This window comes from Streptosporangium sp. NPDC048886 (assembly GCF_055586905.1).
In genome coordinates this window covers 1-51,028 of record NZ_JBVJHH010000053.1, presented here as the reverse complement: position 1 = coordinate 51,028, position 51,028 = coordinate 1, and the positions used below count along the sequence as shown (strand labels likewise).

At 69.5% G+C, this 51,028-nt stretch carries 82 protein-coding genes (1 of these 82 cut by a window edge); 73 read left to right on the top strand and 9 right to left on the bottom strand.

Annotated elements, in window-relative coordinates:
• From ACZ6R6_RS42775 to ACZ6R6_RS42450, 66 genes are all read left to right on the top strand, one after another.
• Positions 1 to 87, top strand: partial view of a hypothetical protein gene (locus ACZ6R6_RS42775; RefSeq protein ID WP_470102667.1) — the 3' portion only. Its footprint begins 216 nt before the window's first position; only the last 87 of its 303 coding nucleotides appear in the window; the start codon falls outside the window, past its left edge; the stop codon is at positions 85 to 87.
• The gene (locus ACZ6R6_RS42770; protein ID WP_470102666.1) at positions 87 to 260 is read left to right on the top strand and encodes a hypothetical protein; all 174 of its coding nucleotides are present in this window, start codon (positions 87 to 89) and stop codon (positions 258 to 260) included. Before ACZ6R6_RS42775 ends, ACZ6R6_RS42770 begins: the two co-directional genes overlap by 1 nt.
• Positions 260 to 478: a hypothetical protein gene (locus ACZ6R6_RS42765; RefSeq protein WP_470102665.1), complete on the top strand. Its 219-nt coding sequence runs from the start codon at positions 260 to 262 to the stop codon at positions 476 to 478. Before ACZ6R6_RS42770 ends, ACZ6R6_RS42765 begins: the two co-directional genes overlap by 1 nt.
• Positions 475 to 717 (top strand): hypothetical protein, encoded by a 243-nt coding sequence (locus tag ACZ6R6_RS42760; RefSeq protein WP_470102664.1) that lies wholly within the window; start codon positions 475 to 477, stop codon positions 715 to 717. The genes ACZ6R6_RS42765 and ACZ6R6_RS42760 overlap by 4 nt, the downstream gene beginning before the upstream one ends.
• On the top strand, positions 714 to 962 hold the full coding sequence (locus ACZ6R6_RS42755) for a DNA-directed RNA polymerase subunit alpha C-terminal domain-containing protein (RefSeq protein ID WP_470102663.1): 249 nt from the start codon (positions 714 to 716) through the stop codon (positions 960 to 962). The genes ACZ6R6_RS42760 and ACZ6R6_RS42755 overlap by 4 nt, the downstream gene beginning before the upstream one ends.
• Positions 959 to 1,135: a hypothetical protein gene (locus ACZ6R6_RS42750; RefSeq protein ID WP_470102662.1), complete on the top strand. Its 177-nt coding sequence runs from the start codon at positions 959 to 961 to the stop codon at positions 1,133 to 1,135. Before ACZ6R6_RS42755 ends, ACZ6R6_RS42750 begins: the two co-directional genes overlap by 4 nt.
• Complete coding sequence (locus tag ACZ6R6_RS42745) at positions 1,132 to 1,257, top strand: hypothetical protein (protein WP_470102661.1); 126 nt, start codon at positions 1,132 to 1,134, stop codon at positions 1,255 to 1,257. The genes ACZ6R6_RS42750 and ACZ6R6_RS42745 overlap by 4 nt, the downstream gene beginning before the upstream one ends.
• Entirely contained in the window at positions 1,254 to 1,736 is a 483-nt protein-coding gene (locus ACZ6R6_RS42740) for a hypothetical protein (protein ID WP_470102660.1), read from the top strand. Before ACZ6R6_RS42745 ends, ACZ6R6_RS42740 begins: the two co-directional genes overlap by 4 nt.
• Positions 1,733 to 2,614, top strand: coding sequence for a PD-(D/E)XK nuclease-like domain-containing protein (locus ACZ6R6_RS42735; RefSeq protein WP_470102659.1), 882 nt, complete (start codon positions 1,733 to 1,735; stop codon positions 2,612 to 2,614). The genes ACZ6R6_RS42740 and ACZ6R6_RS42735 overlap by 4 nt, the downstream gene beginning before the upstream one ends.
• The gene (locus ACZ6R6_RS42730) at positions 2,611 to 3,579 is read left to right on the top strand and encodes a hypothetical protein (RefSeq protein WP_470102658.1); all 969 of its coding nucleotides are present in this window, start codon (positions 2,611 to 2,613) and stop codon (positions 3,577 to 3,579) included. The genes ACZ6R6_RS42735 and ACZ6R6_RS42730 overlap by 4 nt, the downstream gene beginning before the upstream one ends.
• Positions 3,579 to 4,403 carry an exonuclease domain-containing protein gene (locus ACZ6R6_RS42725; protein ID WP_470102657.1) on the top strand — a complete coding sequence of 275 codons (825 nt, stop codon included), beginning with the start codon at positions 3,579 to 3,581 and terminating at the stop codon, positions 4,401 to 4,403. Before ACZ6R6_RS42730 ends, ACZ6R6_RS42725 begins: the two co-directional genes overlap by 1 nt.
• A gap of 53 nt (positions 4,404 to 4,456) precedes the next feature.
• Positions 4,457 to 4,906, top strand: a complete 450-nt coding sequence (locus ACZ6R6_RS42720) for a hypothetical protein (protein ID WP_470102656.1) — start codon at positions 4,457 to 4,459, stop codon at positions 4,904 to 4,906.
• A gap of 249 nt (positions 4,907 to 5,155) precedes the next feature.
• Positions 5,156 to 5,632 (top strand): hypothetical protein, encoded by a 477-nt coding sequence (locus ACZ6R6_RS42715; protein WP_470102655.1) that lies wholly within the window; start codon positions 5,156 to 5,158, stop codon positions 5,630 to 5,632.
• Positions 5,632 to 6,564, top strand: a complete 933-nt coding sequence (locus tag ACZ6R6_RS42710; RefSeq protein WP_470102654.1) for a hypothetical protein — start codon at positions 5,632 to 5,634, stop codon at positions 6,562 to 6,564. Before ACZ6R6_RS42715 ends, ACZ6R6_RS42710 begins: the two co-directional genes overlap by 1 nt.
• A complete protein-coding gene (locus tag ACZ6R6_RS42705) occupies positions 6,557 to 6,736 on the top strand; it encodes a hypothetical protein (protein WP_470102653.1) in 180 nt (59 codons plus the stop codon). Before ACZ6R6_RS42710 ends, ACZ6R6_RS42705 begins: the two co-directional genes overlap by 8 nt.
• Positions 6,733 to 6,861, top strand: coding sequence for a hypothetical protein (locus tag ACZ6R6_RS42700; RefSeq protein ID WP_470102652.1), 129 nt, complete (start codon positions 6,733 to 6,735; stop codon positions 6,859 to 6,861). The genes ACZ6R6_RS42705 and ACZ6R6_RS42700 overlap by 4 nt, the downstream gene beginning before the upstream one ends.
• Complete coding sequence (locus tag ACZ6R6_RS42695) at positions 6,858 to 7,052, top strand: hypothetical protein (RefSeq protein ID WP_470102651.1); 195 nt, start codon at positions 6,858 to 6,860, stop codon at positions 7,050 to 7,052. The genes ACZ6R6_RS42700 and ACZ6R6_RS42695 overlap by 4 nt, the downstream gene beginning before the upstream one ends.
• Positions 7,052 to 7,456, top strand: coding sequence for a hypothetical protein (locus tag ACZ6R6_RS42690; protein ID WP_470102650.1), 405 nt, complete (start codon positions 7,052 to 7,054; stop codon positions 7,454 to 7,456). The genes ACZ6R6_RS42695 and ACZ6R6_RS42690 overlap by 1 nt, the downstream gene beginning before the upstream one ends.
• Positions 7,453 to 8,040 (top strand): RuvC family protein, encoded by a 588-nt coding sequence (locus ACZ6R6_RS42685; RefSeq protein WP_470102649.1) that lies wholly within the window; start codon positions 7,453 to 7,455, stop codon positions 8,038 to 8,040. Before ACZ6R6_RS42690 ends, ACZ6R6_RS42685 begins: the two co-directional genes overlap by 4 nt.
• On the top strand, positions 8,034 to 8,459 hold the full coding sequence (locus tag ACZ6R6_RS42680) for a helix-turn-helix domain-containing protein (protein ID WP_470102648.1): 426 nt from the start codon (positions 8,034 to 8,036) through the stop codon (positions 8,457 to 8,459). The genes ACZ6R6_RS42685 and ACZ6R6_RS42680 overlap by 7 nt, the downstream gene beginning before the upstream one ends.
• Entirely contained in the window at positions 8,456 to 8,866 is a 411-nt protein-coding gene (locus ACZ6R6_RS42675; RefSeq protein WP_470102647.1) for a hypothetical protein, read from the top strand. The genes ACZ6R6_RS42680 and ACZ6R6_RS42675 overlap by 4 nt, the downstream gene beginning before the upstream one ends.
• Entirely contained in the window at positions 8,866 to 9,192 is a 327-nt protein-coding gene (locus ACZ6R6_RS42670; protein WP_470102646.1) for a hypothetical protein, read from the top strand. Before ACZ6R6_RS42675 ends, ACZ6R6_RS42670 begins: the two co-directional genes overlap by 1 nt.
• Positions 9,189 to 9,644, top strand: coding sequence for a hypothetical protein (locus ACZ6R6_RS42665; protein WP_470102645.1), 456 nt, complete (start codon positions 9,189 to 9,191; stop codon positions 9,642 to 9,644). The genes ACZ6R6_RS42670 and ACZ6R6_RS42665 overlap by 4 nt, the downstream gene beginning before the upstream one ends.
• Positions 9,645 to 9,820: 176 nt before the next feature.
• Positions 9,821 to 9,967 (top strand): hypothetical protein, encoded by a 147-nt coding sequence (locus ACZ6R6_RS42660; protein WP_470102644.1) that lies wholly within the window; start codon positions 9,821 to 9,823, stop codon positions 9,965 to 9,967.
• Complete coding sequence (locus ACZ6R6_RS42655) at positions 9,964 to 10,140, top strand: hypothetical protein (protein ID WP_470102643.1); 177 nt, start codon at positions 9,964 to 9,966, stop codon at positions 10,138 to 10,140. Before ACZ6R6_RS42660 ends, ACZ6R6_RS42655 begins: the two co-directional genes overlap by 4 nt.
• Positions 10,133 to 10,564 (top strand): ASCH domain-containing protein, encoded by a 432-nt coding sequence (locus ACZ6R6_RS42650; RefSeq protein ID WP_470102642.1) that lies wholly within the window; start codon positions 10,133 to 10,135, stop codon positions 10,562 to 10,564. Before ACZ6R6_RS42655 ends, ACZ6R6_RS42650 begins: the two co-directional genes overlap by 8 nt.
• A gap of 390 nt (positions 10,565 to 10,954) precedes the next feature.
• Complete coding sequence (locus ACZ6R6_RS42645; protein ID WP_470102641.1) at positions 10,955 to 11,275, top strand: hypothetical protein; 321 nt, start codon at positions 10,955 to 10,957, stop codon at positions 11,273 to 11,275.
• A 406-nt stretch (positions 11,276 to 11,681) separates the two neighbouring features.
• A complete protein-coding gene (locus ACZ6R6_RS42640; protein ID WP_470102640.1) occupies positions 11,682 to 13,163 on the top strand; it encodes an AAA family ATPase in 1,482 nt (493 codons plus the stop codon).
• Between the two features lie 280 nt (positions 13,164 to 13,443).
• Complete coding sequence (locus tag ACZ6R6_RS42635) at positions 13,444 to 13,869, top strand: hypothetical protein (RefSeq protein WP_470102639.1); 426 nt, start codon at positions 13,444 to 13,446, stop codon at positions 13,867 to 13,869.
• Positions 13,866 to 14,495, top strand: coding sequence for a hypothetical protein (locus ACZ6R6_RS42630; protein ID WP_470102638.1), 630 nt, complete (start codon positions 13,866 to 13,868; stop codon positions 14,493 to 14,495). Before ACZ6R6_RS42635 ends, ACZ6R6_RS42630 begins: the two co-directional genes overlap by 4 nt.
• Complete coding sequence (locus tag ACZ6R6_RS42625) at positions 14,495 to 14,767, top strand: hypothetical protein (RefSeq protein WP_470102637.1); 273 nt, start codon at positions 14,495 to 14,497, stop codon at positions 14,765 to 14,767. The genes ACZ6R6_RS42630 and ACZ6R6_RS42625 overlap by 1 nt, the downstream gene beginning before the upstream one ends.
• Positions 14,760 to 14,957 carry a hypothetical protein gene (locus ACZ6R6_RS42620; protein ID WP_470102636.1) on the top strand — a complete coding sequence of 66 codons (198 nt, stop codon included), beginning with the start codon at positions 14,760 to 14,762 and terminating at the stop codon, positions 14,955 to 14,957. Before ACZ6R6_RS42625 ends, ACZ6R6_RS42620 begins: the two co-directional genes overlap by 8 nt.
• Positions 14,950 to 15,183, top strand: a complete 234-nt coding sequence (locus ACZ6R6_RS42615; protein ID WP_470102635.1) for a helix-turn-helix domain-containing protein — start codon at positions 14,950 to 14,952, stop codon at positions 15,181 to 15,183. The genes ACZ6R6_RS42620 and ACZ6R6_RS42615 overlap by 8 nt, the downstream gene beginning before the upstream one ends.
• Positions 15,176 to 15,502, top strand: coding sequence for a hypothetical protein (locus ACZ6R6_RS42610; protein ID WP_470102634.1), 327 nt, complete (start codon positions 15,176 to 15,178; stop codon positions 15,500 to 15,502). The genes ACZ6R6_RS42615 and ACZ6R6_RS42610 overlap by 8 nt, the downstream gene beginning before the upstream one ends.
• Before the next feature lie 167 nt (positions 15,503 to 15,669).
• Positions 15,670 to 15,933, top strand: coding sequence for a hypothetical protein (locus tag ACZ6R6_RS42605; protein WP_470102633.1), 264 nt, complete (start codon positions 15,670 to 15,672; stop codon positions 15,931 to 15,933).
• 2 nt (positions 15,934 to 15,935) lie between these two features.
• Positions 15,936 to 16,763 (top strand): hypothetical protein, encoded by an 828-nt coding sequence (locus ACZ6R6_RS42600; RefSeq protein ID WP_470102632.1) that lies wholly within the window; start codon positions 15,936 to 15,938, stop codon positions 16,761 to 16,763.
• 59 nt (positions 16,764 to 16,822) lie between these two features.
• Positions 16,823 to 17,104 (top strand): hypothetical protein, encoded by a 282-nt coding sequence (locus ACZ6R6_RS42595; protein WP_470102631.1) that lies wholly within the window; start codon positions 16,823 to 16,825, stop codon positions 17,102 to 17,104.
• Positions 17,101 to 17,274, top strand: a complete 174-nt coding sequence (locus tag ACZ6R6_RS42590; protein WP_470102630.1) for a hypothetical protein — start codon at positions 17,101 to 17,103, stop codon at positions 17,272 to 17,274. The genes ACZ6R6_RS42595 and ACZ6R6_RS42590 overlap by 4 nt, the downstream gene beginning before the upstream one ends.
• Positions 17,271 to 17,645: a hypothetical protein gene (locus tag ACZ6R6_RS42585; protein WP_470102629.1), complete on the top strand. Its 375-nt coding sequence runs from the start codon at positions 17,271 to 17,273 to the stop codon at positions 17,643 to 17,645. Before ACZ6R6_RS42590 ends, ACZ6R6_RS42585 begins: the two co-directional genes overlap by 4 nt.
• Positions 17,642 to 18,193, top strand: a complete 552-nt coding sequence (locus tag ACZ6R6_RS42580) for a GNAT family N-acetyltransferase (protein ID WP_470102628.1) — start codon at positions 17,642 to 17,644, stop codon at positions 18,191 to 18,193. Before ACZ6R6_RS42585 ends, ACZ6R6_RS42580 begins: the two co-directional genes overlap by 4 nt.
• A gap of 28 nt (positions 18,194 to 18,221) precedes the next feature.
• Positions 18,222 to 18,380 (top strand): hypothetical protein, encoded by a 159-nt coding sequence (locus ACZ6R6_RS42575; RefSeq protein WP_470102627.1) that lies wholly within the window; start codon positions 18,222 to 18,224, stop codon positions 18,378 to 18,380.
• 7 nt (positions 18,381 to 18,387) lie between these two features.
• Positions 18,388 to 18,600 (top strand): hypothetical protein, encoded by a 213-nt coding sequence (locus ACZ6R6_RS42570; RefSeq protein WP_470102626.1) that lies wholly within the window; start codon positions 18,388 to 18,390, stop codon positions 18,598 to 18,600.
• Between the two features lie 113 nt (positions 18,601 to 18,713).
• Positions 18,714 to 18,863, top strand: a complete 150-nt coding sequence (locus ACZ6R6_RS42565; protein WP_470102625.1) for a hypothetical protein — start codon at positions 18,714 to 18,716, stop codon at positions 18,861 to 18,863.
• Between the two features lie 7 nt (positions 18,864 to 18,870).
• Positions 18,871 to 19,236, top strand: coding sequence for a hypothetical protein (locus tag ACZ6R6_RS42560; protein WP_470102624.1), 366 nt, complete (start codon positions 18,871 to 18,873; stop codon positions 19,234 to 19,236).
• Positions 19,237 to 19,292: 56 nt separating this feature from the next.
• Entirely contained in the window at positions 19,293 to 19,952 is a 660-nt protein-coding gene (locus ACZ6R6_RS42555; RefSeq protein WP_470102623.1) for a hypothetical protein, read from the top strand.
• A 39-nt stretch (positions 19,953 to 19,991) separates the two neighbouring features.
• On the top strand, positions 19,992 to 21,590 hold the full coding sequence (locus ACZ6R6_RS42550) for a hypothetical protein (RefSeq protein ID WP_470102622.1): 1,599 nt from the start codon (positions 19,992 to 19,994) through the stop codon (positions 21,588 to 21,590).
• Complete coding sequence (locus ACZ6R6_RS42545; RefSeq protein WP_470102621.1) at positions 21,587 to 21,883, top strand: hypothetical protein; 297 nt, start codon at positions 21,587 to 21,589, stop codon at positions 21,881 to 21,883. Before ACZ6R6_RS42550 ends, ACZ6R6_RS42545 begins: the two co-directional genes overlap by 4 nt.
• Positions 21,880 to 23,424, top strand: a complete 1,545-nt coding sequence (gene terL / locus ACZ6R6_RS42540; RefSeq protein WP_470102620.1) for a phage terminase large subunit — start codon at positions 21,880 to 21,882, stop codon at positions 23,422 to 23,424. Before ACZ6R6_RS42545 ends, terL begins: the two co-directional genes overlap by 4 nt.
• 14 nt (positions 23,425 to 23,438) lie before the next feature.
• Complete coding sequence (locus ACZ6R6_RS42535) at positions 23,439 to 25,493, top strand: phage portal protein family protein (protein ID WP_470102619.1); 2,055 nt, start codon at positions 23,439 to 23,441, stop codon at positions 25,491 to 25,493.
• Complete coding sequence (locus ACZ6R6_RS42530) at positions 25,490 to 26,710, top strand: head maturation protease, ClpP-related (protein ID WP_470102618.1); 1,221 nt, start codon at positions 25,490 to 25,492, stop codon at positions 26,708 to 26,710. The genes ACZ6R6_RS42535 and ACZ6R6_RS42530 overlap by 4 nt, the downstream gene beginning before the upstream one ends.
• Before the next feature lie 6 nt (positions 26,711 to 26,716).
• Positions 26,717 to 27,109: a capsid cement protein gene (locus ACZ6R6_RS42525; RefSeq protein WP_470102617.1), complete on the top strand. Its 393-nt coding sequence runs from the start codon at positions 26,717 to 26,719 to the stop codon at positions 27,107 to 27,109.
• Between the two features lie 15 nt (positions 27,110 to 27,124).
• Positions 27,125 to 28,051, top strand: coding sequence for a phage major capsid protein (locus ACZ6R6_RS42520; RefSeq protein ID WP_470102616.1), 927 nt, complete (start codon positions 27,125 to 27,127; stop codon positions 28,049 to 28,051).
• A 9-nt stretch (positions 28,052 to 28,060) separates the two neighbouring features.
• Positions 28,061 to 28,324 carry a hypothetical protein gene (locus ACZ6R6_RS42515; RefSeq protein ID WP_470102615.1) on the top strand — a complete coding sequence of 88 codons (264 nt, stop codon included), beginning with the start codon at positions 28,061 to 28,063 and terminating at the stop codon, positions 28,322 to 28,324.
• A gap of 72 nt (positions 28,325 to 28,396) precedes the next feature.
• The gene (locus ACZ6R6_RS42510) at positions 28,397 to 28,846 is read left to right on the top strand and encodes a hypothetical protein (RefSeq protein ID WP_470102614.1); all 450 of its coding nucleotides are present in this window, start codon (positions 28,397 to 28,399) and stop codon (positions 28,844 to 28,846) included.
• A 9-nt stretch (positions 28,847 to 28,855) separates the two neighbouring features.
• Positions 28,856 to 29,308 carry a hypothetical protein gene (locus ACZ6R6_RS42505; protein ID WP_470102613.1) on the top strand — a complete coding sequence of 151 codons (453 nt, stop codon included), beginning with the start codon at positions 28,856 to 28,858 and terminating at the stop codon, positions 29,306 to 29,308.
• Positions 29,308 to 29,742, top strand: a complete 435-nt coding sequence (locus ACZ6R6_RS42500; RefSeq protein ID WP_470102612.1) for a hypothetical protein — start codon at positions 29,308 to 29,310, stop codon at positions 29,740 to 29,742. Before ACZ6R6_RS42505 ends, ACZ6R6_RS42500 begins: the two co-directional genes overlap by 1 nt.
• A 13-nt stretch (positions 29,743 to 29,755) precedes the next feature.
• The gene (locus ACZ6R6_RS42495; RefSeq protein WP_470102611.1) at positions 29,756 to 30,088 is read left to right on the top strand and encodes a hypothetical protein; all 333 of its coding nucleotides are present in this window, start codon (positions 29,756 to 29,758) and stop codon (positions 30,086 to 30,088) included.
• Positions 30,088 to 30,369 (top strand): hypothetical protein, encoded by a 282-nt coding sequence (locus ACZ6R6_RS42490; RefSeq protein WP_470102610.1) that lies wholly within the window; start codon positions 30,088 to 30,090, stop codon positions 30,367 to 30,369. Before ACZ6R6_RS42495 ends, ACZ6R6_RS42490 begins: the two co-directional genes overlap by 1 nt.
• Positions 30,369 to 30,923: a phage tail tube protein gene (locus ACZ6R6_RS42485; RefSeq protein ID WP_470102609.1), complete on the top strand. Its 555-nt coding sequence runs from the start codon at positions 30,369 to 30,371 to the stop codon at positions 30,921 to 30,923. The genes ACZ6R6_RS42490 and ACZ6R6_RS42485 overlap by 1 nt, the downstream gene beginning before the upstream one ends.
• Positions 30,924 to 30,932: 9 nt before the next feature.
• Positions 30,933 to 31,400, top strand: coding sequence for a hypothetical protein (locus ACZ6R6_RS42480; protein ID WP_470102608.1), 468 nt, complete (start codon positions 30,933 to 30,935; stop codon positions 31,398 to 31,400).
• Between the two features lie 23 nt (positions 31,401 to 31,423).
• Entirely contained in the window at positions 31,424 to 31,624 is a 201-nt protein-coding gene (locus ACZ6R6_RS42475) for a hypothetical protein (RefSeq protein WP_470102607.1), read from the top strand.
• A gap of 26 nt (positions 31,625 to 31,650) precedes the next feature.
• The gene (locus ACZ6R6_RS42470; protein ID WP_470102606.1) at positions 31,651 to 34,929 is read left to right on the top strand and encodes a hypothetical protein; all 3,279 of its coding nucleotides are present in this window, start codon (positions 31,651 to 31,653) and stop codon (positions 34,927 to 34,929) included.
• A complete protein-coding gene (locus tag ACZ6R6_RS42465) occupies positions 34,926 to 35,792 on the top strand; it encodes a phage distal tail protein (protein ID WP_470102605.1) in 867 nt (288 codons plus the stop codon). The genes ACZ6R6_RS42470 and ACZ6R6_RS42465 overlap by 4 nt, the downstream gene beginning before the upstream one ends.
• 28 nt (positions 35,793 to 35,820) lie before the next feature.
• Positions 35,821 to 36,828 carry a hypothetical protein gene (locus ACZ6R6_RS42460; protein ID WP_470102604.1) on the top strand — a complete coding sequence of 336 codons (1,008 nt, stop codon included), beginning with the start codon at positions 35,821 to 35,823 and terminating at the stop codon, positions 36,826 to 36,828.
• A 102-nt stretch (positions 36,829 to 36,930) separates the two neighbouring features.
• A complete protein-coding gene (locus ACZ6R6_RS42455) occupies positions 36,931 to 37,494 on the top strand; it encodes a hypothetical protein (protein WP_470102603.1) in 564 nt (187 codons plus the stop codon).
• A gap of 50 nt (positions 37,495 to 37,544) precedes the next feature.
• Positions 37,545 to 38,666 (top strand): hypothetical protein, encoded by a 1,122-nt coding sequence (locus tag ACZ6R6_RS42450; RefSeq protein WP_470102602.1) that lies wholly within the window; start codon positions 37,545 to 37,547, stop codon positions 38,664 to 38,666.
• A gap of 242 nt (positions 38,667 to 38,908) precedes the next feature.
• Here the strand turns inward: ACZ6R6_RS42450 and ACZ6R6_RS42445 are convergent, their stop codons facing one another.
• Positions 38,909 to 39,583, bottom strand: a complete 675-nt coding sequence (locus ACZ6R6_RS42445; protein WP_470102601.1) for a DUF4190 domain-containing protein — start codon at positions 39,581 to 39,583, stop codon at positions 38,909 to 38,911.
• Between the two features lie 164 nt (positions 39,584 to 39,747).
• On the opposite strand from ACZ6R6_RS42445, the gene ACZ6R6_RS42440 reads away from it, so the two are divergent.
• The 6 genes from ACZ6R6_RS42440 (at position 39,748) to ACZ6R6_RS42415 (ending at position 42,431) form a co-directional block, all read left to right on the top strand.
• Entirely contained in the window at positions 39,748 to 40,074 is a 327-nt protein-coding gene (locus ACZ6R6_RS42440; RefSeq protein ID WP_470102600.1) for a hypothetical protein, read from the top strand.
• Positions 40,071 to 40,271, top strand: a complete 201-nt coding sequence (locus ACZ6R6_RS42435) for a DUF7620 family protein (protein WP_470102599.1) — start codon at positions 40,071 to 40,073, stop codon at positions 40,269 to 40,271. Before ACZ6R6_RS42440 ends, ACZ6R6_RS42435 begins: the two co-directional genes overlap by 4 nt.
• Positions 40,264 to 40,581, top strand: a complete 318-nt coding sequence (locus ACZ6R6_RS42430; protein WP_470102598.1) for a putative phage holin — start codon at positions 40,264 to 40,266, stop codon at positions 40,579 to 40,581. The genes ACZ6R6_RS42435 and ACZ6R6_RS42430 overlap by 8 nt, the downstream gene beginning before the upstream one ends.
• Positions 40,578 to 41,387, top strand: a complete 810-nt coding sequence (locus ACZ6R6_RS42425) for a peptidoglycan recognition protein family protein (RefSeq protein WP_470102597.1) — start codon at positions 40,578 to 40,580, stop codon at positions 41,385 to 41,387. Before ACZ6R6_RS42430 ends, ACZ6R6_RS42425 begins: the two co-directional genes overlap by 4 nt.
• Positions 41,374 to 41,973 (top strand): hypothetical protein, encoded by a 600-nt coding sequence (locus tag ACZ6R6_RS42420; RefSeq protein ID WP_470102596.1) that lies wholly within the window; start codon positions 41,374 to 41,376, stop codon positions 41,971 to 41,973. The genes ACZ6R6_RS42425 and ACZ6R6_RS42420 overlap by 14 nt, the downstream gene beginning before the upstream one ends.
• 188 nt (positions 41,974 to 42,161) lie before the next feature.
• The gene (locus ACZ6R6_RS42415; protein ID WP_470102595.1) at positions 42,162 to 42,431 is read left to right on the top strand and encodes a hypothetical protein; all 270 of its coding nucleotides are present in this window, start codon (positions 42,162 to 42,164) and stop codon (positions 42,429 to 42,431) included.
• Between the two features lie 134 nt (positions 42,432 to 42,565).
• Here ACZ6R6_RS42415 and ACZ6R6_RS42410 read toward each other — a convergent pair whose 3' ends face one another.
• From ACZ6R6_RS42410 to tgmA, 4 genes are read right to left on the bottom strand one after another with little or no spacing between them, the layout of a single operon-like run.
• Positions 42,566 to 43,453, bottom strand: a complete 888-nt coding sequence (locus tag ACZ6R6_RS42410) for a phosphotransferase family protein (RefSeq protein ID WP_470102594.1) — start codon at positions 43,451 to 43,453, stop codon at positions 42,566 to 42,568.
• Positions 43,454 to 43,472: 19 nt separating this feature from the next.
• On the bottom strand, positions 43,473 to 44,603 hold the full coding sequence (gene tgmC / locus ACZ6R6_RS42405) for an ATP-grasp peptide maturase system methyltransferase (RefSeq protein ID WP_470102593.1): 1,131 nt from the start codon (positions 44,601 to 44,603) through the stop codon (positions 43,473 to 43,475).
• A complete protein-coding gene (gene tgmB, locus ACZ6R6_RS42400) occupies positions 44,600 to 45,562 on the bottom strand; it encodes an ATP-grasp ribosomal peptide maturase (RefSeq protein WP_470102592.1) in 963 nt (320 codons plus the stop codon). The genes tgmC and tgmB overlap by 4 nt, the downstream gene beginning before the upstream one ends.
• 27 nt (positions 45,563 to 45,589) lie before the next feature.
• Positions 45,590 to 45,856 carry a putative ATP-grasp-modified RiPP gene (tgmA, locus tag ACZ6R6_RS42395; RefSeq protein WP_470102591.1) on the bottom strand — a complete coding sequence of 89 codons (267 nt, stop codon included), beginning with the start codon at positions 45,854 to 45,856 and terminating at the stop codon, positions 45,590 to 45,592.
• A 140-nt stretch (positions 45,857 to 45,996) separates the two neighbouring features.
• Here tgmA and ACZ6R6_RS42390 point away from each other — a divergent pair, with 140 nt between their 5' ends.
• The gene (locus ACZ6R6_RS42390; protein ID WP_470102590.1) at positions 45,997 to 47,334 is read left to right on the top strand and encodes a hypothetical protein; all 1,338 of its coding nucleotides are present in this window, start codon (positions 45,997 to 45,999) and stop codon (positions 47,332 to 47,334) included.
• Between the two features lie 264 nt (positions 47,335 to 47,598).
• On the opposite strand, the gene ACZ6R6_RS42385 is transcribed toward ACZ6R6_RS42390, so the two are convergent.
• The 4 genes from ACZ6R6_RS42385 to ACZ6R6_RS42370 form a co-directional block, all read right to left on the bottom strand.
• Entirely contained in the window at positions 47,599 to 48,726 is a 1,128-nt protein-coding gene (locus ACZ6R6_RS42385; RefSeq protein ID WP_470102589.1) for an ImmA/IrrE family metallo-endopeptidase, read from the bottom strand.
• Complete coding sequence (locus tag ACZ6R6_RS42380; RefSeq protein WP_470102588.1) at positions 48,723 to 49,367, bottom strand: hypothetical protein; 645 nt, start codon at positions 49,365 to 49,367, stop codon at positions 48,723 to 48,725. Before ACZ6R6_RS42380 ends, ACZ6R6_RS42385 begins: the two co-directional genes overlap by 4 nt.
• 303 nt (positions 49,368 to 49,670) lie before the next feature.
• Positions 49,671 to 49,979 carry a hypothetical protein gene (locus ACZ6R6_RS42375; protein WP_470102587.1) on the bottom strand — a complete coding sequence of 103 codons (309 nt, stop codon included), beginning with the start codon at positions 49,977 to 49,979 and terminating at the stop codon, positions 49,671 to 49,673.
• Between the two features lie 263 nt (positions 49,980 to 50,242).
• The coding region (locus ACZ6R6_RS42370; RefSeq protein WP_470102586.1) for a DNA translocase FtsK at positions 50,243 to 51,028 on the bottom strand (786 nt) is incomplete at its 5' end.

Genomic DNA, 51,028 nt, shown 5'->3' with positions numbered 1-51,028 from the left:
GAGATCGCCGCGTGGAACGCCCACTGCGATGCCGTCGACGCCGAGCTCGCCAAGGCCGCCGAGCAGACCGAGGGCGGTGAGGGCTAATGAGGCTGCCGAACGACTGGGACGCCGAGCGGGGGTCCGGCTGGTGGGAGCTCCACCACCTGATCCACACCCCATGCGGTTACCGCACCGGCATGGCGTACGACCTGATCTGCAACGAGTCGGATGTCCGCCGCATCGTCTACGGCCACAAGTGCGATGGGGGCGAGAGCTGATGGTCGCCGTTGATCTGCACGCCCGCATGCTCGTCTCCCACCCCGACTGGTGCGGCGGCCACCCGGTGCGCATCCTGGCCGCTCATCCCACCCCGGGCGGGGTCGGTGTCCGCTACCAGGACGTGCAGGCCCATGGCCACGCTCACACGGTGACGGTCCCGCTGGGGTTCGAGTTGGACCTCATCTCCGGCGGCTGCCAGGCCGGGAGGACCCGATGATCGGCCCCTACCACTACGGCCTGGCTGAGCACTACCTGGAGGAGGCGGAGGGCTTCTACATCGCCGGCGATTTCCAGAGGGCTGAGTACCGGATTCGTCTCGGTCATGCCCACGCGACGCTCGCCCTGGCCGCCGCGACCGCGCTCCTCGGTCCCGTCGCCAGCACCAGCTACGACGACGCCGACCTCGACGCCTGGCGCAAGGCCGCTGGCCAGCAGCCGCAGGGCGGTGCCCAGTGACCAGCATCCGCGACCTCGTCGCCCAGACCCGCCTCCCTGGCGACACATCCATCCTGAGCGTGCTCCGGCTGACCTGGCACGTGCTCAACCCGCTGGCCGACGCCGGCCTGACGACCGTGGGCCGCCTCGCACAGCAGACAGACGACGACCTGCTCGCCCTGCCGGGCGTCGGCAAGCGCCGCCTCGAGGCGCTGCGGGCCGAGCTGGAGCGGGTCGCCCGCGAGCTGAAGGACGGTGCCCGGTGACGGCCCGCCACCCGCGTCCGCCGGCGCCGACGTGGTTCGAGACGTACGTGCTCGCCCACGTCGCCGCCTGGCGCGCCTCCACCGCCCGGCATGAGGCCGACGCCGCCCGCTTCCTGGCCGAACTCGACGGCGACACCCGCCGCGACCCCTACGCCGACGGGAGGACCGCATGAGCCACCCCGACGAGCCGCCGCTCGACCCCGCCGACGAAGAGGCCTACCGCGACGAACAGGCCGACTACGACGGCCACCTCCCCGACGAACCCGCCGACGACGAGCCTGAGGAGCAGGCATGACCACGCACTTCAAGGCCGGCGACATCGTCAACGTCGCCATCAAGGGCGTCCGCGTCGTCAACCACCCGTCGACCCGCTTAGTACGGATCGCAGATGAGCACGGCGACGTGTTCGACATGCCGCCCCAGGCCGCCATCACCCGCCCAAGCGAAGCAGACGTTGACGACCGCATCGCCGCCGCGCTCACCGTCCTCGACGGGATGGAGGCCGAGGGCTACATCCAGCCGTACGTCGCAGCCGGGGTGCGAAAGGCCGTCGGTGAGCCGCCCAGGCACTGGCCGCCGCAGCCCGGCGACGTGTGGAGCGAAGAGAACCCGTTCAGTCCGCTCTGGTTCGCGCAGCTCAACGGCGAAGACGGCCCAATCATCATGGCGCCACTGCACGGCGGACCGAAGGGGAGCCGGGCGCTGACACCGGATGAGCTGCTGGAGTCCTCCATCCAGCTCTCCCTCGCTTACCGCAAGGACGGCAGCCGGTGACCGCCACCCTCCCCGACCTGGACGCACTCATCACCGAGGCCGGCGTCTATGACATCCCCGAGCACGTCTACCACGCTGACCCCGTCCCCGGCCGCTCCCTGTCCAGCACCGGCGCCCGCCGACTCCTCCCGCCGAACTGCCCGGCGATCTTCCGCCATGAACAGCTCAACCCGCCCGCCCCGAAGAAGGAGTTCGACCTCGGCACCGCCGCCCACAAGCTGGTGCTCGGCTCTGGACCCGAACTCCGGCTCGTCAACTACGAGCGGTGGGACACCAAGAAGGCGAAGGACGAGGTTGCCGAAGCGCGGGCGGCCGGGGCGGTCCCTCTAAAGCGTGCCGAGTACGACCAGGTGCACGCCATGGCTGATGCGCTCCGCCAGCACCGGGTCGCTGGCGCCCTGTTCGATGCCGCCTACGGCCGCCCCGAGCAGACCCTCATCTGGCAGGACGAGCAGACCGGCGTCTGGTGCCGGGCCCGCCTCGACTGGCTGCCCGACCCCAGCACCGGTCGGCTGATCATCCCGGACTACAAGACGACGGGCCGCTCGGCGGCACCAGCCGACCTCCAGCGCGCCGTCTTCGACCACGGCTACCACCAGCAGGACGCCTGGTACAGGGCCGGCGCCCGGGCACTCGGCCTCGCCGACGACACCGCGGCGTTCGTCTTCGTGTTCCAGGAGAAGACCGCGCCGTACCTCGTCACCGTCGTCCAGCTCGACGAGAACGCCCAGCGCATCGCCGAGGACCGCAACCGGCGCGCTCTCAAGATCTACCGCGACTGCATCGAGGCCGACCACTGGCCCGGCTACAGCGACGAGATCCAGCTCATCACCCCGCCGGCCTGGGCCGAGTACCGCCACACCGAGGAGTTTTCATGACGATCGCCACCCAGAACGGCCACCCCGAAAACCTGCCCGCTGAGGTGGTTCCGGCCGGCGGGCCGAGCAGCGCGCTGACGCTGTTCGCCTACGAGGTTCAGCAGGCGGCGAACATCGCCGCCTCGCTGGCGAGGACCTCCTTCATCCCTTCTTCCCTGCGGGGCAAGCCGGAGGACGTCACTGCCGCGATCCTCGCCGGGCAGGAGCTCGGCCTGCAGCCGATGGCCACCCTCCGCTCCATCGACGTCATCCAGGGCACCCCGGCACTGCGCGCCCACGCAATGCGCGGCCTGGTCCAGTCCCACGGGCACTCCGTCCAGTTGGTGCAGTCCAGCCCGGAGCGGTGCGTCATGCGCGGCCGCCGGGCCGGCGATCAGGAGTGGCAGACGGTCGAGTGGACCATCCAGCGCGCGGCGCAGATGGGCCTGACCGCCAAGGCGGAGTGGAAAAAGCAGCCGCAGAGCATGCTCGTGGCCCGGGCCACCGGCGAGATCTGCCGCCTGATCGCCTCCGATGTGCTGTACGCGATGCCGTACGCCGCCGAGGAACTCGACGATACGGCGCAGGCGCTGGCCGACGGCAAGCCGCGGGTGACGGTGGAGGAGATCCTCACGTCACGCGGCGCGCCTGCGGTCGGTAACGCAGCTCCTGCGGCTCAGGCGGCGGCGGCCGGTGCGGCGCAGTCGGAGCGGATGATCAGCGAGCCGCAGCAGAAGAAGATGGCCGCCCTCATGCGCGAGCACGGCATCACCGACCGGGACACCGCGCTGGCGTTCGTCGCCGACGTCATCGGCCGCCAGGTCGCCTCCCGCAACGAGCTCACCCTGGCCGAGGCGGGGCAGGTCATCGACACCCTGGATTCTGCGGCCCCGCCCGCAGAGCAGCCGCCGGCCGCCCCCGACGACGAGGTGTTCGACGGCGACATCGTCGACGACACCCCGGACGAGCACGGCGAGGCCTCCTGATGGGGTGGCATCTCGGAAGACTCGCCCCGTTCGACCTCGAGACGACCGCTCCGGACCCGGAGGAGGCCCGGATCGTCGAGGCCTACGTCGGCTACGTCGGCGGCGGCCTGGAGTCGATCGACCGGAAGCCGCTGCTCGTCGACCCGGGCGTGGAGGTGCCAGCCGAGGCGACCGCGATCCACGGATACGACACCGCTTACCTGCGCGAGCACGGCGATCCGGCGGACGCCGGAGTCTGGATCATCGCCAACGCGGTCGCCGACGCCGTCAACGCGGGCATTCCGCTGGTCGGCCACAACATCCGCTACGACCTGACCGTGCTGGCCCGGGAGCTGGCTCGCTACGAGCTGCCGTCGCTGGCGGACCTGACGGCGCGGTCCGGTGGCGTGCTGCTTGCGATCGACACGCTCGTGCTGAGCAAGCGCCTGGACCGTTGGCGGCGCCGGGTCAGCGAGGAGCAGGGCGCCCACGCTCTCAAGACGTGCGCTCAGGTGTTCAAGGTCGATTGGGCCGATGAGGACGCGCACGGTGCCCGCTACGACGCGCTCGTGGCCGCCCGGGTCGCCTGGCGGATGGGTGTGATTGCGCACCTGCAGCTCCATCAGAGGCCCCGTCTGTCGGGCCGCTCCGATGAGCGGCATCTGTTCGACGACCTCGCGGTGGATCTGCCGACCCTGTTCGTGAACCAGAAGCGGTGGGCGGCAGAGCAGGCCGCCAGCTATCAGGAGTGGCTGCGGAGCCCGAAGGCGGGCGAGAAGCGCGACTCCGACGCGGTGATCTCCGGCGAGTGGCCGATCCAGCCGGCGCCGGTCCTGACCCCCTGAACGAAGCCGGGCCCCGGCGTGCTGGCCGGGGCCCCTCACATCTGGAGAACAACGTGCACGACAACCTTACCCAGACCGCCCTCACCCCCAGCTCCGCCGAATACATGCGCGGCGAACTCACCCGCGTCGAGGGCGAACTCGGCCGACTCGACAAGACCCGCGCGGACCTCCTCGTCGACATGGACCGCATCCGGCGGGAACTCGCCTCCCTCGACACGGTGCGCGGCGACCTCGACGAGACCGCGGACCGCTACCGGCAGCGGCTGGGCAGCGCGGTGTCGCTGCTGCCCACCGACCAGCCGGTGTGGCCGCAGACAGCGGGGGCGGAGACGTGCCAGCGGTGCGGAGAGCCGATGCAGTGGAACGGCCAGCAGAACGCATACATCCACCCGCTGAGCGAAGGCGGGTTCGAGCTGGCGGGGGAATCGTGCCGGCGGACCCCTTCTTCGGACACGAAGGTGCTGTCCGCGGCGGCCGCCGAGCGCGTTGGTGGCGAGTCGTGAGCCGGGGCCAACGGCGCAGCGGCGCCATCTCCCGCGGCCGAGCGTCCGCCCGGCACGCTCGCCGCGGCTCGTACACCGGCTGGGGTGGCCTGGCCGCAGCGGTGGCGGAGGCCGCCGAGCACCCGGTCGTCAACGTGGCGATTACCCGTCCGGCTCTGGCCCGGGGCGGTGGCCGATGACCTTCGAACTCGTCTTCTGGGCGGCCGTGCTGGCGGCCCGCGTCTTCCTTCTTCGCCGTGGAGGCACCCGATGAGCATCAACACCCCCGAGCAGACCCCCGTGAACTACCACCAGGCGAAGCGAGAGAAGATCGCCGCCGCCATCACCGCCTGGCAGGCCACAGAATCCACCGCCGCCACCCACCCGTACGGCGACGCCGACGACCTCGAGGACGCCCTCCTCGGCCACGGCCTGCAGCTCCTGCCCGTGGCCACCAGCGACTGCCGCTACCGGGTGCTGGTCGACGGCCGGCCCGCCCCGTACGTCGGGCAGGACCGTCCGGCCGGGCCCATGGGCGCGGACGAGGCCGCCGAGGTGTTCCTCCTCGCCGTGATCCACAGCGAGGACACCCTGACCGAGCAGACGATCATCGTCCGCCCGGCCACCGACGCCGAGCTCGTCGGGCACGCGGGCTCCGGTTCGGCTCATGTCGAGGAGCTGACGGTGCAGGAGCTGCTGGACGCGGCCGACCAGCGTCTGGTCGACGGCCCGAACGGTGGTGCGTGATGGCGCTCTCCGGCGACCAGCTCGCCGCCATCAAAGCCCGCAGCGAGGCCGCTACCGAAGGCCCCTGGCAGCTCGACGGCCCCTTCTACTGGCCGTACGACTTCCGCTCCGACCCCACCCCGTCATCGTTGATCAGCGCGGGTGAGGAGCGCGTCGCCGTCCTGGTGCCAGCGCCCGCCAACCTGAACGCTGAGCAGGACTTGGCGTTCGCTGCGCACGCTCGTACGGACGTGCCAGACCTGCTGGCCGAGCTGGAGACGGCCCGGGTGCTGATCGCCCGGGCGGAGGCCCACGAGCGGCTGTGCAAGGCCGAGCGGGTGCAGGTTCGGGACGCGCAGGCCGCCGCCCGCCAGGCCGGCACGGGCGCCAACCGGACGCACAGGGAGGCGGCCGGGCTGCGCCGTGAGGTCGAGCAGCTGCGCGCCGAGCTGGCCCGCCGCGACCAAGCCGACGCCGAGGCCCTCGCCGACCAGACCCTCATGAAGGGCCTGACCGTCAAGGACGGCTCGATCAGCCTCGACCTGATCCCGCCCCGGGAGCTCGCCGCCCTCTGGGTGCACTGCGCCAAGGGGATGCTCGGCGACGCCCCGAACTACACCGAGACGCCGGTGACCTACCCGTCTGCGTCGATGGAGGTCAGCCAGGCGGGCGAGCCGGAACGGTACGCGCTGATTGTCCAGCGGGTCGGCAACCTCACTCCACACCAGGCACGCGAGCGCGCCGAGGCCGAGCGGGACGAACTCCGCGCGCTCCTGGAGCGCCTCACCGAGGACGTCCAGCACGACCTCGACTCCTCCGCCTGCCGCGAACGCGCCGCCCACCAGGCGCAGCTGAGCCCCTGCCAGCAGCGCCCGGCAGACCACGACGAGGAGTGCCCGGCCTGCGAGGCCCTCGCCGTGCTCCACCCCGCGCAGGAGGCCGACCGTGGGTGACCTCCTGCTCTGGGCTTTCGCAGTCATCGGCGCCGCCTCCGTCGCCCTCCTCACCTACCTCCTCCTGGCGCCGCTCCCGCGCCCGGCCAGGCCAACGCTGCAGCAGATGGCCGACCCCCAGAACGACTACGACGGCCGCGTCACCCGCCTCGACGACCGGAGGCGGCCATGACCGACCAGAACCCCGCCGCCCTGGACGACGTCGACGCCGAGCTGGCCATGGTCGAAGCCCGCGCCCTCGCCGACCAGCTGCCCATCGCCGACGGCCTCGACAAGATCCGCCGGAGGACCCGGTGAGCATCGCCACCTACCTGTACGCCACCACCACGGTCCTCGCCGCCGGCACCGCCATCTGGGCCGTCCAAGCCCGATCCCTCTGGGGAGCTGCCCTCGCCGTCGCTGTCCTCCTGGCGGCGGCGGCCTGCACCGCCTACACCCTCCGCCCCGCCGAGCCCGCCCGGGCTCCCACCGCCGTCCTGGAGGCCTGATGACCCCCGCTGAAGAACTCCGCAACGCCGCCGCCCGGCTCCGCGAGGCTGCCGCCAACGCCACCCCCGGCCCCTGGCAGGTCGGCAACGGAGAGGTCATCGGCCTCGGCATCGAGCAGACCGGCCCCGGATCGTTCGCCTACGACGCCCAGCTCGTCCAGGTGCTCGACGACGCGACGCGAGACGAGGAGAACTACGGCGGTCATGACCTCGGCAGCACCGAGGCCGACGCCGCCTGGATCGCCCTCACCTCACCCGCCCTGGCCGAGCCGCTCGCCACCTTGCTGGAGGTCACGTCCGGCGTCGTTCGGTATGAGGCATCGCGGGGCTACAGCACCCGGGAGAACGCGCAGACCGATGCTGCCCTGGCCGTCGCCCGCGCCATCCTCGGCGGTGCCCAGTGACCGCCGCCCTCACCTCCGCCGGGCCCGACCTTCCCCCGGGCCCGGCGGGCCCCACCCCACCCCGCGTCCTCGGCCTCGACCTGTCCCTCACCGCCACCGGCATCGCCACCTGGGACGGCCGGCCACTCTCCACCCTGCGCACCCTGGCCAGCGACGGAGACCAGCGCCTACACCGCATCATGGTCACCGTCCGCGCCGACGCCTACGACTACATCAACAGCGAGCCCATCGAACTCGCCGTCATCGAAGACCTGCCCAAGCACGCCCACGGCGCAGGAATCACCGGCATGGTCCACGGCGCGGTCCGGGTCGCCCTCATGGAACTCGGCGTCCCCTACGCGCTCGTGCCCCCGGCCACGCTGAAGAAGTACGCGACCGGCCGCGGCAACGCCACCAAGCCCGACATGCGCATGGCGCTCTACCAGAGGACGGGCCTGGACCTGCGTGACGACAACCAGGTCGACGCCTGGTGGCTCCGCGCCGCCGGCCTCGACGCGCTCGGCCACCCGATCGTCGACCTGCCGAAGGCGCAGCGGGACGCGCTCGCCAAGGTCAACTGGCCCCAGGCGGTGGCGTCGTGCTGAGCATCGGCCAGCGGCTCGGCCAAATCCGCCGCGAACAGGGCATCCGTCAGCAGGACGCCGCCCAAGCGATTGGTGTAGCCGCCAGCACCATGTGCCTGTGGGACTCCGGCCAGCGTCGCCTCACCATCGGCAATGCCGCTGCCTACGCCCGTCTCCTCGGCCGCCGCCTGGTCGCCCTCGATGGCGGCCAGGTCGTCGCCGAGGGGGAGGAACTTGCCGACATCGCCCGGTTCCGCACGGCGGCCGGGGTGTCTCGGTCGGAGCTGGCCGAGCGGCTCGGCGTGGAGCTCCCCGCGGTGGGCTGTGTCGAGCGTATGGCCGGACCTACAACGCACCTGCGCACGGCTCACCGGTATCTGGGAGCGCTCGGCTACCGGGTTGGGCTCGCGTCAGCCGTTGAGACGGTGGTGGCGGCATGACGCCTGACCAGGCCGCATGGGTCCGCGAGCACGTGTGGCCGCCCGTCTGGCTTCGCAGCTACGAGCACATCCCCGGCACCTTCACCGACTGCGGCTGCCAGAAGCCGAGGAGCACGGACTGCCGGCGCGGCGACCACGAACGATGCAACCCGGCCGGCGACGTGCGATACGAGGCCGTCGTCCAGAGCAAGGGGCTGCGACCCATGACCTTCGCCGCCCCCCACGCCCACCGCTCACCTGTGCTCAGCGGCATCAACGACCTCGCCTGGGTGTGGCTGGCCGACCGGACCTGTCGGAGCACGTGCTCCGAGCAGGCAGCCGTACCCCCCATGAAGCGCCGGTCAGCCCGGCGCGCGCCCGAGATGGTGGCCCTGCCCGGCCTCGAGCAGCTGGCGGAGGTGCGCTGATGCCCCGCCCCCGCTCCGTCAGGCCCTGCATCAACTGCGGCAACTGCCAAATCCACGGCCACGGCTACTGCTCAACCTGCTACAGCCGCTGGCGCGACGCCGGCTACCCAGCCGACGGGCCGCCACCGCCCGCCCCGCGGCGCTACTCCACCTGGACCCCATCCCAGGAACGGACCCGCGCCCGCCTCGAGGACTACCTCGACCTCCTGCAGTCCGGCGAACACGACGAAGACATGCTCGCCCGCCGCCTCGGCGTGTGCGTCCGCACTGTCCAGCGCTACGCAGCCGCCCACCGCACCCTCACCCAGAACAGGAGCGCAGCATGAGCGACTACCAGCAAGCACTGCGCTACCACGACTCCACTTGGATCCTCCAGCAGGAACTCCGCCGCAACGACGCCATCACCACCGCCGCCAGCCGTCGATCCCGCACAGGACGCGACCGCGGAAACCAAGCCGGCATGGCGATCATTCCGCCCACCGCAGCCGAGGAAACCGCAGTGGAGAACCTCGTCTGCGCGGTGGCTGCGCGCCGCAGGTGGGACGAGACCGAGCTGGCGGAAATCCTGGCCATGCTCGGCCTCACCCCGGCGCCCGCCCCGGCCAAGAAGCGCGCCTCGCCGCGCCCCCGCACCAGCACCTGCGCCGCCTGCGGCCGCCGCTCCCTCCGCGTGCGCGTCGATAACACCCTGATGGCGCACTCCGTCTACCCCGACCGGCCCGCCGACGACTCGACCTGCCCCGGCGGAGCCGCAGCCCGAGCAAGGCGCCCCCGATGACCGCCCTGATCGCGCCCCGCCCGCCGCGTCCTGACCGTCGGCCACATCCCCGACGGCGACAAGACCGTGTGCGGCGAAGACACCACCGACCCGGCCGAACTCTGGCAACCCATCCCCGCGAACGTCACCGTCCCCACCTGCCCGCCCTGCAAAGGCGACGAGGAGCTGACCCTGCTGTGACCCACCCCGACCCCGCCGTCGCCTGGCTGGAGCAGCAGGCCGCCCACCACGCCGCCGTCCTCGCTGACCCCGCCCTCGCCATGCAGGCGCCGAACGCGCCCGCCTACCTCCACTACGAGCAGACACCGGAGGCGACCCGATGAAGGAAACCTACGAGATGAGCGCGGACGGTGAGCTCGTCGTCACCTGGGAGGCCGAAACCCCCGAAGACATGGCCGAGCTCAAGGAACACGCGCTCCGCGCCGTCCATGAGGGACTGCCCGAGGACACCGAGCTCACGATCTGGGCCAGCGGCGAGGCAGCCGACCATGGCTGACCCGATCATGGCCCTCACCATCCAACAGCCCTGGGCCTGGGCCATCGCCCACGGCACCAAGCGCATCGAGAACCGCACCTGGGCCACCCAGCACCGCGGGCTTCTCGCCATCCACACCAGCGCCCGCATCGACCGCGACGCCCTCGACGACATGCGCATCCGCGCCACCATCCGCAGCCACGGACAGCAGCCGAACTACGTGACCGGCGCCGTCATCGCCGTCGCCCACCTGGTCAGCATCCACTCCTGCACCGGCCGCTGCTCCATCTGGTCGGCACCCGGCCAACACCACTGGGCACTCGCCGACGTCCGCCAACTGCCTGAGCCAGTGCCGTGCAAGGGGCGGCTCGGCCTCTGGCCACTCCCCGCGGATGTCGACGCCGCGGTGCGCGCCCAGCTTGCTGCGCAGGACGTCTGTGTCTGACCCGTCGTCGACCACCAGCCCGGCCGCCGCGCGCGGCCGGGCCCCCAGCCGTCTCCCAGGACCCTGCGGACACGGCGCCGGACCCTGCGGCGCCCAGCCGACACGGCCCTACCCGAACGGGCCCCGATGCGCCGCACACACACCCGCCGCCCTCGCCGGCCAACCAGAACCCGGCGCCACCGCCTACTGCCCACCCGCCCGCTGCCTCTGCGGAGGCTGCCCCTCCTGGCGGCCCTACAACGCCTACCTCGCAACCGCCGACTCCTGGACCACCGACGCCCGCAACATCGCCAGCGGCAAGAAACGTGCCTCCCCACAGCAGCAAGCCGCCGCCAAAGCCACCGTCGCCGAGCAGAAAGCGCGCGAAGCCGCACTCAGGAAAGGGGCAGCGTGACCGACGACCGTACGGAGCTCCTCCTTATCGGCATGGAAGTGATGGTGCCTCTGCGGATCATCGAGGTCGCCCACTGGACCGACAAGGAACAGCAGGAGGCTGCGACCGCAGCCGCCGACCTGATCAGCTGCGGAGCCGACCAACTCTGGGAGAGCAACCCACGAAAGCGCGACGTTCCCCGCGGCCGCATCACCACGGCGATCGCGACCGGCCTCGCGGTGATGGCATACGCGCCGGGCGGAGTGGACTGGGCGGGTGGTCACTGGTGCACCACCCAACACGAGGGGTGCCCCAAGGGTTCTGGGGGTGCATCGTGACCGCCGGACGCCACCGGATGATCCCGGACGGATCAGGAACGATCCGGAACACCCCGGAACAGGCGCGGAACAGGTCCGGAACGGGCACACACCGAAAGGCTCTCTCCCCGGTTCCCCCTGGAGACGCCCATGACCTGGGTCAGCACCTGCCGCCGCTGCCCACGCCCAGCCACCCGCATCATCACCGGCCGACGACCTGGCCTGACTTTGTACAGCGTCCTGACCTGCGACAAATGCGCCGAATACCACCGTGCGAAAGCCGCAACCGCCGGACCCGTCGTCGAGGAACCCCACGGGCAGCACGACCGCCTCTTCTAACCCCCGCCACACACCGGCGCCGACATCGAAGACCCGCGCCACCCCACCCCTGACCACCTACCCGAACCACGCGCCCCTGGGGGACCGGTTGACCACCGAGCCAGAGCCGATCTGGGACCTCGAAGCCGAGCAAGCGGTCCTCGGCACCTGCATGACCGTGCCCTACATCGTCGGACACATCCGCGCCGTACTCCCCGAACCACGGGCATTCCGCCGCCCCCAACACCAGATCATCTACGCCGCCGTCCTCGACCTCGTCGACCAGGACGCCCCCACCGACACCGTCGCCGTCAAGGACTACCTGCAGCGCGCGAAAACCCTCGGCCAAGCCGGAGGACACGAATACCTCCTCGCCCTCGACCGCTCCGCACTCATCGCCGGCGACCCCGCCTACCACGCCCGCATCGTCATGCGGCACTGGCGCAACCGCGAAAGCATCTACCAGGCGCACCGCACCATCCAAGAACTCCAAACCCTCGACCCCGACGACGGACCCGACCGGCTACGCACCCTCGGCGAACGACTCCTCAAAACCGCCGACGACCTCGCCCCCGAACGACCCGCCGACAACGAAGACCGCTTCCCCCGCATCAACTGGGAAGACGCCTTCGCCACCGACTTCACCGAAATCGACTGGCTCCCCGGCCGATTCATGGAACGCGGCCAACAAGCCGCCCTCGTCGGCGACGGCAAAGTCGGCAAAAGCCTGTTCACCCTGTACTGGATCTGGTGCGCCATCACCGGCCGGTCCTGCCTCGGCGACATCCGCCGCGAACCCATCAACGTCCTGTACTTCGACCGGGAAAACAGCCTCCGCGACATCGTCACCCGGCTCACCGCGTTCGGCGCCACCCCCGACGACCTCCAAGTGCTGCACGAACGGTTCGACTACCGGCTGTTCCCCCGCTTCTCCGGCGCACTCAACACCTCCGACGCCGCCGCCCGGGAGTTGCTCGACATCGTCGCCGAACGGCCCCGCGACGTCGTCATCTTCGACACCGTCAGCCGCTACATCTCCGGCAAGGAAAACGACTCCGACACCTGGCTCGAGCTGTACAGCCGCATCCACGCCCCGCTCAAGGGCGACGGCATCGCCAGCGTGCGCCTGGACCACTTCGGCAAGGACACCGAGAAGGGCAGCCGCGGCTCCTCGGCGAAAACTCAAGACGTCGACCACGTGTGGGAGCTCACCGCCTACGACGAGACGCGCGCCTACACCGAGACCACCGAGACGATCACCACCCGGTTGAAGATGCTGCGCACCCACACCCGGACCGGGCTGGGCGACGACGCCTTCCACGTCACCCGGCGGGGTGAGAAGGAGCGGGGTGGGGCGTGGCTGCCCGGCCGCACCCGGCACGAGCTGACGGACTCCACGGTCGCCGACGCGCACCGGTCGAAGATCCAAACCTACGTTGACGATCTTGTGATGCGGGGGGTTCCGAACGGTCTCGGCCGGGACGGGCTGAAGAAGTGGGCGCGCGACAACCGGGTGACGCTGCCCGGCAAAACCGAGGCCGTTTCGGAGATCGTCGCGGCGTTGAAGGCGGCTCAGAGGGGGGTCTCGTGAGCATTCGAATCGCGCCGGAAATGTCTCGAAATGTCTGTCCCCGTCACTATCGCATTTTCACCTGTCCCCTTGACTGTCCCCGCCTGTCCCCTGACAACACAAAACCCCAGGTCACGCCTGTCCCCACACCTGTCCCCACCTGTCCCCGGCCAGTACCTGTCCCCTGTCCCCTCCCTATAGAGGAGGGGACAGGGGGACAGGCGAGGGAACAGGCCACCCCCGAACGGCCCTCCGGAGCCCCTCACATGAAGATCAAAAACGGTTATCGCGGGACAGCCTCATGACCCGCCGAACCGCCCTCCTCGACCAGCCCGCCCTCTGGGACCTCACCCCGCCGCCAGCCGCCCCCACGCAAACCCCGCCCCGGCTCAAGAAGACCCGCCGCTTCCACGTCCTCGACCTCCCCACACCCCAACCCACCCGCTGCGACCCCCGATGCCTCACCTGCGGCCACGACGAAGGCGACGGCCACTGCAACCCCTGCGCCACCGCCTGCCGCCAACCCCTCACCCGGGTCCCCGTCGAGGTATGCCTCACCACCCGCCGCGTCACCGCCCGCCCCGCCGGCACCCGACTCGTCGCCGTCACCTGCCCCTGGTGCAGCCGCACCCACTGGCACAGCGCCACCGCCGCCAGCCCGTACCGCCTCTCCGGCTGCGGCCGGCCATACATCGTCCACCTCAACACCCCGGAGGCCACAGCATGACGACCCCGTCCGACCCGCCAGGTCATGACGGCAAGTGCGGCGGTAAGAAACGCGACGGCTCCGGCGACACCTGCACCCAGACCGCCGGATGGGGCACCGACCACCCCGGCATCGGCCGCTGCAAGCTGCACGGCGGCGCCACCCCGAACCACGTCACCGCCGCACGTAACGAGCAGGCCCGCCGAGACGTCGAAACGTACGGGCTGCCCCGGGAGATCGCCCCCGCCCTGGCGCTCCTCGAGGAAGTCCATCGGACGGCCGGCCACGTTGCCTGGCTCGGCCAGAAGGTCGCCGAGACGCCGGAAGACGAACTGGTATGGGGCGTCACCGAGGAGGTCGACAAAGGCTCTGGCCAGTACACCGGCACCGACACCACCCGCAAGGCCGTGCCGAGTCCCTGGCTTGATCTGTACCGGCAGGAGCGCAAGCACCTGGTCGAGGTGTCGGCCAAGGCGATCGCTGCGGGTTGCAATGAGCGGCTGGTCAAGTTGCAGGAGGAGCAGGGCGTCCTGTTGGCGGGTGCGATTCAGCAGATCCTCGATCAGCTGGACCTGACCGCCGGGCAGCGGGCGCGGGTGCCGGAGATCGTGCCCGGCGTGCTCCTCGCCATCGGCGGAGGCTCCTAATGGCCGAGCAGACCTGGGAGCAAGAGTTCATCCGACGTGTCACCCACGCCCTCACCCCCGACCACTACGAGCACGGGTTCCGGCCCGAACGCGTCGAGGTCAGTGGCAGCGACGGCGCCCGGTGGAGCGCACACACGTGGGAGGACGCTTCCATGGCTGTCGCCGTATACGGCGTGTGCCTGTGCGGGGCGCAGGTGAACGCGTACGAGACCGGCCCGGAGGACGTGGCTGAGCTGCTGCGGAAGATCACTTCGGAGGCCGACCGTGGCTGACCGCTACCTGCTGGCTGGCGAGCTCGTCGAGGTCCTCATCCGCCCGAACCAGCGGCGCAAGGACCGGCCTGCCCAGCGGTTCCCGATGGACCGCATCAGCGACTACGCACCCCGCAACGTCCTGATCCGCCGCCCTGACGGGCAGCTCGTTGTCCGCCCGTTCCGAGGCTTGAGGAGAGCCGATGTCTGAGCTTCAGGGCGCCCTCCACGCCGAGCTGCGCGCGTGCCTGGCCGCCTCTGGCCTCTCTCAGGCTGAGGTCGCCCGCCGCGCCGAGATCACCCCGAAGCACCTCTGTCAGGTGCTCCTCGACCAGGCCGTCATCAGCTTGCCGATGGCTCAGCGGGTTGCTGAGGCATGTGGGCGAGAGCTGCTGATCAAGAGCCGCCGCACACGTAAGGAGCCGACCCGTGCCTGATCTCTCCTCCCTGCCGGCGGAAGCCACCCCCGGGGCCCCCGTTCAGGTGCTCATGCCTGCCGGGCTCCTGCCTCGCCTTCCCCAAGTGCTCGCCACGATCGGCATGCGGCTCTACCAGTTACCCACTAAGGACGGCCCCACGTTCATGGTCGGGGCTGATCTGTCGGAACTCCGCGACTTAGACGCGCCCGCGTCCCTGACGACCGCCGACGTGCTGGACGCCTGGTCGCTGGCCGTCGAGTCGCTCGCCGATGCCGCACAAGACCCCGCGAAGCGCCCCAACACCCGGAAGCGAAAGGTGATCCGCGATGCCGCCTGAGATCCCAGCGGAAGCCGTACAAGCCGCACTCGCGCCATACGCCCCTGTGAGCGAATCTCCGCCCGCCCCCGCCCACCGGGACGCGGACACACCCGACAGCCCGCCCACAACGCGCACAGCCCCGCCCACACGCAACAGCAGCCACACCCGAAACGAGGACACCCGCCATGGCTGAAATCGACGTCATCACCGCCGAAGGCGACCACCGCGTCATCGACATCCCCGACCTACCCATCACCACCCGGCACGTCCTCATCGACGCCGCCGAACTCGACCAGCTCCGCGCCGACGCCGCCCGGCTCCACGCGTTCCGCACCTACCTCGACGAGCGCTTCCGCTTCTGGTGCTCACCCAACGGTGTCGCCGCCCAGTACGCGAAGGCCCTGCTGGAAATCCTCGACCGCACTACCGACACCACCAGGGGAGCCTGACCTTGCCGACCTACGCCGAAGACCTCGCCGACCTCATCCACCAACTCCTCGACGACACCCCCATCCGCGTCGAATACACCGTCCGCCGCGGCACCAAACTGGAACGACGCGCCGTCACCCGCCACGACCCCGGCCTCCTCCGGCAACTCGGCGCCGTCACCGGACACACCACCACCGGCCACCGCATCCTCACCACCCGCGACGCCGACGGCTACCGCACCGGCCACCGCGTCGAACGCACCACCACCTCCGCCGGCTGGGCCATCCCCGGCGCCGCCACCCCCTCAGGCTCGCCCGGCTGGGACACCGACGGCGCCATGAGCCCCCAACCCACCGGCCGCAGCTTCGAATCCCGCGCCCCCGCCCGCGACGCCCTGCTGTTGGAAGACCAGATCGCCTCCGAAGTCGCACAGCTGCACGCCCGCCTCGCCCGCGCCACCCGCACCCACACCATCCGCCGGTCGGTCGGCGGCCGGCTCCGCGAACTCATCCACCTCGCAGCCCTCGCCGACGACCAAGGCCTCGACGACGCCTACGACGCCTTGACGACCGTCCGCAGCTGGGTATCCACCTGCCGCACCCTCCTCGGCTACGACGCCCGCACCATCGAACTCGCCAACTGGCACTGCGTCGAATGCGGCGGCCGCGTCCGCACCCGCGCCGACGACGAATCCATCGTGCGGTGCGCTGGCCTGGGCGTCGTCGAGGGGCCAGCGTGGGAGGGCGAGGACATGCCCGTCGTCTACGGCTCCTGCGGCGCACGGTGGGGGAAAGGCGAATGGGTGGATTTCATGCAGCGCCAGCAGCAGCGGGAGAGGATGAAAAGATGACTAATGGAGAGCGCCCTACGCGGTTAGCGAGATCGTCGATCGGCCGATTCGGGACAGGCGTGAAGTCGGTTCTCAGCGTCGACAGTCCTGTGGCCTTCATCTCTCCAACAGGCAACGAGACCCAAGCCTCTGACCTTCGACAGCTACGGGCCGAACTTGAGGAAGCGCTCGCAGCACGTGACGATGCGGTAGCCGCGCTTGCCTCCCTCATCGCCCATACGGCTGGCGGCACCGTCATCATCCCCAAAGAGTTGCTTGCTCGCGCCAGCCGCTACAAGTTGCTCATACAGGCAGACGCTTCTCCCGGAGGGAGTGTGACTTACACCGTGGAGGGACTGTGATCGACCGAACAATCCGTGCTACCGCCACCGACCCGAAGGCAGGTATGACGCTGGCCGAGCTGGCCGCCTTCGTCCAGACCGCGCTGCGGGAGGACGCCGCCGACGACGTGCCCGTCCGCGTCATCGCGAACTTCCGCGGCGGCATCAAGAAACTGGAAACCCGCGTATGACCCGTTTCTCCGAGTGGTTTCAACGCTTCCGAGTAGCCCAAGTCCGAGCCGCCATCCTGGAAGACCCCGACCCGAACGAGACACGCGCCCTCGCCATCCTGGTACGCGAGAAGCAGTTGGCCATCGTCGGGTTGCTCAGCGCCTACGTGCAGATCGGCCCCGACACGAACAAAGCTGAGACCGCCGCCCTGCTCGCCGAATTTGCCCCCGACATGAGCGACCCGACGGAGCTCGGGGCTGCCGCCGTGCATGTGGCCTACACGAGGGTGAGCATGCACCTGTTGAGAGAGCTGGCCCGCGAATGCGGCGAACCGGTCGAGCAGGTATGGCAGCGCATTGCCACAGAACTGACTAGGAAGGTCAGCGAGTGAGCGGCAGCGGCACAGACGCCTTCGCCGTGCGCAAGGCGACAGAGATGGATTGTTCTGGGATCGTCCAACTGGTCGAGGCTTCAGGCGAACATTTCGAGATCACCACCTACCGCATGGGCCGACTCCTCGACTGGATGGAAACCCTCGTCGCAGAAGAAGCCGATGGCCGCATCATTGGCTGGCTCGAAGGAGTCCTGGACGGAGATGTAGCAGGCCATCTGGCTCGCCCAGATCATCCACCGCCTCACGCCTACGTTCACACCATGGTGGTGGCGCCACACGCGCGTCGCAGAGGCGTGGGCCGGACTCTGATGCAGGAGTTCGTCCAGATGGCGGTAGGCGCCGGCCTGACATGGATAGCGCTGACGCCGATGCAGGACGAACCGGAAGCTATGCGTTCTCGCGCATCATTTTTCGCGGCCGTTGGACTGCGCCAGGTCGATGAGGCAGATCCGAGCGAGGGGATGGTTGGTGACCTTCGCAGGATCGCTACTGAACTGCAAGGAAGCCCGATCAGCGGTGGATCCCCAGATGAAGAGGCTTCATAACCTGCGATCACTTGGGACAATGGATTACATGGCGGACTCCCTCCCCCTGCCCCTCGACGTCCTGCCGTGCCTCGGCGGCGACGTCATCCTCATCCCCCGCGGCCTCATCTCCGCCCGACTCACACCCGAGCAGCAGCACGAACTCGCCGCGCGGCTACCCGCACTTCAAGCCGCCAACCGGACATAATGTCCACATGGACGGCGCCACCCACCACCCCATCCTCATCGGCATCGTAGAAGCCGCCACCTGGACCGGCCGCCCACCCGGCACCCTCCACCGCTGGGCCAGCGAAGGCCGCATCACCCGCCACGGCAGCGGTCGCCACGCCCTGTTCGACTGGTATGAACTCCCCGAAAAATCCTCTGGCCAAGGCGCACCACCCCGCCGAGCCGATCACGCAGCTTGACGCCGTGATCAGCGGCGAAGCATAATCTGCGGCAAGGACCCGTCTGCCCACATCCGGCACGACGGGTTTTCGCATGTCCGGCCCCGGAACAGCTACCTGACCCCGGGAGCCTTGTGCACACCCTCGCCGTGATCCTCCTCGTCGCCGCCCTCATCTGCTTCCTCCTCACCACGTTCGGCATCGGAAGCGGCCGCGTCAGCCTGCTCGCCGCCGGCCTCGCCTGCATGGTGCTCGCCGAGCTCATCCCCGCCATCACCTTCTAGGAGACCCGTGCCCGACACCGAGCCCTACCTGATCGCCGGCATCCGAACCCAGCCCGAGCACCTGGTCAGCCCCGGCTACCAGTCGTTCCTGAGCTGGCTCAAGGACCAGGGCCTGCCGGCCCAGGGCCACGTCTACGAGTGGGAGGGCGCGCAGGACCTGCCCCCCGGGGAGCGCGTCTACGCCACCTACGCCACCATCACGGTCTGGGAGTCACCGCTCAGAGGAGTCGTCGCCGTCTACGACCTCGACACCAACGGTGACCGCATCCCGGCCGCGGGTGGCGGCTACGAGACGCACGACGTGGACGTCACCCTCGTCTCCCTCCCGGCCGGCGGCGGCGAGATCCCCGGCGACGTCGAATACCAGCCCTGATCTAACAGTCGCCCTCCTGGGCGCCCAGCACACACACGCCCAGGGAGGGCCCCACCATGGCCGTAACCGCCTACGTCTACGGCAAGCTCCAGCAGAGCCTCTTTGAGGGGCGCCTCAACTTCGCGACCGACACCATCAAGGTCATGGCCTTGAGCGCCTACACCGTCGGCTCGACCAAGGACACCGCCCAGTTCATCTCGGATGTCCTCGCCGTAGCCACTGAGGCAACCGGTACTGGCACCTCCGGATACACCGCCGGCGGCGCCACCCTCGGCAGCAAGACCGTCACCTACACCGCGGCGAACTCATGGTCCGTCCAGCGCGCCAACTCGACGGCCTACACGGTCGGCGACGTTGTCCGCCCCGCCTCCGCCAACGGCTACGTCTACCGATGCGTCGTCGCCGGCACCTCCGGCGGGTCCTTGCCGACCTACACCACCGTCGTCGGCGATGATTTCACGGACGGCTCGGTCACCTGGGTCGCCGAGGGCACCGGCGTCCTGGTCGTGGATGCTGCTGATCCGTCGTGGACGACCGGCAACCCGGGCTCGCTGACGGCCTCCTACCTGGTGTTCTACAAGGACACCGGCACCACCACCACGTCGCCGGTGATCGTGCTGTGGGACCTCGGCGGCGCCCAGGTCGCGTCCAACGGCGGCGCGTTCACCGCCACGCTGGACAGCGCCGAGGGCCTGTTGACCATGTTCACAAGCTGACCCCTCCGACGTCCGGCGTAGCTGTGCTGAGGGGAGCCCATGGCGACGCGTCATAACCTCTGCCTCAACCCAGCGCTCACCAACAACAACACGGGCTGGGGCGGCGGCGCCACACCGACCCGGACAGCCGTCACGGGTTTCGTCCGCTCCTGGGCCGCCCGGTACACGAGCGGGACGTTCCTGGCCAGCGCGCCGACCGCAACCGGCGCAGTCACTGTCGGCCTCACCTACACCGTCAGCATCTACCTGCGACCGACCACCAACGGCGGCGGCGCCGCCTACATCGAGTGGCTCAACGCAGGGGGCAGCGGATTCGGTTACCCCAGCGCCCCCTACTCACTCACCGCTGGCACCGTCGGCCGCACCTCCGTCACCGCCATAGCCCCTACCGGCGCCGTTGCCTGCCGGGTCGTCGTCGACGGCATCAACATGGGCGTCAACGCAGTCGACGCCACCGCAGTACTGCTGGAGCAGGTCACTGCTCTCGATACCTACTTCGACGGCGACAGCGCCTCGGCCAGCTGGGACGGCACCGCAGGCAACTCCGCCAGCACGCTGACCGACTCGGCTGCCGTCACCGCGGCTGGCGCCGCAGGAGCCGTCCGCGTCCGCGCCTCGACCGGACTACTCACCGCCGTCCGCGCCGCCCCCCTGCCCGGAACTGGTGGGGCTGTCCGCGTCCGAGCAGGATCCGGCCGAATCCAAGCCGCCGGTGCGGCCCCGCAGTCCGGTACGGCTGGCAGCATCAGAACCAGGGCGTCCGCCGGGGCCGTCACCGCAGTCCGCCACGCGCCGCTCGCCGGAGCACCCGCAGCCGTCCGTATCCGCGCCGGATCAGGAGCCGTGACGGCCGCCCAGGTCGCCACCGTGGCCGGTAGGCCCGGAGCGCTGCGCATCCGCGCCGGATCCGGATCCATCACCGCCGTCCAAGCTGCGACTGTCGCCGGCACCCTGGCCAGCATCCGCACCCGCGCCAGCGCTGGCCAGATCACCTCCGGCATCAGCATCACCGCCGCCGGGCCAGCCGCAGCCCTCCGCCTTCGCAGCAGTACGGGCCAGGCCGTCACCGTCCAGCACGCGCCGCTCACCAGCGCCTCGGCCCGGGTCACCATCCGGGCGGGCTCCGGCGCGGTGTCCACAGTCGCCGGCGGCGTGTCCGTCACGCTCACCGGCCCAGCGGCCGCCGTCCAGCTCCGCGCTGCAGCACCGGCCATCACCGCAGCCCAGCAGCCGATCCTGACCGGCGCCACGGCCACGATCCGGCTCCGCCCAGGCCGCAGCCAGCTCATCGCCGCACTGCAGGCCACGCTCACCGGCGGGCCCGCGCTCGCACGGCTCCGCCCTGGTGTAGGCGTGGTCACCGCGGTTGACCTCGGCGACGGCGTCCTCCTGGCCGGCCAGCCGACCGCGGCCCGCATCCGAGCCGTGCCGGGCCTGGTCGCCGCCGCGCAGAACCCCGTCCTCGTCGGAGCCGCCCCGGCGATCCGTGTCCTGGCCACCGCCGGGGCCGTCACGACGAGCGACACCCCCGAGGTTGAGATTCCGCCCATCGGCATCGGCCCGCCCCGACTCCTCTGGACGGCTGGCCCGCCCAGCACCCGCTGGCCCGCCAGCCCACCCCGGATCGGGAGGTCATGATGGCGCAGGTGGCCGCCTCCTCCCGCGAGGACATCTACGTCCCCTGGGGAGCGGACGCGACCAGCTTCCCCGTGGAGATCGCGATCATCCCGCGGACTTCCGACGAAGACGAACCGGTCGACGCCGACTACAAGGCCGCCACCTGGGACGGTGTGGAGGCTCGGCTGCTGATCGGCCCCGGCAGCGACACCGAGCTCGCCGAGGGCGAATACGTGGTGTGGTCCCGCATCACGGTCAGCGCTTCCCGCCGCCCGGTGCGCCGGTCCGGCCTGCTGACCATCGGCACCCCATGACCACCCTCACCGCATGGGAGCACGCGGCCGCACAGTTCCAGCCGCGCCGCCGACGCTGGGCCACCCCCGGAGCCATGGCCACCGAACTCGACCGCAACCACCGCCAGACCGCCATGCTCGACCTCATCGACGCCGAGCTCGTCGACCTGTTCGACGGCGACGGCCACAACCGGCTGATGGTGTTCTGCCCACCCCAGGAAGGAAAGTCGCAGAAGATCAGCCGCCGCACCCCGGCCTGGCTCCTCCAACACGACCCCACCCTGCGCATCGCCATCGTGAGCTACGCCGACAACAAGGCCGAACGCTGGGGCCGCGCCATCAGACGCGACATCCTCGCCCACCCCGAACTCGGCATCACCCTCCGCCAGGACTCCCGCGCCGCCGGCCGATGGGAAACCGCGCAAGGCGGCGGCCTGATCTGCGTCGGCATCGCGGGCGGCATCACCGGCGAACCCGTCGACGTGCTCCTGGTAGACGACCCGGTACGAGGCCGCGCCGAAGCCGAGTCATCGACCTACCGCGAGGCAGCGTGGGACTGGTGGGAGTCCAACGGCTCCACCCGACTGTCCTCCCGCGGCAAGGTCGTGCTCATGATGACCCGCTGGAACGAGGATGACCTGGCGGGGCGCCTGGAGCGTCGCGAGCCAGGCCAGTGGCGGATCATCCGGATCCCGGCCATCGCTGGCGCCGGCGACCCGCTCGGCCGCCGCCCAGGCGAGGAGCTCGTCTCCGTGCAGGGCCGAGCGCGCGGCTACTTCCAGAATCTGCAGGCCGTCCGGTCGGCGTATGTGTGGAACAGCATCTACCAGCAGTCGCCGACCGCGGCCGAGGGCAACCTGTTCCGCCGCGCGGACTTCCGCTACTGGCAGCGGATGCCGGACAACACCAGCTGGCACGGTGTCCTCAGTGGGCAGCGCGTCGACCTCGGCGGCCGCGCCGTCCAGCTCGACGACTGCTGGCGGTTCGTCACCGTCGACCTCGCCGCCAGCAAGCGCACCTCCGCAGACTGGACAGTCGCCTCCGCCTGGGCCATCAGCCCCGACGGCGACCTCATCCTCCTCGGCCGCAACCGCGGACGCATGGAGGAAGCCGAACACTGGGACCATGTCCGGCCGCTGCAACAGCGGTGGGCCGCAGACACCGTGTTCATCGAGCAGTCGTTCATCTCCACCACGCTGGCGATCGACGCGACCGCGGCAGGAATCCCGGTGCAGCCACTCACCGCCGACACCGACAAGATCACACGCGCGCTCCCGGCGACGTCCCGCGTGAAAGCCCACAGGGTCTGGTTCCCCGCCGGCGTCGACTGGCTCGATGAGTGGTGTGACGAACTCGCGTCGTTCCCCAGCGCCGCGCACGACGACCAGGTCGACACGCTCTCCTACGCCGCCCGCGTCGTCTCAGCGCACTGGCTGCCGATGGAGACCGCCGAGCAGGTCGACGCCCGCCGGGCATCGGCTGACGGCGGTGTGATCGGCCAGGCGTACGCCGCGGCGACCGGAAGCTCCGGCGCCATGGACTTCATGAGCATCAACTACTGAGCAGGGGGTTCGTCATGGTCAGCGCCCCCACCCGGGACATCGGCACCCTCTCCGACGGCCTCGGCTCCTACGGCCAGCTCTACAACGACATGGTCGAGGTCATCCCCGACCTCATGTGGCCGCTCAGCGTGCAGACCTACGCCCGCATGCGCCACGACCCGCAACTCGCCGCCATCCTCGCCGCATACACCCTGCCCATCCGCCGCGCCACCTGGGCCGTCGACCCGGCTGGCTGCCGCGAAGAAGTCGTCCAGGCGGTCGCCGACGACCTCGGGTTGCCGATCCTCGGCGCCGACCCGGCGCCCGGGCCCGCCCGCCGGCGCGGGGTCCGCTGGGCCGAGCACCTACGCCTGGCCCTGCTGTCGCTGGTGTTCGGCCACATGCCGTTCGAACGCCGCTACGAAATCCGCGACGGGCAGGCCCGGCTGATCAACCTTGGTGAGCGGATGCCGCACACCATCGGCGCCATCGACATCAACCCCGACGGCACCCTCAAATCGATCCGCCAGGATCACGCCGCCGGGCGGCCGATCCCCGTAGACAGGCTGGTCTGGTACGCGCACGAGCGCGAGGGCGCCACCTGGACCGGCCGCAGCATCCTGCGCGCCTCCTACGGCGCCTGGCTCCTCAAGCACGAGGTCTGGCGCGTCCACGCCACGTCGATCCGCCGGTTCGGGATGGGCATCCCGTCGGTGGAGGCACCACCCGGAGCAACCCCCGCCCAGGTGGCGGAGGCCCAGCGGCTGGCTTCGGCGATGCGCGCTGGCGACCAGTCCGGCGTTGGCCTGCCGTCTGGGTTCCGGCTGGCGATCACCGGCATGACCGGGTCAGCGCCAGACGCCATGGCGTTCATCGAGTACCTCGACCAGCAAATGTCCAGGTCCGCGCTGGCGGGGCTGCTCGACCTCGGTCAAACCCGCAACGGCTCCCGCGCGCTCGGCGAGAGCATGCTGGAGCTGTTCTTCCTCAGCCTGCAGGGTGTGGCCGACGAGATTGCCGACACCGCCACCCTCGGCACCAGCGTGAACATCGTCGACCTCAACTGGGGAGAAGACGAGGCCGCGCCGCGGATCGTCGTCACCGACGTTGGCCAACGGCACGAGACCAACGCCGAGGCACTGCAGGCACTCATCACGGCCGGCGCGATCACCCCCGACGCTGAGCTGGAGTCCTACGTCCGCACCGCCTGGCGACTCCCGCAACGCGCGGCAGACGCGCCCCCACCGCCCGCGCCGGAGCCTCCGGCGCAGGCCCGGCGCCGTCGCACCGCCCGGGCCCGCGCCCGCGAGGTGCGCGCGGCCGGTTCGGAGGGTGACCGGCGTCAGCTGACGCTCGCAGAGGCGCAGTCGGGGATGGACCCCGACGCCATCCAATCAGCGTGGGAGACGGCCCTCGATGACCTGCTCGCCGCCTGGGCCGACATCAGCGCAGCCTGGCGGGCCGACCTCGCCGAGCAGATCCGCGCCCTCATCGACGCCGGAGACCTCACCGGGCTCGCCGGGATGGTGCTCGACTCGGCCGAGGCTGCCGCGCTGCTCACCGCGGCGATGCTCGACCTGGCCGGGCGGAGCGCCGCACAGATGGCCGCTGAAGCCGCGAGTCAGGGCGTGACCGTCGAGCAGCCTGACGTCAACGAGGCCCACCTCAGCGACGTCGCCCGCGCGCTGGCCGACCTCCTGGCCGGGTGGCTTGCCGGGGCAGCCGCCCGGGAGGCACTCCGGCAGGCCGGCCCGGACCGGCCGGGGGAGGACGTCGCCGCCGCGGTGATGACCCACTTGGAGGGGTTGTCGGACGCGTGGCTGCGCGAGCAGCTCGGCGGAGCGCTCAGCGTCGCCCAGACAGACGGCCGATTCAGCGTCCTCGACGCCGCCCCGGAAGCGACCTATCACGCGAGCGAAGTGCTCGACCGGAGCACCTGTCCACAGTGCGTCGAGATCGACGGCCAGGAGTTCGCCTCCCTGGCCGAGGCCAAGGCCACCTACATCAGTGGCGGCTACATCAACTGCGACGGGCGGCTGCGCTGCCGCGGCGTGATCGTCGCCGTCTGGAACGACGAGGGAGAGCCATGAGGCCCAAGACCGCGCGTCCGGTCGCCCGGCTGCGGCAGGGCACCGACTGGTACCGCATCACTAACCTCGCCGACGGGGCGGCCGAGGTCGTCATCTACGACGAGATCGGCTGGTTCGGCGTCAGCGCCGCGGCGTTCATCCAGGAGCTCAAGAACGTCTCGGCCAGCGAGATCACGCTCCGGGTCAACTCGCCGGGTGGCGACGTGTTCGACGGTATCGCGATCATGAACACTCTGCGGTCGCACCCCGCCCGTGTCACCACGCATGTCGATTCGCTGGCCGCGTCCATCGCGTCGGTAATCGCGATGGCCGGTGACCGGATCATCATGCAGCCCCACAGCCAGATGATGATCCACGATGCGGCCGGCATGTGCATCGGCAACGGCTCCGACATGCACGACATGGCCGCCATGCTCGACCGGCAGTCCGACAACATCGCCGCCGTCTACGCCGAACGCGCGGGCGGCACCGTCGCCGAGTGGCGGGAGCGGATGCGCGCGGAGACGTGGATGTCTGCCGACGAGGCGGTCGCCGCCGGCCTGGCGGATGAGGTCGCACCGCGCCGCGACACCGATAAGGACAAGGCCCCCGTGGAGAACGCGTGGGACCTGAGCATCTTCCGCTACGCCGGCCGCGAGCACGCACCCGCGCCGGTCGCGTCTGCGGCCACCCCTGAGACTCCCCCGGTCGAGCCGGCCGCGGGGCCCACCCCAACACCCGAAGGAGAGGCACCCATGCCTGCTCTGGACGAGGGCCTGCGTGAGCGGCTCGGCCTGAACGCCGACGCTGACGAGGCCACGATCCTGGCTGCGGTTGACGAGGCACTCGCCGAGCGCGCCGAGCCCGAGACCACCCCCGCCCTGCCGGTCGAGCCGGTCGCCGCGCAGCTGCCCGAGGGCGTCGTGCTCGTCGACTCCGAGCGGCTCGCCCAGTTGGAGCGGCAGGCCGCCGAAGGCGTCGCCGCACGCGCCCAGCAGCGCATCGAGGCCCGCGACCGCGACCTCGACGACGCCATCCGCGCCGGTAAGTTCCCGCCCGCCCGCCGTGAGCACTGGGCCCGCCTGTACGACGCCGACCCCGACGGCACCCGGCAGACCCTCAACAGCCTCGCCGAGGGCACCGTCCCCCTGGCCGACCTCGGCGTCCCCGGCAGCGAGGACACCGGTGCGGTCAACGACGAGTTCGACCGCCTGTTCAGCGTCCCCGGAAAGGCGTGATCCGCTATGGCTGACTACCTGCCGATCTACACACCCGGCGAGGCCATCACCGTCACCACGTCGGCGGCCATCACCGGCGGCCAGCTGGTAGCCGTCTCCGGAAACGGCACCGTCGGCGTCGCCGGAGCCGCCTCCGCCTCGTGGATCGGCGTCGCCGCCCACGACGCCGCCTCCGGCACCCGCCTGACCGTGTTTTCGCGGGGCACCGTCCACGAGTCCACCGCATCCGGCGCCATCACCGCCGGCGCGCAGCTCGCCACCGGCGCCGCTGGAACCGTCGCCTCCCTCGCCGTCGCCGCCGGCGCGGCCGCCGGTGACATCAACAACGCCCGCGCCGTCGTCGGCGTCGCCCTGACCACGGCGGCCGACACCGCCAAGGTCCAGTGGATGGCCTGGTAAAGGAGCCCCTGAACAATGCCTGTTAACCCGCCGGCTCCTCCGAGCCTGTCCGGTGACCTGCTCAGCATCCACCGGCTGCTGGCCTCCCCGACGCAGATCCAGCGGCGTCTCCGGACGATCGCCGACCTGCGGTTCATCTCCGACCAGATCCTGACGCAGCGGTTCCGCTCCTCGGGGGGCGCCGTCCTGTACGAGGTCAGTGAGCCGATCTTCAACACCCGCAGCCCGCAGGCCGTCGGCCCCGGCTCCGAATACCCGCACGACGTCACCGCCAACGGCGCCGCCGCCCTCGCTTCGGTCTCCAAGTGGGGCCAGGCGACCCGCCTGACCGACGAAGCGATCAAGCGGAACGCGCGCCCCGGCGACGAGGTCGACCGGGTGCTGCGCAAGGTCATCAACACCGTTATCCGCCACGTCGACGGCATCACCATGTCCGCGGTCGCGTCCGCCGTCACGCAGACGCAGGCCGCTGGTGACGACTGGATCGCCTCCACCGCGACGATCCTGCGGGACATCGAGCTGGCCAAGGCCAAGATCGCTGAACTGCAGATGGGGTACAACCCCGACACCATCGTCATGAGCAGCACGAAGTACGCCTACATGGCGTCCGACGAGCGCATCGCGACGCTGCGCCGCCGGGAGGCGACCGACAACCCCGTCTACGGCGGCATGATCGAGCGGATCGGCGGCCTGGTCGTCGTCGAGGCGCCGCTGTCGTCCCTGCCGTCCGACGACGTGTGGGTCCTCGACTCCCAGCAGCTCGGCGGCATGGCCGACGAGGTCGACGTCGACCCCGGCTACACGGTCGGCGACATGGCCGTCCAGATCCAGACCGAGCGCCTGGCGACCAAGGACTCCTGGGAGATGTGGGGCCGCCGGATCACGGTGCCGATCGTTCAGGAGCCGGGCGCCGCCGTCAAGATCACCGGCACGAACCCGTAAGGAGCGGTCATGAGCAAGCGCTACAAGGTGACCGCTCCGTGCGTCGCCAACGTGCCTGTCAGCAGCGAGCCGGACGCCAGGATGACGATCTTCTACCGGGACGCGCTCCTCCCGGAGGGTGTCCCGGCCGACCGGATCAAGCACCTCCTCGACGGCAACATGATCGAGGAGCTCAAGGGCGCCGACGCCGCCCAGCAGGAGCAGGCCGAAGCCGAGGCCGAGCAGGGCGACAGCAGCCGCTCCGCCCGCGGCCGCGCCCGGACCGGCCAGTAACAGACGTGGCCCGGCCGGGCGGCCCCCGTTGGCCCGGCCGGGACCACCACAGCCACATAGGGAGGAGGGATCGTGGCCGAGAGCTGGGCCCCGACACTGGAGCAGGTCGCCGACCACATCCCCACTCGCACCCGCAACACCAACGTGCCGGGCGACGACACGCTCCAGATGACGTTCAACGACGGCACCACGCCGACCGCGGAACAGGCCAACCGCTACATCACCGCCGCGGTCGCCGAGATCCTGGCCGCCGTCGCCGGAACCATACCCGCCGCCCCGACCTACCTTGCCAGTCTGGCGCAGAAGGCCGCCGCGCTCCGGGCGGCCGCCGACATCGAACTCGCCTACCCCGACCGGGACGCCGACGTGCAAGTCGCCGCGCAACTCGACCAGCGCGCCAAGGACGCCCTGCAGCGGCTGATCGACGCCGTCAGCGACGCCGGCGGCACTGGCACTGAAGGCTCCCTACTTCCCGTCTACGCGTTCCCTGACCCGGGCTGGCCCGGCGACTACCCCCTCTGAGGAGGCGCGATGGCGGCCGGCGGACGCGGATTCCGCATCGACTTCAACGAGCACGAGCTCGACCAGCTCCTCCGCGGCCCTGACGGGCCCATCGCCCGCCGCATGGCCCGCTACGGCGAGATCGTCACGCAGGGCGCGAAACGCCGGGCGCCGGTGTCGCCGCGCGGGTCCGGCGGCCGACCGTCCGGCTACCTCCGATCCAAGATCGGATGGCAGCTCGGCCGCGACACCATCGGCCTCTACGTCGACATCTCCTCCCCGGCCACGACGCCGCAGGGCGAGCCGTACGGCCTGTTCATGGAGGTCGGCACGCGTCCTCACACCATCAGACCGCGAAAGCCCGGCGGATGGCTGCGCTGGGTCTCAGGCGGGAAGGTGCACTTCGCCCGCCAGGTGAACCACCCCGGCACCAGCCCGCAGCCACACCTCCGCCCGGCGCTCGAAGACCTCCGGCGCGCCTGATGGCCTACGTCGTCGCCGTCACCGCTGTCCGCGCCTGGATCAACCAGCTCGACACGCTCGTCGGCCCGGGCCGGCCGCTCGCGCTCGGCGCCTACCGGCAGCACCCCCGCTCACCCGGCCACGGCGCCTACGCGCTGCTGTCCCGCATCGGCCGCGGCGGCGACCTGGTCGCCGAGGAGACGGTGGACAGCCCCCGCATCAGTGCGTCGATCTACGCGGGTACCGACGAGGCCGCGGAGATCGCCGCCGTCGCCTACTGCAACGCCCTCGACGCCCTCCGCGGCGGCCCGGCCGTCATGGGCGACACCCGGTGCCTGGTCGCCGAGGACATCGTCGGCCCGCTGCTGGTCGACAACCACGACTCCGAACGCGAGCAGTACCAGTACCTGGTCGACGCCAGCTTCTTCCTGATCTCGACCTCACCCGTTCCCTGACCTGGAGGAATCCATGGCGGCATTGACCACACAGGTCGTCGCGCCCACGGGCATCGCCCCGACCTATGCCGCCGTCGGCGGCAGCGGCGACACCTTCACCCCCGGCGAACACACGTTCCTGCACCTGAAGAACACCGGCGGCGGGGCAAGCACGGTCACCGTGACCACGCCGGGCACCGTGGAGGGCCTCGCGGTCTCCGATCTGACCATCACCGTGCCGGCCACCACGGGCGACCGGATGGTGGGCCCGCTGCCGGCGAGGCTGTTCGCCAGGGCGGATGGCCAGGCAGACGTGGTCTGTTCGCCGACCTCGGGTGTGACGATCGCCGTGTTGAGGGTCGGCTGATGGCGTCCCGCGATCCGAAGCTGACGCCCTCCGACGAGCAGCCGCCGGAGCAGTCCGTCAAGGATGTCACCCCTCCGCCGTACTACATCGCCACCGCGCCGCTGCGCATCGGCACCGCCCGCGCCCACAACGTCGGCGACCGGGTGCCCGTCGAGCACGTCGAGAAGTATGGCTGGACCGCCCACGTACGGCATCCCGAGACCGGCGAACCGTTCGCCCCCCAGACCCCGCCTGAGACCAACGAGAGCCAGGCGCCCACCGACGGAAAGGGTGACGCCTGATGGCCCGTGGAAAGCCCGAAGCAATCAGCCTCGGCCCCGGCTACCTGTACATCGCCGTGCTCGGCACCGCTGAACCGGCCGACCTCACCACCCCGTGGGCGACCGTGTCCGCGAACTGGATCGCGCTCGGTTACACCAACGAGGGCAGCGAGTTCACCTATGAACTGTCCTCCGAAGATGTTGAGGTCGCCGAGGAACTCGACCCGGTCGCGACCGCTCTCACCGGCCGCAACATGGGTCTTGGCTTCGCTCTGGCGCAGATCACGGCCACGAACCTGAAGTACGCGATGAACGGCGGCACCATCACCGCCGGCACCGGCATCGTCACCTTCGAGCCGCCGGAGCTGGGCGAGGAGACCAGCGTGATGCTCGGCTTCGAAAGCGAGGATCACGAGGAGCGGTGGGTCTACAGGCAGTGTCTCAACCAGGGCAACATCGGCGTGGCCCGCCGGAAGGGCGCTGAGAAGTCGCTGATCAACTGCGAGTTCAAGATGACGAAGCCCGCCGGCGCCAAGCCGTTCAAGGCCATCCTCGCCTCCCCGACCCGCCTCTAAGGACCCTCGATGGCACGCACCTACACCTCCAAGCCCCGCACCACTGAAGGGCCCACGTTCGTCCTGGACGACGTCACGTTCCGATGCGCGGGCACCCCGTCGGTCATGGACCTGTCGGAGCTGGCGCGGCTCGCCGAGATCGGCGTTGACTCCGTCACCCCGGAGGGCATGGCGATCATCGCGGAGTTCCTCACCGGCGCCATGGGCAAGGCCGAGTACAACCGGTTCCGCACCCACATCAGGGAGCACGGCACCGACCCCGAGATGGTCATGGAGATTCTGCAGGGCATCGTGGAGGACTTCGTCGCCCGCCCTACCTCCAGGCCCTCGGTCTCGCCCGATGGGCCGCCCGCCACGCCGACTTCATCGACGGTCGTCTCGTTCTCGCGGGGCACCGTCGAGACGGGGCCTATGGAAGCGGCCCTGCAGCCGGTGGAGACGGCGCAGGAGCAGCCGAAGGTATTTACCTACGGCTGACCGATCTGACGCTCCCAGACGCGTTGAGCCTCGCCTACGGCCTCTATCTGGAGCGTCGCGAGGCGGTGCTACGCACCAGCGCGCTCCTGGCAGCCGTCGGCGCTGAGGATGCCAATCCGGACGTGCTCGGCGAGATCACCGAGGAATTCCAAGCGGCTGATCCGGCCGCGGCTCGGCGTAACCGCAGGGTGCAGATCATGGCCGCGATGGCGGCCTGTGGATAACTGAACAGCTCGGACGGGGGTGGCTCGTGGCTGCCCTGGCCGAGGCGTTCGTCCGCGTCCGCGCGGACACGACTGGTGTTCGCGACGACGTGCGCCGCGACTTCGAGAAGACCGGCGGCGAGTCGGGTGACGCCTTCAGCCGCCGCTTCACCCGTGATGCTCAGGGCCGCCTGCGCGACGAGCGCGGCAAGTTCGTCTCCGAAGGCGAACGGCTCGGCGAGGGCATCGGTGACGGCGCCACGCGGGGTTTCGCCAAGAAGATCAGCGGGTCGGGCGGCGGAGGGGGAGGCCGAGGAGGCCTCGGCGACATCCTCCGCCGGGCCCTCGCTGCGATCACCCAGCAGATCCCCAACCTCCTCCGAGGATTCGCGTTGATCGGGGACGCCGTCGGCGACCTCGGCCAGCGGATCGGCCGCCTCGGTACGACGGGCACGTCCGCGCTGAGCAGCCTCACCGCGGGCCTGGGGCGGCTGGGGGTCACTGGCGGTGCGGCGCTGGCCAGCCTCACCGCGGGCCTGACCAAGCTGGGCGTCGGCGCGGCGGCCCTGTCCACTCTGGCGGCGGGTGCGGCGTCGGCGGCGGCGAGCATGGTGTCGCTGGCCGGCGCGATCGCCCCGGTGTCGGGGCTGATCGCTGCACTGCCGGGCGGGGTGCTTCTCGGTGCCGCAGCGATGGGCACGCTCAAGGTCGCCCTGTTCGGGGTGGGCGATGCGATCAGCGCAGTGCTCAGCGGCGACTTCCTGAAGTTCGCCGCGGCTGCACAACAGCTGTCCGGCGTCGCGAACACCGTCGCCACCGAGCTGTTCGGCATGTCGCCCGCCTTGCAGGCGGTGAAAGAGCAGGTCCAGGACGCCTTTTTCGCGCCGTTGGTCGGCCAGATGACGTCGCTGCTGCCCGTCGTTGAAGCAGTGCGCGGCGGCATGTCGGGCCTGGCCGGCGAGTTCGGTCTGGGCGCATTGCGGCTGGTGGAGTTTGCCCGGTCCGCCGAGTCGATCGGGGCCATTCAGTCGGTCTTCACGTCGCTGCGCGAGTCGGTGTCCGCGGTTGTGCCCGCGCTCCAGCCGCTCCTGGCGGGGATCCGGGACGTGGGCGTGGTCGGCGCCGCCTGGTTGGCCGGGTTCGGGCCCGGCGTCGCGTCCGCGGCGGCGGAGTTCGGCGCGTTTCTTTCGCAGGCCAGCGAGTCTGGCCGGGCGTTGGAGTGGATGAACACCGGTCTGGTCGTGCTCAAACAGCTCGGCCAGGTCGCCCAACAGGTCGGCGGGATTTTCGAGGCGGTGTTCCGCGCGGCGGGCAAGGCCGGTAGCGACGCCCTGGGCGGCCTCATCGGGCTGCTGCGGAACATCAACGCGGCCTTGTCCGACTCCGCGGGCCAAGCCGCGCTCGTCTCGATCTTCGAATCGCTGCAGCGGGTCGGCGCGGCGCTGTCCCCGGTGGTCAGGGCGCTGCTCGATGGGCTGGCCACCATAGCTCCCCGGGTGGCTGACGTCGCGGTCGCGTTCAGCTCCGTTTTGACCTCAGCGATCCGCGCGGCGGCGCCGGCCGTGGCCGCTCTGGCGCCCGGGCTCGTCGCTGTTGGAAACGCTTTGACCCGCACGTTTGCGAACGACGCCGTCCGGGATGGGCTTCTCGCGCTGGGTACAGGCATCTCGAAAGTGCTGACCGCGGTGTCGCCGCTCATTCCGATTCTGGCGTCGCTGGCGTTGAGTCTGCTCAACTCGGTGCTGCCTGCCGTGGCGGCTCTCGCCCCTGGTCTGGTCACCGTTGGCGGCGCGTTCGCGCAGGCGTTCGCCAACCCTGCCGTCGCCCAGGCGCTGCTGAATCTGGGGCAGGGTCTCTCGAATCTGCTGGTCGCCGCCGCTCCTCTGATCCCGATCTTGGTGTCGCTGGCGCTCAATCTGCTCAATTCGCTGGTGCCCGCCGTGGCTGCCCTGGCGCCTGGGCTCGTTGCCGTCGGGCAGGCCTTGGCCGCTGCGTTCGCCCGGCCGGAGGTGGCGGAGGCGCTGCTCGCGCTCGGCACTGGGATCTCGGATCTGCTGGTCGCCGTCTCGCCTTTGATCGGCCCGCTGGTTCAGATCGCGGCGATTCTGGTGGATCGGCTCGGGTCTGGGCTGACCCTGCTGGCCACGCTGCTCGCACCCGTTGTGTCCGTTTTAGCGGATTCCTTGGGGCCGATTCTGGGTGAGGTGGCTCGACTCTTCGGCGAAGTAAGTGCTGCCTTACTTCCCGTGGCCGCCCAGTTCGGCAACGAGCTGGCCGCCGCCCTGCGTGATACCCGGGCGTTCCTGCAGCCCGTGATCGACGCCTTGCGCGAGGTCGGCCAGCAGGTCCTCCGCGAGCTGCTCGCCGTGTTACCGCAGGTCACACCGCACCTGGGGGAACTGGCTCGCGCCTTTGCCGCCGTGTTCGTCGAGGTGGTCAAGGTTCTGCCCGATTTGATCCGTTTCGGCGGGGAAATCCTGGTCGCCTGCATCCGTCAGCTGCCCGTCTTGGTCCCGATGATCAAGGACTTGGCGTTGGCTTTCCTGGACGTCTTCCGCGAGCTCACGCCCCTGGTCCCGCCGCTGCTGAAGCTGCTCCTGGAGATCGTCAAACCGCTCATACCCGAGCTGCCGAAGCTCCTGCCGCCCTTGATCGACTTGGTGCGAGTTTTCGCTGATCTGCTGGTCAAGGCCACGCCGCTGATCTCCAAATTGCTGGAGTCGGAGGAGGTGGCGCGGATCGTCCGGATCGGAGCGCAGAACATGATCTTGGCGTTCAACCTGGTCAAGGACGCGATCACCTTCGCGGTCGGAGCCATCCAGCTCTTCATCGGCACCTTCTTCGGCCTGCCCGGCCAGGTCGACGCAGGTCTGTCCCGCATGGGTCAGGCGATCAAGGGCTGGGCGAACTCCGTCATCGGATGGTTTGAGCAAGTCATCAACATCATCGCGTCCGGTGTGCCCGGCATGAGCTATGTCCAGTTCCCCCGCCTGGCGAACGGTGCGATTGTCGACCGGGCCACGATGGCGATGATCGGCGAGGCCGGCCGCGAAGTCGTCATCCCGCTGACCCGGCCGCGGCGCGCGGTCGAGCTGGCCGAGCGGTCCGGGCTCACCGACCTGCTGGCCCGCTCGTTCAAGGTGCCGGACCTGTCCGCCAGGCCGCTCGCCCTGGCCGGCGCTGGAACCGGCGGCGCCCCGGCCGCGGTGGCGGGTCCGGCGTGGGATGACCGGCCGCTCATCGGCACCTACTACGCCGCCCCCGGCCAGTCACCGCAGCGGCTGATGTCGGACCTGCGCGTCGAGGCGATCGGAGCATCCTGGTGACGGCCGGCGACCTCATCACCCGCGACCAGCAGATCGAGTTCCGCGGCCTGCTGCTCGGCTCAGGCACCCCGTACGGCTGGCAGGACCTGACCGGGTGGGACCAAACCGTCAACCTCGGCAACAAGCCGCGCAACTCCGGCGACGGCTCCTACCCGGGCAACGGCCGCCGGCCGGAGCGGGCCATCGTCTGGGCCTTCCAAATGCACCCCGCAGCCGCCGAGTTCGCGGCCGCGGTGGCTGCAGTGGAGCAGATGGCCGCCACCGTACGCGATGCCACCGAGCACCCGCTCGTCATCGCTGACCGGACGGCGACGCGCATGGTGTACGCCAAGTGCACTCGCTTGGTGATGCCACGCGACAAGCTGTTCGCCGCTGGCATCGTCAAGTGTGGCCTGCAGTGGGTCGCCTCCAACCCGGCCAAGCTGGAGCTCACCGAGCGGTCGGTGACGATCGCGCCGCTGACCTCCGGCGCCGGCGGCCTCACCTACCCGCTGACCTATCCGCTCGCGTACGGCACCGCGGGCTCCCCGAACAACGCGACCGCGACGAACTACGGCATCGAACCCGCAGAGCCAGTGCTGACCTTCGTGGGCCCGCTGACGACACCTCGCGTGGTCAACAGCACGCTGACCAGGGCGCTGGAGTTCAACCTCGACCTGCTGGCCGGGCAGACGCTGACGGTCGACGTGAGCCGCGGCACGGCCCTGCTGAACGGCGTCACCGACCGACTCGACAGCCGCACGAACCTCAGCGTGCCAGTGAAGGCATTCCACCTCGATCCCGGCGACAACAACCTGGCGCTGCTCGCCGCATCGTTCGGGACGGGCGCACAGCTGACCGTGACGTGGCGCTCCACCTACTGATCATCCATCTACGTGCTGAGGAGGCGTCTTGACGATCCGCACGTTGGCGCTCGCATCCGGCGTCACCTCGATCCAGGATCACCGGCTGGCGCTCGGAGCGTTCATGACGCCGGGGGCCAGCGCGCTGGAGCGGCGGGCCGGCCTGTACTACTACCCGGGGGCAGCGGACTTGACGTCCGCGAGCGCACTGCAAGCGAACGTCACGCCGTTCGTCGCCGTGGTGGACGGCACGTCGAATGCGCTGCAGGGGCACTACTTGGTCGTGGTGGACGCCAACGAGGTGCTGACTTTCAGCGCGGGCGAGGCCGGGGTGGCGCGCACTGACCGAGTGGTGTTGCAGGTGCGGGACAACGCTTTCGACGGGTCCGGCTCGACCGATGCCCGCGTCGTCGTCGTCAAGGGCAACACGGGCACAGGCGCGGCGAACGCTGTCCCCGCGAGCAGCATTCTGCTGTGGGAAGTGCTCGTCCCCATCGGCGCCTCATCGATCACGTTCTCGTCGGCGCGGACCGACAAACGCGTCTGGACTGGCACCCCGTTGCGGATCCCGGTCAACTCCTCGACCGAGCGGGATGCGTTGCCGACCATTCCGGGCCTGGAAGTGACGCGACTCGACACGGGTGACATCCAGCAGTACTGGGCGTCGGCGTGGCGGACGATCGCACCGTCGCCGACGCCGACGGTGCCGCCGGCGACTCCGCCGACGCTGACGATGTCGGGCACGCTGGTGACAGGTACCGGGAAGGGCCGGTTCTACAACGACACCGGGTCAACGCTGGTCATCACCGGCGTGCGGGCCTCGGTCGGCACTGCGCCGACCGGAGCGTCGATCCTTGTGGACGTCAACATCAACGGCACCACCATCTTCACGACGCAGGGCAACCGGCCCTCGATTGCCGCCAGCGCGTTCACCTCCGGCAAGGTCACGAACATGAACGTCACCAGCTGGGCGAACGGCAGCTATCTCAGCGTCGATGTCGACCAGGTCGGCTCCACGATTGCGGGCGGCGATCTCACTGTCCAGATTTCCCTGTAGCTGGAGGTATCTGTGCCGACATACCGATCGATCTCGGTGGTGACTCCGACCGGGGGGAGCCCCTTCACATGCTCAAAACCCGCAGGAGCGACAACCGGAGACATGCTTTTGGCGCTTCAGGCGAGTGGTGCTGGAACGTCTTCGGCTGGCATGACCGTATCGGGTGGGGCGACATGGATTAATATCTATGATTCCGGAAATAGGAAAATCTGGTGGAAGATAGACGGCGGAAGTGAACCGGCTTCTTATAACTTCACTCACACCAGCGGCGTTACGGGCAGCAGTGTTTTCATTGTGGCGGTACAGAATCCTCTTTCTGCTCCACCGACGGTCATCGGTCAGGCGCATACCAATGGTACTCAAGCGGTTACGCCGTCGTTGACCCCATCGGGTGAGTCTGACCTCGACATCAGATGGGTGGTCGGAACCGACCGGACTGACGTCAGCCCGCCTTCCATCTCGTGGACGCCGCCTGCTGGGTATACGGAACGAGTAGACGCCACCGTAACCAGCGAGTTTTCAGCGACTCTCGCGACGAAACAGCTATCATCGCGCGCTCCGACAGGAACGCAAATATTCACCGCTTCCACTCCATTGTTCAGCCTTACTGAAATCACCATTGGTGTAGGCAGCTCCAGCTTCTCCGGTTGGGGCATGGCCATCTAGCGGCGCCCGTCTTTCGCGTCCTCTTCGAATCTTTCCGTTCAGGAGGTGGCGTGGCGCTTCACCGTTGTGTCGTCGCAGACTTTCTCACGGACGTCGTGTTGACCGAGATGGATCTGGCGGTGGACACCTGTCAGCGGAGGATCATTCTTCCCGGCCAGTTCTCCGCGAGCATGCCGTTGACGAATCGGGATGAGGCCGCGAAGGCTCGGAAGATCATCCCGAATCGCACGAAGATCCACATGTGGCATGGTAGCGACGTTTGGGGCAGCTACTTCATCCGCTACGTCCAGCCGGAAGAGGACGAAGAGGGTAACCTCTCGCTGCGGATCACCGGCCAGTCGCTGGAGGTATATCCCTACCTGCGGAAAATCCGTTCGACTCTCAGCTACAGCGGCTTCGACCAGATCGAAATCGCCCGCCAGCTGCTGACTCACATCGACACCCGAGCTGAAAGCGACTACGGCCTGCAGTTCATGGCCGGGCTGTCCGGCCGCGTCCGCGACCGCACCTACAAAGCGGGGGAGAACGCCAGCTACGGAACCCGGCTGGAGCAACTGGCGAACGTCGTCGACGGCTTCGAATACATGATCCGGTCGTCGCTGGACACCAGCACGGGGCAGATGCGCTACGACTGGGTCTGGGGATACCCCACCCTCGGCACCCCCACCATCACCCGCGACATCACCCAGCCCGGCCAGATCAAGGCCTGGGCCATGCCGCAAGACGGGACCGAGGCCGGCAACTCCTGGCAGACCATGGGCGACACCATCAACAATGACCTCGGCGCTGCCAGCGAACCGGTCATGAGCGTCGTCTACGAGGACGCCGCCCAGCTCGCCGCCGGCTATCCGCTGCTCGACCGGACAGAGACGTACAGCAGCGTCACCCAGCAGTCCACGCTCAACGCGTACGCGCAGCAGCTGCGGGACACCCGCTCCGGCGCGGTGACCGTGCCGAGGATTCTCGTCCACTTCGACGACACCTTCTCGATCAACCCGAACTACCTCGGCGACCGGGCCCGCTTCACCTTGTTGAACGACTATTACCCGCTCGACGACTCCGGCGCGCCGACCTTCAGCCGGGAGTGGCGGATCGTCGGCATGGATCTGCACACCCCGGCCGGAGACGACCAGGAGGCGCGTGCCGAGCTCGTATTTGAGGAGGCCAGCTGATGGGGACGCCGAGGTATCCGAAGACCAACGGCGATGATCTGCGAGAGATTCGCCGCGGTGTTGTCGAGGCGCAGACTGCTGCGCAGAATCGGGTGGCGTTTGTGCAGGCGTCGCAGGGCCTGGTCCTGCCGAACCTTCCCGGACACCCGGCGGCGCCGGCGTCCGGGGTGATCCTGTACGCGATCTCTGGTCACCTGTGGTGTAAGGAGTCTGACGGCTCCCAGCATCAGCTCACGTCTTGATCAGGGGTTGTCGGCGGTGACGCGGCATATCCCGTAGGCGCCGTCCTCGATCTCCTCGCGGGCGACCTTGCCGTCGATGATGATCCGGCACGTCACCTTGCCCGTGTCGCCGGCGTTCTGCACCCACAGGTAGAAGTGGTCGAGATCGTCGACCTTCAGCTCTTTCCGGTACGGCAGCGGCACGCCGTTGTCCTGCGTGATGCGGTAGTTCGCGCTGGCGGTGACGTTGCCCGCGCTGGTGGCGCCGTCGGAGCCGACGGCTTCGAACACCACGGTGTGCTTCCCGCTGCCCTGCACAGCGGTGGAACTGCTGGAGCCTGGGGTCGGGGTGCTGAGGGCTGCGGTGCCGATTCCGGCGATGGTGCCGGCCATGACGAGGATCCAGTAGAGGATCCACAGGCCGGTGAGGATCCAGCCGAGGATGACGCCGGTCAGCGCCATGCCGTGTCCGTCGGTGCGGTCGCGGCGGATCTGGCCGAGGGAGACGTGGCCGAACACGATGGCCAGCAACGAGGTGAATCCGCAGGTGATGAACCCTGTCAGGCCGAGCACCAAGCTGGCGACGGCGAGGCCGTTGGTTTTCGTCGGCGTCGGCGGCTGAGGCGCGTAGCCATACGGCTGGCCGTAGCCCTGCTGGTGCGGGTCCTGCTGGCCGTAGTTGGGCGGGTAGCTCACGGGCGTGCTCCACGGTTCTGAGGGGTGCGTGTGAGACGTCTGAGACCCGTGCTCGGGTTACATGTGGCCGGATCCGGCCACTCGAATCGTGTCGCCTGCGCTGGGATGGTGCGCCCCTGAGGAGCGCAGGCGACACCCGACCACCATATGAAGGGGCGGCTTGAGTGGAATGGGCGCAGATCCCGATCGTCCAGGGCGGCGCCGTTGCGCTCCTGGCTGCGGTCGTCTGGCTGATCGCCCTCGGGCGGCTCGTGCCCCGCTCCACGCTGGAGGACGTCCGCGCCGACCGGGACGCCCGCGTGGCGGAGGCGAACGAGGACGCAGCCGCGTGGCAACAGCTGTACGTGAGCGAGTGCCAAGCGCACCAGACGACCAGGCAGGCGCATGCCCAGGAGATCAGCGCCGCGCTGGCGGCGGCCACGGAGGGCGCGCAGATCGCCGCGGCCTTGCTGACGGAGATCCGGCAACGGCAGATCGAGGCCCAGCCATGAGACCTGACGAGACACCGGACCTCGACGAGGCCGCCCGCTTGGCGGAGGAGTCCCGGCGTCGTGCCGAGGCCGAACTGGAGCAGGCCCGCGAGTCGGCCCGGTGGATCCTCGCGCTGGCTCGCCGGTTGCGGCGGTTGCGGGAGGACAACGGATTCGACCGGTTGATGGATGAGGCGTACGGCGGCGGCCATGGGTGAGGGGTTGAGGTTGGCCGGCAGTGTGCTGGTGGTGGTGACGGCGTTGCTGGCGTGGGCGTGTGTGATCGCCCAGGTGTTGCTGGCGCGGTGGTGGGCGACGTCGGCCGGCCGACACGTGTTCGCGTTCCAGGCGGTGTTGGCGCTGTGTCTCGGCCTGTGGAGCGCCCGCTTGTTCGCTCCTGATGGTGAGTGGTTTCAAGTGGCTCGACTGGTGGCGTTCGCGCTGGTGCCGTGGGTGCTGGCCTGGCGCTTCTTGATCATTGTTCAGACCTGGCGCAAGGGGCGCCGTCAGCGAGAGGAACGCCGATGAAGCTGGTGACGCGCGCACAGTGGGGAGCCCGCCCGGCGGAGCGGGGGCTGACGTCCCTGCCGTCCGCCCGCGGGGTGAAGGTGCACTACGTCGGCTCCCGAGTCCAGGCGAGTCCTACGAAGGCGTGCGGCGCCCACTGCCGGGACATGGTCCGCGGTATCCAGGACCACCACATGGACGGCAACGGCTGGTCGACGATCGCCTACAACCTGCTGGTCTGCGAGCACGGCACGGTCTTCGAGGGCCGCGGCAAGGGCATCATGTCGGCGGCCAACGGCGAGGGTCTGAACCATGGGCATTACGCCGTCTGCGCGCTGCTCGGCGACAAGGGCTTGGTCGAGCCCAGCGACGCCATGCTGAACGGTCTGGTCGACGCGATCAGCTACCTGCGTAACCACGGCGCCGGCCGGGAGGTGAAGGGCCACCGGGACGGCTACTCGACCAGTTGCCCGGGAGATCGGCTGTACCGGTGGGTGAAGGCTGGCGCGCGTCGGCCGGACGCTCCGGAGGAGAAGCCGATCGAGGTCGTCGTCCGTGATGGTGTCGCGCTATGGCCGGGCCGCGTCCTCGAGCTGGTGGACCCGATGATGCGCGGCGAGGACGTGCGCGCATGGCAGGCCCGCCTGGCGAAGCGCGGCTGGCAGATCGGCGTGGACGGCTGGTACGGGTCGCAGTCCCGTTCGGTGTGCCGGTCCTGGCAGCGCGCTGTCGGCCTGCCCGTCACCGGCAAGGTGGATGAGGTGACGTGGGAGTCGGCGTGGTCGTGGCGGCCGCCGACGCCGGGCGAGGTCGATGAGACGAACTGACCCGTGCCGCGACGAGCTCGTCGTCGAGCGCTGGCCCGACGAACGACCCGATTTCATACCGGCTCATATGCCAGGCAACTCTGACCAGCCCGAACGCGGCTGGTCTTCCTGTTTTCCGCCCCGATTTGAGGGCGGCCGGTCCCCCAAGGAGGGGCGCATGAAGATCTTTGGACGCGAGCCCGTCGTCTGGCTCGGCGCCATCGCGGCGTGCCTCGCCGTCTTCGTCACGATCCCTGAGGTTGGCCTCACCGCTGAGGCCGCAGGCTGGATCATGACCATCGTTTCCGGCCTGTTCGCCCTGGCCGAGGCCATCATGACCCGCCCGATCGTCGTCACCGCGCTCACCGGCGCCGTCCGCACGGTCCTGGTCGGGTTCATGTTCTTCAAGCTGCCCATCTCGGAGGAGACTGCGGGCATGCTGGTGGCTGCGTTGAACGCCGTGCTGATGCTGGTGCTGGCCAACAGCGTCACGCCGGCCGCCGACCCCGCGCCGGGCTTCGTTCGATCGGAGGGTGCGGGTGCGATGGTGGGGACGCCGGGGTATCACCCTGGCGACCATGCCGGTCAGGATCTGAGGAGCCTGTAGGCCGCGAGCACGACTCCTGCCCCCGCATACTGAGGGTGTGGGGCCTCGGGTGTTGCGGACAACTTCGTTCGAGGCCCCACCCCGACATCAGAGCGCCCCGCTCGTCCTCCTCGGAGGGCGGCGGGGCGCTTTCGTCACGTCTGGAGGGTCCTCGTAGGATCGCCCGGTACCTGGGGACTGGAGCGATCATGAGCGACTATGAATTTCCGCCTGACCTGCTGGAGGCGCAGCGCGCCTACTGGGCCGCCGACCGCCGCGTGCAGGAGGTGACCGATGCGCTGCCGTCCTCGCAGGAGATCCTGGAGGGCGCCATGAGCGATGAGCAGCAGGCGGAGCTGGTCCAGGTGCGCGAGGCCCGGTTGCAGGCGCTGGAGGTGCTCAACCGGCACCCATGGTGGGCGAACGTGGACAATCCGCACAAGGCCCGTATGGCGCTTCGGGAAGCGGCCGGGGAGTAGACCGTGCTCGGCCCCACCCTCGCGGGGGCCGAGCCCCTCGCGTGGCCTCACGGCTCAGACGCCCCACCGGCCTCACTGGTTCCAGCAGAAAGCCCCCCGCCCAGCTCGGGCGGGGGGCTTCGTCGTGTCTGGGGTCAGCCGGTGCGGTACTCCACCCACGCCCGGCCGGCCGCAGCGGCGCGGGCACGAGACGCGCGGATGCGCTCCGGACCGCGGCGGGCCACGAACTCACGGAACAGCGACCACACCGCGGCCAGCCCGACGACCGCGGCCTCCGGCGCAGCCTTCCAGGCGGGCACTTGTTCGGCCAGCCGCTCGGCCTCGGCCGGGGTGTGGCCGGCGAGGATCAGCCGGGGGATCAGCAGCGCGGTCTCCACCCAGGCAGCGCCCTGGCAGGCGAGACCCCAGTCGATGAGCCGCACCCCGGCAGGGCCAGCGAGGAGGTTGCCCTCGTGGAAGTCGGCGTGCAGCAACGTGTCGCCGGCGAGCTGGTCGAGGTCGAAGCCGGCGCGGGCTGCCTGGTACTGCGCGAGGCTCTCCAGGTCGGCGGGCGGTTCGGCGAGGAGCGCGTCCGCGCGTTTACAGAGGAACATCACGTTGTCCGTCACGGGCGGCACCTCGGCCGCCGGAGCGGGGGTGAGCTGCTCGCCCAAGGCGCGGACAATGCCGATGACGTCGGCGACGTCCGGCGAGCCGGGCGAGAGGTCCACGGGCCGCCGGATGGCAACGTGCTCGAACACCAGCCAGAGCCAGCCGGCGGTGTGCCCGCTCCACAGCATCTGCGGAGCGGGCACAGCCTCAGGTAGGACGGCGCCGACGCGCCGCTCACGCTGGTAGAGCTTTGAGGACGGCACATCATCCGGCAGGGCCTTGAGGAACACCAGCCCATCCGCCGTAGCCAGCCGTATAGCCGCACCAGAGGTCAGTCCTCCTGGCAGGCTGATCGCGTGCCGGATCGGGCCGCACGCGGCCGTGACCGCGCCCTGGACCTCTGCGGGGAGTTCCTCCCACCGGTACATCATGCGCCGCACTGTACGCCGCTCAGGCAGGCAGGTCCCAGGATGGGCCGCTTGGTTCACCTAGCCAGACGTGCTGGCGCTCCCTGGTGACAGTGAGGCCGAACGCTGACTGGTGCGGGGAGCCGGCGTCCTGCCAGAGCAGGATGGCGTCCTCGACCGCGTCCCACAGGCGTAGCGGGCCATGCTGGTGAACTGTCCACCCGCCGCCCGGCGCGGGCCTGGTGTCGGCCCGGGAGCCGGTGCCGACGTCCAGCAGGATCGTGGTGTCGCCGGCCACCGACCGTTGGGCGGCTGGCGCGGCGAGCTGGGCGACGAACAGGGCGGTCTCGTCCTCCAGGAGCGCCGGGTCAATCGTGGACTCGCGGGCGTCGCCGATCCCCGTCATGACTGGCGGGCGGGGCGGCGGCAGGTGGGTTCGGGCGCGCATGAAGTACAGGTCGTCCGGCAGGAATCGGCCGCTCGCCTCGCCGTCGCTGGTGAGGGTGAGGTGCGCGAACGCGACCCCGCCCATCCACCCCCACATCGGCGTCGTGATGGTCCCTCCGGCACGGATCTGCCCCATCCACGCCGGGGGAATGGTCCGTACCGAGCAGGTGCCGATCAGCCGGTCGTAGGGAGCGTTGTCGGCGCAGCCGTGCAGGCCATCGCCCACTACGAGGGTGGGCGCGTACCCGGCCGCGGCGATGGCCTTGCCCGCACGCTCAGCCACGGCAGGGTCGTACTCGACCGAGGCCACTATCTTGTCGCCGAGACGCTGGCACATCAGCGCAGTGGAGTAGCCGGTGCCGGTGCCAATCTCCAGCACCCTGTCACCCTCGCTGATCTGAGCGGCCTCCAGCATCCGCACAACCAGACTCGGCGTGGTGGATGACGAGCTGGGCGAGCCCGTCACCGCGCCGGCCGCCTGCTCGGCGAGGACACCGTCGACCTGGGTCACCCACGTCTCGTCGGTGTAGACCAGAGCCAGCCAGTCGTCCTCGTCCGTGTCGCCGCGGCGGACGGCTGTCCACAGATCACCGCGGGCCGCGTCGCGCAGGAAGACGGCGTCGCCGACGAACAGCTCGCGTGGCACCTCCTCCAGCGCTGCACCCCAGCAGGAGGACTTGACGCTGTCCGCCAGGGCGTGGCGGAACTTCGCGGTCGTGTCGCTCACGACCACCACCCTTCCAGTAGGACCTCAGCGATGGCGCTCGCCATCGCTGAGGCATCAGGTAACCAGGCCCACTGCCCATTCGGGTTGCATTCGATGAAGGTCCAGCCCGGCGGTTGCCCGTTCTCGCGGGTGAGGGCGAAATCGAAGCAGCCGAAGCGCAAACCGAAGTGGTCGAGGTAGGCATGTAGGGCATTCTTGATCGGTTCGGGCACGTCGATGGGCTCGTGGGTGAGCTGCTCCCAATCGCCGCTGCGCCAGTCGAGCGCGCCGTCGGGGGAGGTGATCCGGTAGGCGAATACCTGCCGCCCGATCACGGTCACCCTGGCGTCAGCGGCCTTACACACCTCCTGCTGGAACAGGTGGGCGGTTACCGCCACCGACTCATCCAGCTCGGCCGAGGCGACCTGTTGTGTCCAGATCGCCGACCGGCGCCCATCCGCTCCAGCCGGGACGCCGCGGAACGACTTGTAGACGATGGGGGCATGCTCGGCGGCGAACGCGCGCGCCTGCTCGACATCGTTGGTGATCAGGGTGCGGGGGATGGTCAGCCCGAGCTGGGCGGCCGTCTGCAGCTGGGCGGGTTTGTAGTCGGCGGCGTTGATCGCCGCAGGGTGGTTGACGTACATCGCGCTGCGCAGGGTGCGCAGGATGCCGCCGAGCCCATGCTGAGCTTCCGTGGCGGCGAAGGTTCGTTGCTGGTCGGGCAGGTGAGCGAATCGGGCAGCGTACGGGGTGGGGCGGCGGTAGTACACCGCCCCAACCCCTGCGAGTGCGATGTCGCGACTCGCCGTACGAAGCCGACCAGCCCACTCCCCGCGGTCATCACCGATATAGGCGCTGAACGTCAGCCCGGCACCTATGTCAGCAGGGTCGACGCGGACGACCTGCACTCGGCGGTCGTTCAGAACCTCGATCACCAGGTTGGCTGTGACGTCCTCTGCTGAGGTGATGACCAGCACGGTCTGCGGTGTGGGCTGCATGAGCTCTTACCCGTCGGTGTTGGAGTCGTCGGCGACGTTCGAGCTGCCGCTTGAGCCGTCGGAGCCGCCGCCCTTCGACGTGGTGACGGTTGTCTTGGCCATGTCCACGATCACGCCGGCCTCGTCGTGGAAGTGGGTGAGCTGGGTTGCCGGGTCGAGGTTGATCGTGTCGTACAGCGCCTCAGCTTCCGGGAGAGGGGCGGTCATCCGGCTCAGTCCCCAGGGAATCAGAGGGCGGGGGGTGACGGCGGGCCGATCGAGGATGACGGTCATGCGGATCCTCCAGGTCTGTTGCAGGCGGGACGCCTACGTTGGAGCCCTAACCCTGAGTTAAGGGCTACTACTCATTGACGTTCCTCTGATCCCGGTCCATCGTCGAGAGCCCATCGATGTGAACGAATGTGAGACCTCCCATGGCTCCCAAACGTGCACGTCCGATCGCGAACCCGGCCTTGGCCGCAGCGATCGAAGCGGCCGGATGGACCCACGCGGCAACCGCGCGCCACATCAACGACGTCGCCGCGGAAACCGGGATCCGGCTGCACTACGACCATTCCACGATCGGCCACTGGCTCACCGGAACCTGCCCCCGCAGTGAGGTCGTCGCTGCCGCCGTCGAGGCGTTCAGCCGCGTGCTGCCGGGTATCACCGCAGCAGACCTTGGGTGGCCTACCCCTCCTCAACCGGTCCCGAGGGATCCGTGGCGCGGCGACCCGGTCGCGCACCTTATGACGCTGGGACGTGACGACATGCTGAACCGCCGCTCCGCGCTGCGCGCCGGGCTGTACTCGGTGGCTGCCGCCGCAGTGCCATCCGTTCTCGACCCCGTGCCGGCCCCTGCTCGGGGACGGCGTATAGCCCCGTGGCAGGTGACCCGCGTTGAGGAGGTCACCCAGCACCTGTCGCGGCTGGATGACCACTACGGCGGCGGCACCCGGGCCCCGGTCGCCGCCTACCTGGTGCACGACGTGGAACCTCTACTGCGCGACGCCACTGGCCCGCACCGCGGCGCTCTGCTCAGCGCGGCCTCCCGGCTGGCCTACCTCGCCGGGTGGATGGCCTATGACAACGCCGAGCACCCGGTGAGCCAGCGCTACTACGTACAGGCGACCCGCCTCGCGGCCGAGGCCGACGACGACGTGCAGCGCGCCGGCGTGCTGCGCGCGATGGCGCTACAGGCCGTCGAACTCGGCCACGCCACCCAGGGCCGTGACCTCGCTGACGCCGCCGGCGATGCGCTGCGCCGTGGTGGCCCGCCCCGCACCCGGGCCTGGGTGACCGGTCTACGCGCGCAGGCGTACGCGGCGGCCGGCGACGGCCGGGCAGCGCTTGCCCTGCTCGGCCAGGCCGAGCGTGAGGCCGAGCGGGTGGACTCCGCCGGCGGGTGGACCGGCGTCTTCGCCGCCGCGGCTCTGGCACACCAGATCGGACTGGTTATGGCCGAGGTTGGTGACCTGCCGGTGGCCGAGCGGCATCTGACGGCGTCGGTCGCGGCCCGAGGCGGTGATGAGCGCCGATCGCGGACGTTGATCGCGTTGCGGTTGGCCGATGTGCAGATGCGACAGGACCACGTCGAGGAGGCCGCAGCAACCGTTGTGCGGCTGCGCGATGATCTGCTGGAGGTGTCGTCGGGGCGCGTGAGCCAGCAGGCGGCGGTGCTGCGGCGAGCATGGCAAGGGCATCGGGGGATGCCGGTTGTCGCGGCGGCTGACAAAGTGATCGCGGACAGCTGGAGGTCGATCGCCTCGTGAGCGCGTCGAGGCGTAGCCCAGATTCAGCCCCGCCTCCCCTCGCCGGAGGCGGGACCAGGCTGTCAGTCGTCGGCGAGCTGGTGTAGTACCTCGACTAGGACGAGCTCGACCCAGAGATCGTCCACGAGGGGGTCGAGTGGTGCCATAGTGCCTCCTGATGAGAGGGACGTGCCACCCCTATGCCCGGTTTACGGGCATTCCGAAACAGGTCCGGACAGCAAGAAGCCCTCGTCTGAGGAGACGAGGGCTTCCAGTTGCTCGATGTCAGCCGCGGGCCCTGAACTGCACCAGAACGCCGGGTGGTGAAGTCTCCGCCAGGGGAGCCGGCTTTTGCGCCTGCCACGACGGTGCGTCCGCGTAGCGGCCAACCATTCGGTTCAGTTCGGTGACGTATAGCGGGAAGTCCTCAGCCAAACGCCGGGTGTCAACCGGATCCCCGTACAGCAACTCCATCATCTTCCGCAACGCCCTTGGCCGCTCTGGTTCCCGGGCATCTGCTCCTGGCTCCTGCTTGCGCCAGCCGCGGGCCCCCAGCTGCACCTGCAGGCTGGTTTTCTGTTTTTGGTCGATCGCGCCTACATCGAACGCGCGGAAGATCAACGACGCGATCGACATTCCCCACTTCAGCTTCAGCGGAGCGAGACGGCTCAACGTCACCGTCTTGGAGAACTCCTCCACAGCATCTTCGCGGGGGAACAGGAACTCGCCGGCGAACCGGTCAGCTTCCTTCTCCATCGCGTTTAGATCCCCGCCTGGGGCCCGGTGCAAGACCAAGTGTCCCAATTCGTGGCTGGAGGTGAAGCGGATCCGGTCCCAGGACGCCCCCTCGCCGATCGAAACCAGAGGAAGATCCAGCTCTGCGCCGTCCCATGTGCTGAACGCGTCTAGCTTGCCGTCGACCCACGTTTCCAAGGCGATCACGATGACTCCGGCCCGCTCCAGAGTGTGCAGCACGCGGGGAATCGGTCCATGGGGAGGTAGTCCCAGGGCGGAGCGGGTGAGTTGCGTGGCCTCCTCCATATCGTCCATGCCGCGCAGGTCCGGCACCCGCATCGATGGTGCTTCAAGCTGGCTTCGCATGTGCCGGGCGATCTCGCGGGTGATTTCGGCCTCGCGGCGTACCCGTCGCAGGACGCTTGCGGGTAGGGACTTGCGAGCCCGAAACTGCATGGATCCTTCGGCTAGATCGTCGACGGGAGGCCGCTGTAGGAAGGCGGCAGGCACTTTGAGTGTCTGCGCCAGACGCTCCAGGTGGTCGTCGCTGATGTCTACCGATGAGGTGAGCTCGATCTGCGCGATCCGGCCTTGGGTCAAGCCAGTGCCTTGCCCCGTTCCGGTTTGGGTCAGGCCACGTAGTTCGCGGGCTTGCCGAACCCGTGCGCCGTAAATCACGACGATTCGCCGCCTTCTTCTTTGACGTCCTGCTTGGGCAGGGCGTATTCGTCTAGGTCTTGACCTGCCGCGATGTCCACTACGCCAGCGTCGACGCCGACCATATCGAGAGACTCGGCAGGGTGAGGAATGGGCACGGCCCAGTGCACGGTCGTGTTCTTGCTCTTCTCACCAGGAGCTTTGGGGTAGGTGAGCTCCATCTCCACGCCCTTGGCGGTGATCTCCCACAGGAGCACGAGGGTCAGGCTCTTCAGCTCGATGGGGAAGAGCGGCTGGGTGTACTCGCGAGCGCGCTTACGCGAGGAGGCGCCGGGCGTTTGGCCGTCCCTGGAGCGCAGGCAGCGGATGCGAACGGATTGGTACCGCAGGGAGATGCCGTTGCGGTTGCCAGCTCTGATCTCCACTGTGTTCTTCTCCTCGCCGTCGCAGGCGAGGATGCCGCGGAAGGTGAGTTCATCTACGAGGTAGAAGCGGAAGAAGTCGGCGAACGCCTGCTTCTGGCGCTGGATCGTGGTGACGGAACCGTCGAGCTCCTGGGCGGTTCGGGCCGCCGCGGCTTCGACGGCTTCCCGAAAGCCGGGGAACGCGGCGACGAACTGGCTGGCTGCCGTCTCCGGATTCAGCCACTCACGTATGATCATGGCTAATAATATTAGTCATGATCATACATTCTGGCTAGCCAGTCGAGAGAATATTCGAAAGATCATTCCTTCGGCTGCGCATCAGACTGATTCAGCTTCGCCGCTCATGATGGCCGCCACATCCTCCTCGGACGCTCCCGCGTCCAGTGCTCGCCAGGCTCGACGGGAGTCGTCTGTGAGGCGGGTAAGGGCTGCTGTGAGGCCGTCGTCATCCATGCCGTCCATGCTCGCGTCCCCCGGTGATCGACCGCAGGAGGACACGACAACGTCCCGCCTTGCAGCGAGGGCGGGAGCGAAGCGTGCTTATCTACGCGCCCCTGCGAGGACGGCCTGGACTACGGCGGGCGCAAGGGCGCGGGCGAGTTGGGCTACCACTGGCCCGCGGACGTCCTCGGGCTCCTGCTCGATCCGCGCGAGGACTTCGGCCACCGGCGCCCCGAGCGCGGCGGCGGTGGGCGCGAACAGCTCGACGATCCGAGCGGGATCCACGTCGTCCTGGGCGTGGTGGAGCTCGTCGAGGTGGAGGCCGATGTCGTCCGGGTCGCGCCCGGTGTCGGCGGCGATACGAGTCACCAAGGCGGGGCGGAACACGTCGGCCCACTCGTCGACCATGGAAAGTCCTCCTCCGGATTTATGGCCAGCGTACGGCTGCGCGTGGGATGCACGCGCGAAACTTTTTGATCTTGATCGAAGGGTGCAACCAGGGGTGCAACGCGCCTCCGCCGGCAGGGTGCAACCGGGGTGCCACACCCCCTGCAACGGGGGGCGCAACCAAGGGGTGCAACGCGGGTGCCACACCCCCTCTGACCTGTAACCCCCTCACGCGTTGCACCCCCAGCCCCTCCCGTGAGCCCCGCCGGGGGTGCAGCCGGCGGTCAGTCGAGTTCGGGTCGGGTGAGCATCAGGTGTCGCTGGGCGGCGTCGTCGTAGCCCAGCACACCCGCCTCCCGCAGCCCTCGTAGGCGCTTCTGCGCCCACTGCCGGGTCATGTCCGTCGAGGACCACAGCGGGCTCAGATCGCTCGTGGCGAAGTCCCGGCGGCCGTTGTCCCACCAGTCCTGCAGCAGCTGCACCAGCGCCGCATGGCGCGCCTCTGGCGTCATCGGCGGCGCCTGTGTGAACGTCCATGGCGGCTCGCCGTCGTCGATGTCGGGGATCTCGTCGTCGATGCCGGCCTGAACGTCCGGGTCCGGGTCGTCCTCGGTGAGATACTCCGCGGCCACGTTCTTCACGTCCTCGTCGTCATCCATATCTGCCTCGGTGTCCTGGGCGTCGCCGCGGATCTCCGCTAGCAGCTCCTCCAGCTCATCGACTCGGGTGAGTACGGCCGGCGCGGCGTTCTCGCGCGGCAGGCCGACCACTTCCCGCTGCCGCAGGGCGACGATCAGCGCCTCCGCCTGAGCAAAAGGGATCCGGAGCTTGCGGTGCAGCATCGACGCCGAGGCGAACTGTGTGTTCACCACCAGTTCGGCCGCCTGGGCGAGCAGCTCGACGTCCACCGGCGCTTCGACCGGGGTGGGCGCCGGTGCTGGAGCGGCCAGGGCCGAGGCGTCTAGCCGGGAGATCTTCGCGGTGCCGGCATCGACCTTCTTGTAGGCGGCCGGGTAAGCGGCAGCGTGCGCGCTCAGCGCGGCGTTGGCGAGCTCGTCGTCGAACACCGT

Excerpts from the sequence above, each read along its gene's own strand:
- ACZ6R6_RS42410 (WP_470102594.1), bottom strand. The coding sequence starts at position 43,453 with ATGATGTACCGGTGGGAGGAACTCCCCGCAGAGGTCCAGGGCGCGGTC.
- ACZ6R6_RS42555 (WP_470102623.1), top strand. The coding sequence starts at position 19,293 with ATGGCCGTAACCGCCTACGTCTACGGCAAGCTCCAGCAGAGCCTCTTT.
- ACZ6R6_RS42515 (WP_470102615.1), top strand. The coding sequence starts at position 28,061 with ATGAGCAAGCGCTACAAGGTGACCGCTCCGTGCGTCGCCAACGTGCCT.
- ACZ6R6_RS42505 (WP_470102613.1), top strand. The coding sequence starts at position 28,856 with ATGGCGGCCGGCGGACGCGGATTCCGCATCGACTTCAACGAGCACGAG.
- ACZ6R6_RS42495 (WP_470102611.1), top strand. The coding sequence starts at position 29,756 with ATGGCGGCATTGACCACACAGGTCGTCGCGCCCACGGGCATCGCCCCG.
- ACZ6R6_RS42435 (WP_470102599.1), top strand. The coding sequence starts at position 40,071 with ATGAGACCTGACGAGACACCGGACCTCGACGAGGCCGCCCGCTTGGCG.
- ACZ6R6_RS42615 (WP_470102635.1), top strand. The coding sequence starts at position 14,950 with ATGTCTGAGCTTCAGGGCGCCCTCCACGCCGAGCTGCGCGCGTGCCTG.
- ACZ6R6_RS42625 (WP_470102637.1), top strand. The coding sequence starts at position 14,495 with ATGGCCGAGCAGACCTGGGAGCAAGAGTTCATCCGACGTGTCACCCAC.
- ACZ6R6_RS42665 (WP_470102645.1), top strand. The coding sequence starts at position 9,189 with ATGAGCGACTACCAGCAAGCACTGCGCTACCACGACTCCACTTGGATC.
- ACZ6R6_RS42425 (WP_470102597.1), top strand. The coding sequence starts at position 40,578 with ATGAAGCTGGTGACGCGCGCACAGTGGGGAGCCCGCCCGGCGGAGCGG.
- ACZ6R6_RS42725 (WP_470102657.1), top strand. The coding sequence starts at position 3,579 with ATGGGGTGGCATCTCGGAAGACTCGCCCCGTTCGACCTCGAGACGACC.
- ACZ6R6_RS42520 (WP_470102616.1), top strand. The coding sequence starts at position 27,125 with ATGCCTGTTAACCCGCCGGCTCCTCCGAGCCTGTCCGGTGACCTGCTC.
- ACZ6R6_RS42715 (WP_470102655.1), top strand. The coding sequence starts at position 5,156 with ATGAGCATCAACACCCCCGAGCAGACCCCCGTGAACTACCACCAGGCG.
- ACZ6R6_RS42490 (WP_470102610.1), top strand. The coding sequence starts at position 30,088 with ATGGCGTCCCGCGATCCGAAGCTGACGCCCTCCGACGAGCAGCCGCCG.
- ACZ6R6_RS42390 (WP_470102590.1), top strand. The coding sequence starts at position 45,997 with ATGGCTCCCAAACGTGCACGTCCGATCGCGAACCCGGCCTTGGCCGCA.
- terL (WP_470102620.1), top strand. The coding sequence starts at position 21,880 with ATGACCACCCTCACCGCATGGGAGCACGCGGCCGCACAGTTCCAGCCG.
- ACZ6R6_RS42605 (WP_470102633.1), top strand. The coding sequence starts at position 15,670 with ATGGCTGAAATCGACGTCATCACCGCCGAAGGCGACCACCGCGTCATC.
- ACZ6R6_RS42420 (WP_470102596.1), top strand. The coding sequence starts at position 41,374 with ATGAGACGAACTGACCCGTGCCGCGACGAGCTCGTCGTCGAGCGCTGG.
- ACZ6R6_RS42655 (WP_470102643.1), top strand. The coding sequence starts at position 9,964 with ATGAAGGAAACCTACGAGATGAGCGCGGACGGTGAGCTCGTCGTCACC.
- ACZ6R6_RS42545 (WP_470102621.1), top strand. The coding sequence starts at position 21,587 with ATGATGGCGCAGGTGGCCGCCTCCTCCCGCGAGGACATCTACGTCCCC.
- ACZ6R6_RS42415 (WP_470102595.1), top strand. The coding sequence starts at position 42,162 with ATGAGCGACTATGAATTTCCGCCTGACCTGCTGGAGGCGCAGCGCGCC.
- ACZ6R6_RS42630 (WP_470102638.1), top strand. The coding sequence starts at position 13,866 with ATGACGACCCCGTCCGACCCGCCAGGTCATGACGGCAAGTGCGGCGGT.
- ACZ6R6_RS42745 (WP_470102661.1), top strand. The coding sequence starts at position 1,132 with ATGAGCCACCCCGACGAGCCGCCGCTCGACCCCGCCGACGAAGAGGCC.
- ACZ6R6_RS42375 (WP_470102587.1), bottom strand. The coding sequence starts at position 49,979 with ATGGTCGACGAGTGGGCCGACGTGTTCCGCCCCGCCTTGGTGACTCGT.
- ACZ6R6_RS42760 (WP_470102664.1), top strand. The coding sequence starts at position 475 with ATGATCGGCCCCTACCACTACGGCCTGGCTGAGCACTACCTGGAGGAG.
- ACZ6R6_RS42535 (WP_470102619.1), top strand. The coding sequence starts at position 23,439 with ATGGTCAGCGCCCCCACCCGGGACATCGGCACCCTCTCCGACGGCCTC.
- ACZ6R6_RS42500 (WP_470102612.1), top strand. The coding sequence starts at position 29,308 with ATGGCCTACGTCGTCGCCGTCACCGCTGTCCGCGCCTGGATCAACCAG.
- ACZ6R6_RS42770 (WP_470102666.1), top strand. The coding sequence starts at position 87 with ATGAGGCTGCCGAACGACTGGGACGCCGAGCGGGGGTCCGGCTGGTGG.
- ACZ6R6_RS42455 (WP_470102603.1), top strand. The coding sequence starts at position 36,931 with ATGCTTTTGGCGCTTCAGGCGAGTGGTGCTGGAACGTCTTCGGCTGGC.
- ACZ6R6_RS42700 (WP_470102652.1), top strand. The coding sequence starts at position 6,733 with ATGACCGACCAGAACCCCGCCGCCCTGGACGACGTCGACGCCGAGCTG.
- ACZ6R6_RS42670 (WP_470102646.1), top strand. The coding sequence starts at position 8,866 with ATGCCCCGCCCCCGCTCCGTCAGGCCCTGCATCAACTGCGGCAACTGC.
- ACZ6R6_RS42575 (WP_470102627.1), top strand. The coding sequence starts at position 18,222 with ATGGCGGACTCCCTCCCCCTGCCCCTCGACGTCCTGCCGTGCCTCGGC.
- ACZ6R6_RS42525 (WP_470102617.1), top strand. The coding sequence starts at position 26,717 with ATGGCTGACTACCTGCCGATCTACACACCCGGCGAGGCCATCACCGTC.
- ACZ6R6_RS42585 (WP_470102629.1), top strand. The coding sequence starts at position 17,271 with ATGACCCGTTTCTCCGAGTGGTTTCAACGCTTCCGAGTAGCCCAAGTC.
- ACZ6R6_RS42380 (WP_470102588.1), bottom strand. The coding sequence starts at position 49,367 with ATGATCATACGTGAGTGGCTGAATCCGGAGACGGCAGCCAGCCAGTTC.
- tgmA (WP_470102591.1), bottom strand. The coding sequence starts at position 45,856 with ATGACCGTCATCCTCGATCGGCCCGCCGTCACCCCCCGCCCTCTGATT.
- ACZ6R6_RS42710 (WP_470102654.1), top strand. The coding sequence starts at position 5,632 with ATGGCGCTCTCCGGCGACCAGCTCGCCGCCATCAAAGCCCGCAGCGAG.
- ACZ6R6_RS42650 (WP_470102642.1), top strand. The coding sequence starts at position 10,133 with ATGGCTGACCCGATCATGGCCCTCACCATCCAACAGCCCTGGGCCTGG.
- ACZ6R6_RS42675 (WP_470102647.1), top strand. The coding sequence starts at position 8,456 with ATGACGCCTGACCAGGCCGCATGGGTCCGCGAGCACGTGTGGCCGCCC.
- ACZ6R6_RS42550 (WP_470102622.1), top strand. The coding sequence starts at position 19,992 with ATGGCGACGCGTCATAACCTCTGCCTCAACCCAGCGCTCACCAACAAC.
- ACZ6R6_RS42480 (WP_470102608.1), top strand. The coding sequence starts at position 30,933 with ATGGCACGCACCTACACCTCCAAGCCCCGCACCACTGAAGGGCCCACG.
- ACZ6R6_RS42530 (WP_470102618.1), top strand. The coding sequence starts at position 25,490 with ATGAGGCCCAAGACCGCGCGTCCGGTCGCCCGGCTGCGGCAGGGCACC.
- ACZ6R6_RS42730 (WP_470102658.1), top strand. The coding sequence starts at position 2,611 with ATGACGATCGCCACCCAGAACGGCCACCCCGAAAACCTGCCCGCTGAG.
- ACZ6R6_RS42570 (WP_470102626.1), top strand. The coding sequence starts at position 18,388 with ATGGACGGCGCCACCCACCACCCCATCCTCATCGGCATCGTAGAAGCC.
- ACZ6R6_RS42635 (WP_470102639.1), top strand. The coding sequence starts at position 13,444 with ATGACCCGCCGAACCGCCCTCCTCGACCAGCCCGCCCTCTGGGACCTC.
- ACZ6R6_RS42690 (WP_470102650.1), top strand. The coding sequence starts at position 7,052 with ATGACCCCCGCTGAAGAACTCCGCAACGCCGCCGCCCGGCTCCGCGAG.
- ACZ6R6_RS42765 (WP_470102665.1), top strand. The coding sequence starts at position 260 with ATGGTCGCCGTTGATCTGCACGCCCGCATGCTCGTCTCCCACCCCGAC.
- ACZ6R6_RS42485 (WP_470102609.1), top strand. The coding sequence starts at position 30,369 with ATGGCCCGTGGAAAGCCCGAAGCAATCAGCCTCGGCCCCGGCTACCTG.
- ACZ6R6_RS42740 (WP_470102660.1), top strand. The coding sequence starts at position 1,254 with ATGACCACGCACTTCAAGGCCGGCGACATCGTCAACGTCGCCATCAAG.
- ACZ6R6_RS42430 (WP_470102598.1), top strand. The coding sequence starts at position 40,264 with ATGGGTGAGGGGTTGAGGTTGGCCGGCAGTGTGCTGGTGGTGGTGACG.